Genomic DNA, 56,115 nt, shown 5'->3' on the forward strand with positions numbered 1-56,115 from the left:
AGTTCGCGATTCTGATCACGCCGCCCGCCGATATCCGCAGCGCCGCCGAAACGCTCGCGCGCCGCCTGCTCACGTCGATCCTGCAACCGTATTCGTTTCGCGACCAGCCGGTGCATCTGGCGGCGAGCATCGGCATCGCGTTTTATCCCGAGCAGCACGCGGACTGCTGCGAGAGCAACGACGGCGACATGCAGGCGGACAGCCCCTCGCTCATCCGCCGCGCCGACCAGGCGCTGCAACAGGCCAAGGCCGCGGGCGGCAACACGCTGATGCTGCACGTGGCCGACCACGACCCGACCGACACGCTGCGCCTCAAGCTCGAATCGGATCTCCACGACGGCGTGCGCAACGGCGAGTTTTCGCTCGCGTTCCAGCCCATCACGAGCAGCGCCACGCACGGCGTGGTCGGGGTCGAGGCGTTGATGCGCTGGCAGCATCCCTTGCACGGCGACGTGTCGCCATCGACATTTATCCCGCTTGCAGAGTCCGTCGGCCTGATTAATTATCTCGGCAACTGGGTTTTGAAAGCGGCCTGCATGCAACTGACCCAATGGGACGAGCAAGGCATTGCCTTGCAGTACATCGCGGTCAATGTGTCGCCGCAGCAGTTCCGCAATCCGCGCTTCAAGGAAGGCGTCGAAGAAGCGCTCCGGCTCACTGGCATCGATCCGCGCCGGCTTGTCTTCGAGATCACCGAAAGCGTGCTGATGCATGATCCGCAGCACGCCGTCGCGCTGCTCGAGGAGCTCACGGCGCTCGGCATCCGCTTTGCGGTGGACGACTTCGGCACCGGCTATTCGAGTCTCGCGTATTTGCAGCGCTTTCCGCTTTCGAAACTGAAGATTGACCGCAGCTTCGTCGTGAACCTGCTAACCTCACGCAACGATCAGGCGATCGTCAATGCCGTGGTGGGCCTCGCGCGCACGCTCGAACTCGAACTCGTGGCCGAAGGCGTCGAGACCGAGGCGCAGCGCGAGTTGCTCACGAAGATGGGTTGCGACCATATTCAGGGATGGCTCGTCTGCAAGGCATTGCCTTCGGAGGAACTCTCGCAGCGTTTCGAGTCGCGCACCTTGCACGTTCACAGCGTGCATTGAGCATGGCACCGGTACACGCAGGGCATCAGCGAAAATGACATGGTTCAGATGGTAAAGGCAGTCCTGCTCGACCGGCTCTGGGCTCGTATGAACGAGCGCGGCGACTTCCCCATGCTGTCGCAATCGCTGCGCTCGACCGTGGCCGCCATGACCAACGACGACTACGACTTCACCGCGCTCGTGAAGGTCGTGCTCTCCGACTTCGCGCTCACGCAGAAGGTGCTGCGCCTTGCCAACTCCGCCATGTACATGGCCTTCGGCGGCAACATCACGACTGTCACGCGCGCGCTGATGGTGCTCGGCATGGACGCGGTCGGCCATCTCGTGGTGGGCCTGAAGATCGTCGATCACTTCCATCATAGCGCGCCACGCCGCATCGACGCCAAGCTCGAACTGAACCGCACGATGCTCTCGGGCTGCGTCGCGCGCAAGCTCACCGAGCGCGGCGACCTGCGCGCGGGCGAGGAAGCCGTGGTCTGCACGCTGATGCGCCAGGTGGGCAAGCTGCTGGTGGTGTTCTATCTCGAGCCGGAGTGGGACCAGATCCGCCGCGAATGCGAGCGAGGCACGGACGAAGACGATGCCTGCATCGACGTGCTCGGCGTGACCTTCGCCGAGATCGGCCAGGACGCGGCCTCGCGCTGGCGCCTGCCCGAGGCCATCCGCTCAGGCATGGAGGAATACGATCCTGCCGCCAACGAGCCGCGCCAGGTGCAATGGCTGCGCGCCATCACGAACTATTCGACCGAGGTGGCGCGCGTGCTCACCACGGCGGGCCTCACCGACGAAACGCGCGAGGAGCACATTGCCGAGCTCGCGCAGCACTATGGCCGCGCGCTCAACACCGACCCCGAAACGCTGGTGCAGATGAGCCTCGCGCTGGCCCGCGAGGAAGCCGACGATGGCGTGATGCGCGAGATCGTCGAACTGCGCGCAAACGCCGACGCCATTGCGCGCGAGTCGCTCCCCCCCGAGGCGCGCATCTCGGCGGCTGTGGAAGACCTGCGCGCGCTGCCGCCCGGCAGCCCGCTCCAGACGGCGCTCACGCTCGCCACGGAGACCGTGCTGGCCGGTCTCGGCTTCGCACGCACGATCGTGTTCGTGCGGCACGGCTCGAACATGTTCGAGGCGCAGCGCGGCTTCGGCCCGCAGGTCGAGGGCCATCTCGACAAGCTCGCGTTCAGCGCGGCGTTCCAGCCCGACGTGTTCCATCTCGCGATTGCGAACTCGGTGGGCATCTTTATCGAGAATGCGCGCGACCCCAAGATGCTCGCGCGTCTGCCCGCGTGGTACCGCGCGCGCCTCGACGACGCGCGCGCGTTCGTGCTGCTGCCGGTGGCGCACCCCGGCGAGCCGCCGGTGGCGCTGCTCTACGGCGACTGGCTGCTGAGCCAGGAGCCGCGGAAAATCTTGCCAAAGGAAATGAGCGCCTTGAACGAGCTCGCGCACGAGCTCGCGCGGTTTTTCTCGGCGAGTCCCGTGAAGACATAGGCGCAGGCAGGTGCGGGCGGGCTCGCCGGCATCTCGATCGTCAATCCTCGAACCGCTCCAGCCCCTCGGCCTCGGCGTTGTGCTCGGCCGTGCCGGCCCACGCCGCCGCCGTGAGCGCAAGCGCCGCCAGCGCGCCCACATCGAGCGGCGCAAGCGTGGCGCACACGGCATCCACAGCTGCCCAATCCGCGCGCTCCAGCGCCTCGCTCACGTCGAGCAGCCGGCCCAGCACGCCTTCGCGGCGCGCGATGGCCGCGCGGATCGGCCTGGCGAGCCTGAGGACTTCGAGCGTCTGGTCGAGCGGACCGCCGAACACGGCATCGACGAACGAAAACACGCCGACGAGAAACGCCGCATCTTCCTCGGCGGGCCCGGCTTCGGGCAGCAGCGCAGCGGCGAGTTCCATGAAGCGCGCACGCGTGGCGGCCAGTTGCAGGAGCGGGTCGTCCTCCAGCGCGATCTTGCGGCCGTCCGCGTACAGCAGCAGTTGCGTCCAGCGCGCGATGCGATTGGTGCCCGTCGCGTTGATCGCCTCGCGCAGCGTGCTCACCTTGCGCCCGAGACCGAAGCTGCCCGAATTCGCGAGCCGCATCAGATGCATCACCAGCACGGGATTGAGCTTAAGTTCCGCTTCGAGCTGCATCACGGTGGGCTCCGAGGCCAGCAGTTTCAGCAGACCCAGCAAGGCCTGGCGAGGCGCGCTCACCCGCCGCGCCCCGGTACCCTGCGGCTTCGCGAAGTAATAGCCCTGGAAGCGGTCGAAGCCCAGCGCATGAGCGCGCTCGTGTTCGGCGGGCGTATCGATGTCGAGCGCCACGAGGATCTTGCCCGCCGCCTTGAGCACGCTAGCGAACTTCGGCAGCAGCGCGGGCGCGATGCCGCGCGGATCGAGCTTGACCGCGTCCGCATAGGGCAACAGCTTCGCGAACGACTCGTCGGCTTGCGTAACGTGGTCGAGCGCGAAGCGATAGCGCTTGCCGTGCAGCTTGGCGAGCCGCGCGATCAGCTCGGGATCGGCGCCGATGCCGGGCGGCAATTCCAGCATCACGCGATCGGCGGGCAGGCGCAGCAGGACATCGTCGAACAGCAGCTCGCGCGTGACGTCGAGCCACGCCCGGTGGCCGGTCAGCGCCGCGCGCAAAGTGGGTGAGCAGAATGCTTCGATGAGCGCCTTGTTTTGCGCTGCGTTGCCATCGGGCGACGGCTCTTGCGCGACGCCTTCGCGCGCAACCACGCGCGGCAGCAATTCGAACGCGCAGAGCACGCCGTCACGATCGAGCACGGGCTTGCGTGCGAAATAAGCGTGGCTGGAATGGGTCGTGGGTTCCGCCGGCGTGCCGGTCGTTCTACGGCCATCCTCGACGCCCGACATGGGCGGCCGGTCTGCGGCACTGAAACTCATGGGTCCCCCGCGAAGCGCCGCGCTGTACGCGGCGTCTGATCGTATGGTCTTTTGCGATGTGTTCTTGCTTGTTCTTGCGCCCCGTCCGCGCACAGCCGGCAAGGCCACGGCGGCGTTTTCATTCTTATGCGATTTTAGCCTGGCCCATACACCGCGCATACGAAGCGCGAAGCTTCATGAAATCAACGCGCTTCATGAAGAATGGCCGGGCGACCGATCAAATGATGGCCTGCAAGCCCTTGTCGGCAATGATGTTGATCAGTTGGAGCGCCGGTCCGGTGGGATGGGTGTGGCCTTGTTCCCACTTGCGCACGGTAGAAGCCGACGTGTGCAAGTGGAGCGCGAATACCTCACCTTGACGACGCTTCGATCAATAAAAAATGCCGGCAAGGCAAAGCCTCACCGGCATCCACAAAAACTCGCTCGTAAGCCGCGTTTTACTTGAGCACGACCTTCACGTCGAAATACTTCGCGGCGATGCGGTCGATCGTCCCATCGGCCTTCAGCTCCTTGAGCGCGCCATTGAGCGCGGCCTTCAGCGCCGCGTCATTCTTGCGCACGCCGTAGCCCACGCCCTCGCCGAGCAGCTTCGCGTCGACGACCTGCGGTCCCGCGAAGGCGAAGCCCGCGCCTTGCGGCTTGTTCAGGAAGCCCTTCGACGCCGCTTCGGCGTCCTGGAAAGCGGCATCCAGACGGCCCGAGGCGAGGTCGGCGTAGATCTGGTCCTGGGTCTGATACGGCACGACGTCGACGCCGGCGGGCGACCACTTGGCCTTCGCGTAGGTTTCCTGGATCGTGCCCTGGAGCACGCCCACATGCTTGCCCTTGAGCGACTCGGGCGTGGGCAGCAACGGGCTGCCCTTCTTCGCGATCATCTGGTTGGGAATCGCATAGATCGGATCGGTGAAATCGATCGCCTGGCGGCGCTGGTCCGTGATCGTCATGTCCGAGTTGATGGCGTTGAACTTGCGCGCCTGCAGCGCCGGAATCAGGCCGTCGAACGAGTTCTCCACCCACATGCACTTGACCTTGAGCTTTGCGCAAACGGCATTGCCCACGTCGATGTCGAAGCCCTGCAGTTCGCCGCTCGGCGACTTCGATTCGAACGGCGCATACGACGCCTCGACGCCGAAGCGGATTTCCTTGAGGTCAGCGGCATGGGCCGCGCCCGCGGCCACGGTGAAGGCGGCGCACAGTGTGAAAGTGGCCAGCTTGTTCCAGTTCATGTTCATCAGTGTCTCTTTCCAGTCGGATTGCAGCGCGCTTCAAGGGGCTGCTTCAAAGGTCATGCGGCGCGCTTCGGCGCAGGATCGCTGCGCCAACAAAGCGGTTCAAACCGGCGCCTCGTCTATGACGCGCCGCAGCAACCGCGAGGACGCGATTGTACCGTGGCCGGCGCCGCCGGCCGGAAAACCCCGCCAGGCGGGGTTTTCGCGTGGTTCATGTGAGCGATGCGAGGGTTTCGGCGGTCGTGTCGACCACGAGCAGGCCCGCACGCAAGCCGGGCTTCACGGTGGGATTCGGAAACACGATGCGCTCCTCGTCGCGTGCGACGACGTAGCGATACGCGCCGTCTTCCGCGAGCACCGTGCCGCGTGCGAACGGCGTGAAATTCGCCACGTCGGCGGCCACGTGCAGTGCGAACGCATCGCTTTGCTTCGTGATCTGGCCGATCACCGTGAACACGCGCGGCATCGGCGCGTCCTGGGTCGCCTGCGCGCCCGACACGAGCCGGCGCACGGCTGCGTCCGCTTGCACGAAGCGCGTGAGATCGTTGTGGCCGAACGGCCGCACCTTGCCGAGTTCGAGCGTGCATGCGACGGCGCCGCAAGCATCGGCGCTAAACGACGAGTACGTTGCGCCCTTCTCCGTATGAATCAGAACAGCGGCGATGTTCGCATCGGCGAGCCAGTCGAACATCGCGCGCGTGGGCGCGTCGCCCGTATAAGGCAGCAGCGCGAACCGCTCGAATGCCGAGGCGCGGATCGCAGTGTGCAGGTCGAGGTGCCAGCGCGCGCCCGGGGCATCGGACGCTTCGGCAAAGAAGCGCTGCGCCGCCGTCTCGAGCGCGACGGCGCGCGGCGACTCGCGGCTTTGCGGCACGCGCGCATGGCGCCCGCTGAACAACCGGTTAAGGTCGTCGTCTTCATAGCGCGTGGCGGCGCGCATCGCGGCCACGTTGCCGAGCACGATCAGCAGACGGCACGCGAGCGCGAGATGCCCCGCGGCCAGATCCGCGACCATCCGCGAAAGCAGCTCGATGGGCGCGGTCTCGTCGCCGTGCACGCCAGCGGAGAGCAGCACGCTCCTGAGCGGCTCGCCGCGCGCGCCGCCGGTATGCACCGGCTCGAGTTGCAGCACGCCTTCGTCGAGCCATTGCCAGCGCACCGCGCCATAGGCGCACGCGCCTTCCGCTTGCGCGGCGCTGGCCGGCCGCTCGCCTGCCAGCGTCGTGGCGAGAAAATCGGCGAGGCAAGCGGGCGTGGCCGTGCTCGCCGCGTGCGACTGAACCGGCTCAGCGCTGGAAGTCATAGAGCGACCCCAGGCCGAGAATCTGCGTGAGCTCATCGAGCGCGGTGCGCGACTCCACCAGCAGCGCCGGATCGGTGAGATCCTGGGGCGCGAGGCGGTCGCGATAGTGCTTGCCGATCCAGGCGTCGAGCCTCGCGAACAGCGCATCGTTCATCCATACACCTGGCGCGACCGCTGCGCGCTCGGCCTCGCTCAGCACCACGCGCAGGCGCAGGCACGCGGGGCCGCCGCCGTTCTTCATGCTCTCGCGCAGGTCGAAAACGAGCACCTCGTCGATGGGACCGCGCTTCGCGGCCAGCTCGTCGAGATAGATCGCCACGCGCGGATTCTCGCGGCATTCCTGCGGCACGACGAGAATCTGCCTGCCGTCCGCGCGGCTCAAAAGCTGGCTGTTGAAGAGATACGACGAAACAGCATCGGCCACGCTCACTTGCGCATCGGGCACTTCGATCACGTCGAACGGCGCGCCATGCGCTCCGAGCTTCCTGCGCAGTTCGTCGTAGACGTTCTTCTGGTCGACGAATGCAAGCTCGTGGCAAAACAGGGTGCTGCGGTTGCCCACCGCAATCACGTCGTTATGGAAGACGCCGGCGTCGATCACCTCGGGGCGCTGCTGCGCGAACACCGTGGTCTCGTCGGTGAGGCCGTGGCGCTGCGCGATCGCGCGGCTCGCCTCGAAGGTCTGGCGCGCCGGGAAGCGCTTGGGCTCCGGCCCGCGCCGGTACTCGCTGCGGCCGTAGACAAAGAACTCCACGCCGCGCTCACCGTACTGCGCGCAAAAGCGCGTGTGATTCGCCGCGCCTTCGTCGCCGAGCGCGGGCGTGCCCGGCAACGCGTCGTGCACCACGAAGTGCGACGGATCCGCGAAGATGGTGCCGAGCGTGCGGCGCGTGGACTCGTGCTCGATCGCGCGATGGAGCTTGCTGCACAGGTTCGCGGGCGTGAAGTGCACGCGGCGCTCGGGCGTGTCCGCCGAAGGGCTCACGGTGGCCGCGTTCGCGGTCCACATCGCGGAAGCCGAACTGGCCGCGGCGAGCAGTTCGGGAGCGTCCTTCGCGGCACGCGCGATCGCGTCGGCGTCCTTGCCCGTGAAGCCCAGCTCGCGCAACAGGCGCATCGAGGGCCGCTCCTGCGGCGGCAGCACGCCCTGCGCGAAGCCGAGATCGGCGAGGCGCTTCATCTTGCGCAAGCCCTGCTGCGCAGCGGCGCGCGGGTTCGCGACCGACTTCTCGTTGTTCTGCGAAGCGACGTTGCCGAACGAGAGGCCAGCGTAGTTGTGCGTGGGACCGACGAGCCCGTCGAAGTTGGCCTCAAGGGTCCCCGCGAGTGCCGTTGAAATTTGAGTCATCGTCGATCCTCAGAATTGAAGGCCCGGCGAGACGCTCGCGGGCATGGTCAGCTGTGCGCTCTCGACCGAGGCCATCGGCCAGGCGCAGTAGTCGGCGGCGTAGAACGCGCTCGGCCGGTGGTTGCCCGAGCGGCCCGGGCCGCCGAAGGGCGCACCGCTCGACGCGCCATTGGTGGGCCGGTTCCAGTTCACGATGCCCGCGCGGATCTCGCGCGAGAAGCGCTGCCAGAGCGCGGCATCATCGGCGAGCAGGCCCGCCGAGAGGCCGTAGGCCGTGTTGTTGGCCTGTGCGATGGCGTCGTCGAAACCGGCGTAGCGGATGATCTGCGCGAGCGGCCCGAAGTGCTCTTCATCGGGCAGATCGGCCACATTCGTCACGTCGAGAATGCCGGGCGTGACGAAGCCGAGCGCCGGGTCGCGCTGCTCCATGCGCAAGAGCGCCTTCGCGCCGCGTTCGAGCAGCTGGGCCTGCGCGTCGATCAGCCTGGCTGCCGCGCGCGCCGAGATCACCGCGCCCATGAACGGCTGCGGCTCGGCGTTGTATTCGCCCACCGCGATGCGCGAGGACACCTCGACGAAGCGCTCGATGAAGCGGTCGCCGAACGCGCCGGTGGGCACCAGGATGCGGCGCGCGCAGGTGCAGCGCTGCCCCGCCGAGAGAAACGCCGACTGGATCGCGTGATGCACGGCGGCGTCGATGTCTTCCACGGGCGCGACGACGAGCGGGTTGTTGCCGCCCATCTCCAGCGCGAGCACGATCTCGGGGCGGCCGCCGAACTGGCGATGCAGCAGCGTGCCCGTATCCGAGCTGCCCGTGAAGAACAGCCCGTCGATCTGGCGATGGTTCGCAAGCGCGATGCCGGTGTCGCGCTCGCCCTGCACGAGATTGATCACGCCCGCGGGCAGCCCCGCTTCATGCCAGATCTCGACCGTTGCGCGCGCAACATCCGGCGCGAGCTCCGAAGGCTTGAACACGACCGCATTGCCCGCGATCAGCGCCGGCACGATATGCCCGTTGGGCAGATGGCCGGGGAAGTTATACGGGCCGAACACGGCCACGACGCCGTGCGGACGATGGCGCAGCACGGCCACGCCGTCGGCCATGTCGCTGCGCTTTTCGCCGGTGCGCTCGCCATAGGCCGTGATCGAGATCGCGACCTTGGCGGCCATCGACGCGGCTTCGGTGCGCGCTTCCCACAGCGGTTTGCCGGTCTCGCGGCCGATGGCCTGCGCGAGCTGCTCCTTGCGTTCGGTGACGAGCGCCGCGAAGCGCTTGACGATCTCGCAGCGCGCCTCGAACGGCGTCTGCGACCATTCGACGAATGCGCGGCGCGCGGCGCTCGCGGCGCGGTCCACGTCCTCGGCGTTCGCGGCGTTGCCGCTCCACACGGTCTCGCCCGTGCCCGGATTGCGCGAAACGAATGCGGGGCCGCTAGCGGCGCACCACTGCCCATCGATGAAAAGCTCGTTCATGGTCATCCTTATCTTTCAGCGTGGCTTCTGCAAGCCCCGCCCTCAACCTTGTTTCGGCTTGTGCGTCGCGCCCAGCACGCGCACTGGATCGCCTTGCGCGACGTTCAGCGCCGCGGCTTCCTGCGCGCTCAGCGTGAACGCGCCGTCGTGCACGACACCCGGAGCAAAGCCCACGCGAAAGTCGGTCAGCGACGTGTTCGACACGAGCGAGCGCACGCCTTCCTCGGCTTCCTGCGCAGCGCCCGCAGTACCTGCAATGCGTACCGGCACCACCACGCTCTCGCGCACCGTGCGCAAGTCGGCGGTATGGCATTCGAGCACCGGGCCCGCGTCGAAGATATCGACGTGGTTCTCGTAACGCAGCCCTTCGGCTTCGAGCATGCGCCGCGCCGGCACCGTGTCCGCGTGCGTGAGGCCCACGCAGGCCTGCGCATCCTCGGGCAGCAACTCGACGTACACCGGAAAGCGCGGCATCAGCTCGGCAAGAAACGCCTTGCGGCCGTGCGAACTCAGGTAGTCGGCGGCATTGAAATCGATCTGATAGAAGTGCGAACCGACCGCGCGCCAGAACGGCGAAGTGCCTTCTGCGTCGAAGTGGCCGCGCAGCTCAGCGCACAGACGCTCCGGAAAACGCTCGCGGAACTGCGCGATGAACATGAAGCGCGAGCGCGAGAGCAAGCCGCCCATGCCGCCCGTGCGATAGCGCGGCGAGAGGAACAGCGAGCACACCTCGGCATAGCCCGTGAGGTCGTGCGAGATGTTGAGCGCGCGCATGCGCGTCCAGATGCCGAGGTCCTGGCTCGCGTGCACGACCGTGCTCACGCGATAGTTGTAGAACGGCTGCTGCAGGCCCACCGCAGTTTCGATCCCGCACACGCCGGCCACGTCGCCGGTCGCGGTGTCTTCCATCACGAAGAAGTAGCCCGCCTCGCTCTGCGCCGCCTCGCCCGCAAGCGTGCGACGCGTGCGTTCGATGCGCGCCGCGAGCGCTTCGCGGTCGGGCTTGAAGGTGGTGAGGCCGGGGCCGGTTTCCTGGGCAAGCGCGACGAGCGCGTCCACATCGCCCGTCTGCACGACGCGTACCACGATCATTGCGCTTCTCCAGTCGATTGTTCCATCGAGTCATCTTCGCTACGGCGATACAGCGGTGCGCAACGCACCGCCTCGCCGTCCTGCACGTTGAGTGCCGCACGCGTGGCCGCGTCGAGCGGCGCGGCCGCCGGCGCGTGAGCACCATGATCCGCGCGCCCCGTAACTTCCGCCGCCTCGGGCAAGGTCGCCAAAGCGCAGCGGAACTCGCCGCCATGCTGGCTCGCAACCAGATACTTCGCGCCCTGTGCCGCGCCGGCGCTCTCGCGCACCGTGCGCGTCTCATTGCCCTCGACCGACGACGTGCGGTCCACCTGCGCGGTCATCACCGGGCCCGCGTCGAAGATGTCGACATAGCGGTCCGTCTCGAAGCCCTCTTCCAGATGGATCTCATAGGCGAGCAAGGCGCTCGGATCCGGCTCGCCCAGCACGCGCTGCGCGGCCTCGGGCAACAGCGGCACGTAAAGCGGATAAGCGGGCATCACTTCGGCGATGAAGGTGCGGCTGCGGCCGCCCGAAACCATTTCGATGTCCTTGAAATCGCGCCCGAAGAACTTGCGTCCCACCGCCTCCCAGAACGGCGAAACGCCTGCGTCGTCGGTCACGCCGAGCAGCAGCGAGAACACCTCGGGCGTGAAGCGGCGCCGGTTCATCGCGATGTACATCATGCGTGCGCGCGACATCAGATGCGCGGCGGCATCGCCACGCAGCGCGGGCTCGATGTAGAAGCCCGCGAGCCGGCTCTTGCCCGTGAGTTCGTGCGACATGGTGAGCGCGTGAATCTTGCGGTTCACGTGCAGTTCGCGCGAGGCGTGAATCAGCGCGTCGTTGCGAAACGCGTAGAACGGCTCCGAATAACCCGCCGCCGCCACGATGCTGGAGGTGCCGACGAGCCGGCCCGTGGCCGAATCCTCGAGCACGAAGAGATAGAACTCCTCGCCGGGGAAATCCACCTGGGCGCGAAACGAATCCTCGGACAGCGCGATGCGCGCTTCCAGCGCCGCGCGGTCGTGCGGCAGCGAGTGCAGCACGGGCTGCGCGGTGCGGGCCATGTGGGCGATCGCATCGAGATCGGAGAGCCTTGCGGGGCGAACGAATAGCATCGTCGGTCCTGTGGTCAATGAGGCGCGGCTAGCGCTCAGCGCGCGCCGATCACATCTTCGAAGGCCTTCTCGAGGCGCGCGAAGCCCTCGTTCAGGTCCGCCTCGGGAATGATGAGCGACGGAGCGAAGCGCAGCACGTCGGGGCCGGCGATCAACATCATCACGCCGCGGTTTGCAGCCGCCGCGTTGAAGTCCTTCGCGCGGCCCGCGAAGCGCGCGGTCAGTTCCGCGCCGATCAGCAGACCCTTGCCGCGCACTTCCTTGAACATGTCGAAGCGTTCGTTCAGTTGCGCGAGCTTCGCGCGAATCGCTTCGCCGCGCGCGCGCACGCCGGCGAGCAGCGCCGGGTCGCTCACGAGCTCGACCACCTTGTCCGCGATCGCCGCGCCGAGCGGGTTGCCGCCATAGGTCGTGCCGTGCACGCCCACCTTGAAGTGCGCCGCAATGGCTTCGGTCGTGAGCATCGCGCCAATCGGAAAGCCGTTGCCGAGCGCCTTCGCCGTGGTGAGGATGTCCGGCGTCACGCCGGTGTCCTGGTACGCGTAGAAAGTGCCGGTGCGGCCCACGCCCGTTTGCACTTCGTCGAAAATCAGCAGCGCGTTGTGCGCGTCGCAGGCCTCGCGCAGCGCCTGCAGGAAGGCCGGATCGGCGGGAATCACGCCGCCCTCGCCCTGCACCGGCTCGACGATCACGGCGCAGGTTTGCGCGCCGATCGCGCGCTTCGCGGCTTCGATATCGTTGTAAGGCAGATGCACGATGCCCTGCGGCACAGGGCCGAAGCCTTCCGAATACTTGGGCTGGCCGCCCACGCTGACCGTGAAGAAGGTGCGGCCATGGAACGACTGCGTGAACGAGATGATCTCGGCCTTCTGCTCGCCGTGACGGTCGAATGCCACGCGGCGCGCGAGCTTGAGCGCGGCCTCGTTGGCCTCGGCGCCCGAGTTCGCGAAGAATGCGCGATCGGCGAACGTGAGGGCTTCGAGCTTGCGCGCGAGGCGTAGCACCGGCTCGTTGGTGTAGCCGTTGCCGATGTGCCAGAGCTTGCCGCCCTGCTGGTGCAGCACGCGCAGCAGTTCGGGGTTGGCGTGGCCGAGCGAGGTCACGGCGATGCCGCACGCGAAGTCGACATAGTCGCGGCCTTCGGTGTCCCAGACGCGCGAGCCTTCGCCACGGTCGGGAACGAACGGCGCGGGCGAAAAGCACGGCACCATCACTTCGTCGAAGGTCTTGCGGCTCACGGTCTGGTCGTTCATGGCGAATCCTCTTGGGCTCAATGTGGGTTTCAGGCTGGGGCGGCGTGCGCCTGTTGCAGCGCAACGCCCTTTGCCTCGGTAACAGAAGCAGTGTAGGCAACCATGCCGCAATCGTCTTGCGTAACCGCGACGTGTTTTTTCGTCGTCGCCGGGCGGGATCAGGTGCAATCAGGCGCGACCGGTTGCAATCAGTCGCGCTCCGGCGGCTCCACGAGCGCGCCCGCGCGCGGCTCCAGCGCCGCTGCCCCGGCCGCGCCGCCGTGCTGGCGCTCGATCCAGTTGCGGCGATCCTCGCGCGGCGTCACGCCGAAGCGCTCGCGATAGGCATTGGAAAAATGCGCCGCCGATGAAAATCCGCATGCTAGGCTGATCTGCACCACCGACTTGCTGGTGCGCTGCAGCTGAGAGCGCGCTTTCGCGAGGCGCAGGCCCAGGTAGTACTTCGACGGCATCGCATTGAGGTACTGGCGGAACAGGCGCTCCAGCTGACGGCGCGAGACGCCCACGTGGCCGGCGATCTCGTCAGTCGTGAGCGGGTCCTCGATATTCGCCTCCATCAGCATGAGCGCATCGTTCAGGCGCGGATGGCGCTCGCCGGGCGCGGTCACGAACGGAATGCGCTGGCGCTCGTCGCCGCTCCTGAGCGTGCTTGCGCCGAGCGCGTCGGCGATGCGGTCCACGAGTTCGGGGCCGTGCTCGCGGCCGATCATCGCGAGCATGAAATCGAGCGTCGCCTGGCCGCCCGAGCAGGTCGCGCGGCCGCGGTCGATTTCGTAGATGTGCTGCGTGACGATGGTGCGCTCGAACTGTTCGGAGAACTGCTGATAGGTCTCCCAGTTCACCGCCACGCGATAGCCCTGCAGCTGGCCCGCCATCGCGAGCCACCAGATGCCGTGGTGGATGCCGCTCACGATCGGCGTGCGCTGCCCCACGCGCGCGAGGCTCGCGAGAAACAGGCGATAGTCGGCGAACTGCTGAAAGCGCTCGGTCACGACGATGAGCCAGTCGCACGCCACCGCGTCGCCGAACGCGCAGTCGGCGGGCCATTGCGCGCCGCCGGCGAGCGGCACGGGCCGGCCGTTCCACGAGCACATCTGCCAGCGGTAGAGCGCGCGGCCGTCGATTTCGTTGGCGAGGTTCAGGGCATCGACGATGGGGCCGACGCTCGACATCGAGACCGGCGGCAACGCGACGATCGCGACCTGGGTCGTGCGGGACGCCGCTTGCGACACGTCCTGGCGCTCCGCTTACTTGAGGCTGCCCGAGAGGAACTGGCGCAGGCGCTCGCTCCTCGGGTTGCCGAGCACGTCGGCGGGCGCGCCCTCTTCCTCGGTGCGGCCCTGGTGCAGAAACATCACATGATTGGAGACGTTGCGCGCAAAACCCATCTCGTGCGTCACGACGATCATCGTGCGGCCTTCCTCGGCGAGCTTCTGCATCACCTTGAGCACTTCGCCCACGAGTTCGGGATCGAGCGCGGAGGTAGGCTCGTCGAACAGCATCACGTCGGGGTTCATCGCGAGCGCGCGCGCAATCGCCACGCGCTGCTGCTGGCCGCCCGAGAGATGCGAGGGATATTGCTTTTCCACGCGCGGCGCGAGGCCGACCTTCTCCAGATACGCACGCGCGCGCTCCTCGGCTTCCTTGCGCGGCACGCCGAGCACGTGCATGGGCGCCTCGATCACGTTCTCGATCACGTTCATGTGCGACCAGAGATTGAAGTGCTGAAACACCATCGCGAGCTTGGTGCGAATGCGCTGGAGCTGCTTGTGATCGGCCACGTCGAGGTCGCCGTTGCGGCCCGCTTTCGTGCGCACGGTTTCGCCGTCCACCACGATCTCGCCGGCGTTCGGCTTCTCGAGGAAATTAATGCAGCGCAGGAACGTGCTCTTGCCCGAGCCGCTCGCGCCGATGATGCTGATCACGTCGCCCTTCTTCGCGTCGAGCGAGACGCCCTTGAGCACTTCGTTGTCGCCATAGCGCTTGTGGATGTCGCGGGCAATCAGCTTGCTATCCGATGAAGAGTGCGCTGGGGTTTTCATTTGGGTTTGCGGCGTGCGCGGATTCGTTTGCATCGTCTGAACCAAGGTGGTCTCCCAAAAATTATCGCGTACGCACGGCAAGATGGCCGAGCCAGCGCTTCTCCGCGCGGCGGAACGCAGCCACCAGCACGAACGATACCGCACAGTAGATCAGCGCCGCGAGCCCGAACGACTCGAACGAGCGGTAAGTCGCCGAGTTGGCGTCGCGCGCGACCTTGAGGATGTCGGGCACTGTCGCCGTGAACGCCACCGTCGTTGCGTGCAGCATCAGGATCACTTCGTTACTGTACAGGGGCAGCGCGCGGCGCAGCGCCGAAGGCAGCACGACGCGCCAGTACATCGTGAACGGGCTCATGCCATAAGCGCGCGCCGCCTCCACTTCGCCGTGCGAGGTCGCGCGAATCGCGCCCGCGAAAATCTCGGTCGTATAAGCGCAGGTATTGAGCGCGAACGCGAGGATCGCGCAATTCAGGCCGCTGCGGAAAAACGCGTCGAAGAGCGGCTCGGCGCGCACGAAAGCGAGGCTGTACACGCCCGTGTAGATCAGCAGCAGTTGCACATAGAGCGGCGTGCCGCGAAACACATAGGTGTAGAAGCGCACCGGCAGCGAGATCCAGCGCCGGCTCGACACGCGCGCGACCGCGAGCGGCACCGCGCAGACAAAGCCGAACGCCACCGAGATCACGAGCAGCCACGCCGTCATCGCGAGGCCCGAGACGTGCTCGCCGTCCCAGTAGAGGAATGCGCGGCCGAATTGTTGAATGATTTCGTTCATCGCCTGGTTCTCCCCGGATTACAGTTGCGCGTGGCGCACGCCCGCCGAGTAGCGGCGTTCGAGCCAGATGAGCGCGAAGTTCGAAATGGTGGTGATCGCCAGGTAGATGAGCGCCGCGATCACGAGGAAGAAAAACAGGTTGAAGGTGCTGCGGCCCGCGTCCTGGGCGGCCTTCACGACATCGGCCAGACCGATGATCGACACCAGCGCGGTCGCCTTCACGAGCACCTGCCAGTTGTTGCCGATGCCGGGCAGCGCAAAGCGCATCATCTGCGGAAACAGGATGCGCACGAACACGCGCACCCCGCTCATGCCGTAGGCGTGGCCCGCTTCGAGCTGGCCGCGCGGCACGGCGAGAAACGCGCCGCGGAAGGTCTCCGTAAAGTACGCGCCGTAGATGAAGCCGAGCGTGAGCACGCCGGCCGCGAATGGATCGATGTCGATCTGCGCCATGCCGAGCGCGTCGGTGACCTCGTTCACGCCGATCTGAATGCTGTAGAACAGCAGCAGCATCAGCACGAGATCGGGCACCGAGCGAATCAGCGTGGTGTAGGCCGTCGCGCAGGCCGCGAGCGGCCGATTGAACGAAAGCTTCGCCGCCGCGCCCGCAAGACCGAGCAACACGGCCACGCCGAGCGAGAGCAGCGAAAGTTCGATCGTCTTGATCGTGCCGGCGAGCAGCACCGGGCCAAAGCCGTAGAGCATCACGCGCGTCTCCATGAAAGTCGTTATCGACGCTCCGGGTGTTGGCCGCGGGCGTCGTTTTGAAGATGTGCGCGGATGGTCGCAGTGCAAAATGGATTGCTCAAACGCGCGCGCCCGTTATGCTGCATTGCAACATAGCAGCGCTTCGCACGTCTGGCCGGGGTTTTGAGCCGCGCCGTCAAGGGCGCGATGATTTTGTAAGCCGAAAAAAACCCAGCGGTCCACGCTGGGCATTTTCACAAGTTTCGAGTCGCTTTTTCGATAGAAGCGGCGGCGCCCTACTCGATCCCCAACTGCGCCTTGATCGCGGGCAGCATGTACTGCACGGCCGCGCGCCCTTCCTCGATCGCCGGCCCGGCGCGATGAAAGTCGAAAATCCCCATGCCGCCCAGACGCGGCTGGATCAGCACGTCGGCGGGCTCGCCCGCCAGACGGCTGCGCGTGATGCGCACCTGCATGATGTCGATACTCTGCGCGATCGAGCTCAGCAAGGACGGCGCGCGCGCACTGGGCGGCGGCGCGACGCGCACGTCCGGGCCGCCCAGCGCGCCCAGTCCCGAAGGCTGCAGCCAGTTCGGAAACGGCCTGCCATTGCGGCGCAGCAGCAACGGGGGTTCCCTGCGGCGCGCGCCGGGCGGCGCATCGGGCAGCGAGCCGGCTTGCGTATCGGACGATGCGTCGGACGATGCGCCGGACGATGCGTCGGAGGGCGCGTCGGACAGTGCATCGAGCGGCAATTCCAGCTCCTCGCCGCTCGCCGGCGACGTCCCGGCGCCCGCCACCTCCGCCGGCGTTTCGCGCGGCACGGTGTCGATTGCGCCGCCCAGGTCACGGCCATTGAGGATGTCGTGATTGAGGTCGATGGCGATCACCGTGTCGGCGCGCATCGCGCGCGCCGCCGAGACCGGCACCGGGTTGCTGAGCCCGCCGTCCACGAGCCATACGCCGTCGTGCCAGATCGGCGTGAAAAGCCCGGGGATCGCGATGGAGGCGCGCACCGCGTCCACCACGCCGCCGTCGCGCAGCCAGACTTCGCGGCCCGTATCGAGCTCGGTGGCCACCGCCGCGAACGGTATGGCCAGGTCGTCGATCGTGCGCCCGTTGAACTGTTTCGCGAACAGGTCGATCACCTTGCGCCCGCCCAGCAGCCCGCCGGAAAAGCGCAAGTCGAGCAGGCGCACGACCGTCTGCCAGGTGAGCTTGCCGACCCACTCTTCGAGCCAGTCCAGATCGCCGTTCGCGTAGACGGCGCCCACGAGCGCGCCGATGGAGGTGCCGCACACCACGTCGGGCTTGATGCCCGCCTCCTCTAGCGCGCGAATCGCGCCAATATGGGCCCAGCCGCGCGCCGCCCCGCCACCCAGCACGAGCCCCACGCGCGGCGAACGCCGACGTTGCATCACCATACGCGCCTCCCGCGTCCTCCGGTTTTCCTCACCTGCTTCGCTTTCTGCTTCACTTTCCTCAACACTTTGTCGAGTAGATTCAATGTCCTATGTCCGCTTGCTGAGTCCACTTTCCGGCGCCTGCCCGTCTTCGTTCGTCTCCATCGCCCGTCAACGCCCCCGAATCACATCGGAGCGCGAGGTCGTCGAGACCCGTCCGTCGGGCCCAAAGTGCACATTGAAATACGCTTCCTGCGTGACGCCCCCTTCGAGCCACTTCCAGCTCCACACCGTCTCCTTCTTGAGCCGGTACGCGGCCACCTGCCCTGGTTTACCGAGCAAGCGCCGCACCTCGTCCTGGCTCTCGCCGAGGCGCACCTTCGCGAAATTCTCGGCAGTGAGCGCCTGCGTGATCGCCACGAGCCGTCCATCCGGGCCGATGTCGACCATATAGGTCTTGAGCCCCGCCGGGCCGCGCGGATATTCGAGCCGCCGCGAGCCGTCGTCGAACACACGCTCGGTCTCGGGCTTGCCCATCTGCTCGCGCACCTGCTCGAGCGTCGAGACGCCGGGCGTCATGCCCTTGAGCAGCAGCACGTCGGGCTTCACCGAATCGAAGAAGGTCTTGAACGTCTGCCGGAGGGCGTCGAGCATGGTGTCGATCTGGCGGTCGTCGCAGCCCGTGAGCGTGAGCGCCGCCAAGGCGGCGCACGCCACCGCGAGCGAGCGTGTGGATGAAAAGGTGGGCGACATGTCGTGTGGGCATCACGGAAGCAGCGCTTGCGGCGCATCTGAGGACGGACCGTGCCGTCGGCTCAGCGTGCGCTTACAACCCACAATGTACCGTCAATGCGGCTGGTCGTGGCGCGCCGTCGAGTTCGAATGCGGCTCGTGCAACGCCCGGGACGCCCGTGCGTGCGCGCCGGCCGCGGCAGGCAGCGCCTCGCTCGCGGCAGCGCCGGCACGCTTGCGCTCGCGCAGCGAGCGGCGCGTGCGCGCGATCTCGGCGGCCTGCCAGGACAGCAGCGCAAGCACGCCGAACACCACCTCGCGCATGCGCTTGACGAGCGCGAGCGAGAGCGCCACGTCCGGGCTCACGCCGAACAATTGCGCGAGCAGCACCACGGCGACTTCCTGCACGCCGAGGCCCGCCGGCACCATGAAGGCCGCGTGGCGCACGGCCTGGGTGATGGCCTCGATGGCGAGCGCCTCGCCCACCGTGACCGGATGGCCGAGCAGCTTGAGCGCCCACCATGTCTCGAACGCGCCGAGCATGTAGCCGCCGAGCTGCCAGAAGAACGCGCGGAACATCAGGCCTGTGCGCGACATGAGCCGGTCGAGTTCGGCGTCGAGCTGCTTGCCGTCGATGCCCATCATGAGCGGATTGTTCGCGCCGAGCAGGTGCGCGGCCCAGCGCTCGATCGCATGGAACACCCCGCCGCGGCGCAGCAGGACCACTGCGAGCACGGGCAGCGGCGCCGTGAGGAGCAACGCGAGCGCGATCGTGACGATGGTGCGCAGCGACCCGCCGTCGCCCGTTGCCGCCACGATCAGCACGACGCCGAGCGCCGAGAACGCGTATTGCACGGCAATGGTCACGAACACCTCGACGATCACCGAGGCCGTGATCCGGCTCAGGTCGCGCCCATCGTCACCGTTGTCGCCATCGCCGCGGTCGCGCACCTTCCAGCGCGCGAGGCGCACCCCGACGATCTCCCCGCCCACGCCCACCACGGGCAGGAGGCGGTTGACGGCCTCGCGCACCGTCGCGACCCACCAGAGGAAACCAAGCGGCGCGCGCTTGTCGAGCAGGAGGCGCCACGCGTGCGCATCGAGCAACAGCGGCAGCGCATGGAACGGCACGAGCCATAGGAGCACCGGCCCCGCCGCGCCGATCACGCGCACCACGTCGCGCGCGCCATCGTGCACGGCCAGCCCGATCAGGATCGCGATCCCGACCGGCAGGCCCAGCCATTGAAGCCACTTCATGACGATGCCTGTGTCTCCTGGGTGTGACTTGCCGGCGCGCGTGCGCCGCCCGATGCAGCGGACTTCGCCGCTCCCCGGTCGAAAAACACGTCGGTGAACCCGCCGTGGCGCACGCCCGCGCGCTTCAGCGCTTCGGCCACGCGCGGCGAGATCAGCGCGTCGAGTTCGTCGGCGTGCCGATACGCGCTCATCGACGGCGTGATCGGCCCCTCGCCCGCAGCGGGCGCCTCGGCCGGATGGCAATAGATCTCGCCCACGCCCTGCGCCGGCAGATGCGCGAGCGCATCGAGCAGCACTGCCTCGTCCATCGCGCCCGTGTTCGCCATGCCCACGACGTAATCGTTATGCGCCACGCCCGCACGCGCAAGACGTGCGCGCACGAGTGCAAGCCAGGGCCTGAGCGCAAACGGCGCGCCCGCCTCCAGCGGCAGGCGCATCGCGCGCAAGCCGTACTCGCGGCCGATCGAGAGGATCAGCGAGAGCACCGTGGGATGCAGATGGAAGTGCTTGTGCGTGTTCACGTGATCGAGCGCGAGCCCGGTCGCCGCGAACGCCTCGAATTGCGCGCGAATCTCCAGGGCGAGCTGCGCGCGCACATGAGGCAGGAAAAAGAAGCGAAAGCCGTCGAGCACCATGTTGTCGCCGAAGCGGCCTTGCGCGTCGACGAGCGCGGGAATTTGCGCGTGCGGCAGCATGGCCGCGCCGTCGGCGAGAACGAGGTGCAGGCCCACGCGCAGGTTCGGCAATTGCCGCGCGCGCGCCACCGCATCGGCGGCGGCGGGCGCGGCGACCATCAGGCTCGCGGCATTGAGCACGCCATCGCAGTGCGCGCGCTCGACCGCCGCGTTGACCCGCTCGTGCAGGCCGAAGTCGTCGGCGGTGAAGATCAGCGCGCGGCCATCATTGCCTGCGACGTCGGCAACCCCAGCCGCGCGCGGCGACGCATCCATCATGCCTCGTGGGCGCGCAGGAAGCGGAAGAACTCCACGCCCTCACGCAGGCGGCGCTTCATCATGTCCCAGCTCGTGAGCATTTCGCGCACGATTTCCCAAATCTTCGACGGGCGGAAATAGAACTCGCGATAGAACTGCTCGAGATGGTGATAGATCTCGTCGCGCGACAGATGCGGATAGCCGATCGCCGCAAGCTGCACGCCTTCCTTGCTCACGAGATTGATGGTCTTGTTCTCTTCCATCCAGCCGTTCTCGACGGCCTGCTTGTAGAGCGTCGTGCCCGGATAAGGCGCCGCGAGCGAGACCTGGATCGTGTGCGGATTGATTTCCTTCGCGTACTCGATGGTCTTCTTGATGGTCTCCGGCGTCTCGCCCGGCAGGCCGAGAATGAAGGTGCCGTGAATCTTGATGCCGAGCTTCTTGCAATCGGCGCTGAAGCGGCGCGCGAAGTCGGTGCGCACGCCCTTCTTGATGTTCACGAGGATCTGGTCGTCGCCACTTTCGAAGCCCACGAGCAGCAGGCGCAGGCCGTTCTCCTTCATGACCTTGAGCGTCTTGTACGGCACATTCGCCTTGGCGTTGCACGACCACGTCATGCCGAGCTTGCCGAGGCCGATCGCGATGGCTTCGGCGCGCGGCAGGTCATCGGTGAAGGTGTCGTCATCGAACATGAGCTCCTTCACTTCCGGCATGTTCTCGCGAATCCACTTCGCTTCCGCGAGCACGTTCTCGACCGAGCGCGTGCGGTAGCGGTGGCCGCTCACCGTCTGCGGCCACAGGCAGAACGTGCAGCGCGACTTGCAGCCGCGACCCGTGTAGATCGAGACATACGGGTAGTTCAGGTAGCCGATGAAGTAGTTGTCGATCTTCAGATCGCGCTTGTAGACGGGCGCCACAAAGGGCAGCTCGTCCATGTTCTCGAGGATCGGACGCGCTTCGTTGTGCTCGATCGAGCCGTCCTTCGCGCGCCAGCTCAAGCCCTTGATCTCGGCGAACGGCTTGCCTTCGGCGATTTCCTTGCAGGTGAAGTCGAATTCCTCGCGGCAGACGAAATCGATCGCCTCGGTGGCCGTGAGCGAGTTGTGCGGGTCGACCATCACCTTCGCGCCCACCATGCCGACCAGCAGCGACGGCTTGCGCTTTTTCAGGTCCTCGGCGAACAGTGCGTCGGTCGGGAACGACGGCGTGCTCGTGTGGATGATCACGAGGTCGTAGTCCATCGCGATCTTCAGCGTTTGTTCGACGCCAATACCGTCGGCGGGCGCGTCGAGCACGCGGCTGTCCGGCACGAGGGCTGCGGGCTGGGCAAGCCAGGTCGGATACCAGAACGAGCGGATCTCGCGCTTCGCCTGATAGCGCGAGCCTGCGCCACCGTCGAAGCCGTCATAGGACGGGGCCTGCAAAAACAGCGTTTTCATGAGAGGAGTGCTCCGCCAACCCTTTTGTTAATGGGCATGAATGAACGACAAGCGCGCGCGCTGGCTCGAGGCCGGCGCGGCACGCCACAATTTGGGGTGCGCCTGGGACTCATGCCCCGGGGCGCTTCGGTCCGGCACGCTGGACCTGATTTATTCGGGCCTGCTTCACCAGGCTTGCTAAGCCAGGCCTGATTCGCCAGACCTGACAACGCTGGGCCCAACCACGGCCTCAACGGCCATCCGACACCTCGACGGCCGTCCGGCGCGGCGCCGCGCTCACGCGCGCTTCGCCCGCACCCGGCATGGCACCGATGTCGGCCGCGGCCACGACGTCGGGGTTGGCGACCGGCACGCGCACGCCGCGCCAGATCACGTGCGAGCCGAATACGGCCGCCAGCCATTGCAGCAGCAAGAGCGCATCGCGCAGCGGCACCAGCGGCAAATCGCGCCAGAACGCCTGCAGGCTCGCACTGCCGCGCACATGCAAGGCCAACCGCGCGATGATACCGCTAACCGTGCTCGCGCCGAGTACGGCCAACGCGACCCTCGCCACTGCGCCGGCCCCGGATGCCATCGCGGCGCTGGCCGCGAGCTGCCAGTATGCGAGCGCGCCCAGCACGAGCCACGGCGAGGTAAAGGTGATGAAGAGCGACGCAAACCCCGCCGGATTGACCGAGCGAATCGTGCGCAGCCAGCGCGTCTCGCGCAGCCACAGCGTGCGGAACGTCGGCTCGATCACGTCGGTGGCGACCAGCACCGGCGCGAGCACCGTGTCGAGCCCGTGATCGCGTGCGAAGCGCGCGAGCTGATAGTCGTCGGCGAGGCAATCCTTGAGCGACTCGAAACCGCCGATGCGCTCGAGCGTGCCACGCGACAGCGCAAGCGTCGCACCGAAGCCGAACGCGCGCGAGCCCGTGGAATGCGCGACCCGCACCGAAGGCGCGAACCACTCGTTGATGAACAGCGCGCCCACGCGCGGCCAGAAGCCGCCGATACTGCGCGCGCTGTAAAGACAGGTGACCACGCCCACTTGCGGGTCGGCGAGCGGCGCGGTGACGATCTCGAGATAGTCGGGCTCCACGGCGATGTCGCTGTCGGCGACGATCAGCACCTCATGGCGCGCATGGGCCGCCATATTGATGAGATTGCTCACCTTCAGGTTGCTGCCGTGCACGCGCGAGTCGATCACGAGCGCGATGTCGTGGGCCGGATACGCGGCCTGCAGCCGCCGCACGACCGCAATGGCGGGATCCTTCGACGAGGACACCCCGAAAATCAATTGATAGCGCGGATGGTGCTGCTCGCAAAAGGTGGCGAGGTTTTCATAGAGACGGGGCTCTGCGCCACACAGCGGCTTGAGCACGCTCACCGGCAGCGGCGCGCGGACCCGGGCGCGCCGGGCCGCCACGCGCACTTGTGCGGCGGAACCAAGGCGCGGCATGCTGAGCACGGCACAAATCGCGTAGAAAGTGGCCGCGCAACACAGCGCGATCACAAGCCACCACGCCGGGGACAGAGAACCCAGCACTGCAGTCATGCCTCGATGCCTCGCGCGCCGCGCCATGGCACCGCGGCGCAATCACACGGCGCGCCGGCCAACTCTAGCGTGTCGCCTGCTAACATTTGCCCTACCCCGGAAATCACGAAAATTGACCCGCGCATCGTATCCGCGCGACATATTGGCCGCCACCTGCGTAACAGACGGCTACATTTTTTAAACGCCGTGCCAATCAACCGATGAATTGACCGGGCACTGCCAGAAAAAGGCGCGCGCGGCGCTCTTTTTTGCACCCTTGCTCGCACCCTGATTCAAAGGCGAAAATTGTAGCAGCAACGTCCTCACGCCGCTTCCGCGCTCTCGCAAAAATGCTTCTCATATTTGCAAAGACGGCAATTATTTCAAGTGGTCCACAACGAGCTTCCAGCGCCTTATTGCCCCAAGAATAATCAGTAAGCATATTGAAATAAATTCTTAACGATATTGAATCGCGCTTTAGGGAAACGCTGATCAATGGACCAACTGCCGAAGTTGCAGGCGAGATGGCGTCGAATTTTCTGGATGACGAAGCGAATCGACGCTCAATTCAGTGAATTGGGCGCGTAAACGGGCCTCCCTGCTCGCATTTTTCATACGCATGACGGATTGCTCCCATGGACCGATCGCAACAGATTTCGCGCAATCACCAGATTCGCGAGAGCGAACAGGCTGAACAGTTGTGCGGTGTTCTTGGCCAAGCCCTTGTATCGGGTCTTGCGATGGTGAAACAGGTTCTTGACGATATGAAACGGATGCTCAACCCGCGAACGGATCTGCGCCTTGGTTCGCTCAAGCGCGATCACCAAGTCCTTCAGCGCTCCCTCCTGCATCGCCTTGATCTTTCCCCGCTTGGCAGCGACGTGCCACTTCACGGCCTTGCCCGCCATTTCCTCGCGCTTGTCGACGCCAATGTAGCCCGCATCGGCGAACACCTGGTCCTCATGTCCGTGCAGCAGGGCATGCGCTTGCGATACATCCGACACGTTGGCCGCCGTGCCAACCACACTGTGGATCAGGCCCGAATCGGCATCGACTCCCACGTGGGCTTTCATCCCAAAGTGCCATTCGTTGCCCTTCTTCGTTTGATGCATTTCCGGGTCACGACTCTTCCGGGCGTTCTTGGTCGACGGCGGCGCTTCAATGATCGTCGCGTCAACCAGCGTGCCTTCCTTCATCATCAGCCCACGCTCGCACAGCGAGATGCCAATCTCGTCGAACAACTTCCGTGTCAGTTCGTGTTCGATCAGCAGGCGCCGGAACTTCAACAGCGTGGTTGCATCTGGCACGTTCTCGACTGCCAGATCGATGCCGGCGAAGGCTCGCAGCGCGATGCTGTCATACAGCGCGTCTTCCAGTCCTTCGTCCGAAAGTCCGTACCACTGTTGCAGGAAGTAGATTCGCAGCATTCGCTCCAGGCCAATCGGCGGGCGGCCTCGGGTGCCCTTCGGATAGTGCGGCTCGATTGCCAGCAGCAAACGCTGCCACGGAACGACCTTCTCCATCTCGGCCAGGAAGCGTTGGCGCCTCGTCACTCGCTTCTTGCCTGCAACTTCCGCTTCCGCGAAGCCGATCTGCCTCTTCATCATTGTGAGTCTGTTCCGTGAGTTGCCTTCTATAAAGTCCTCAGCTACGCCAGCGATGACCACCGAGCCGAATAAATCAGCGTTTCCTTAGTGGAGCTCAACCGAATATCGATATAAATAAGAATTATTCTGGTTCAGTTGAGAAATGGTTTGCAGGGGTTGGCAGGCCGAGCCTGCGCGGTCCCATCTACGCGGCCCGGCCTGGGCAGCCCCACCGGAAACCACGCGAGGCGCATGGATTCCCCGAGGCCGTCAGCAGGATCCGGAGCGCTTTGGCACAATGCCTCGACCTTGCGTCTGCCTTGCAGCCGCCCCAGCGCCCACCCGGCGCGTTCGCGGGGCCAGGCTTGCGGCACGCTCCATGAACATCGGAACGCCACTCGCCCATGATCCCCTTCTCCGTCCTCGACCTCTCGCCGGTGCCTGCCGGCTCGAACGCCGGCGTCGCGCTGCGCAACACACTCGATCTCGCCCAGCACGCCGAGCGCTGGGGCTACCACCGCTACTGGCTCGCCGAGCACCACAACATGACCGGCATCGCCAGCGCCGCCACCTCCGTCGTGATCGGCCATGTTGCGGGCGGCACGCGCACGATTCGCGTCGGGTCGGGCGGCATCATGCTGCCCAATCACGCGCCGCTCTTGATCGCCGAGCAGTTCGGCACGCTCGAGGCGCTCTATCCGGGGCGCATCGACCTGGGGCTCGGGCGCGCGCCCGGCACCGACCAGACCACAGCGCGCGCGCTGCGCCGCGACCTGCACGCGAGCGCCGAGGCCTTCCCTGACGACGTCGCCGAGTTGCAGCGGCTCTTCGCCGATCCGGTGGAAGGCCAGCGCGTGCGCGCCGTGCCGGGCGCGGGCCTGCACGTGCCGCTCTATATCCTCGGCTCGAGCCTGTTCGGCGCGCAGCTCGCGGCGGCGATGGGCCTGCCCTTCGCGTTCGCCTCGCACTTCGCGCCCGACCAGCTGCTCGCCGCGCTGCGCGTCTATCGCTCGCAGTTCCGAGCGTCGGCGACGCTCGCGAAACCGCACGCGATGGTAGGCGTGAACGTGTTCGCCGCCGAGACCGACGACGAAGCACGCTTGTTGTTCACCTCGCTACAGCAGCAATTCGTGAATCTGCGGCGCGGCACGCCGGGGCAGCTTCCGCCGCCGGCGGCACAAATCGCCGCAAACGAATTCGAGCTTTCGAGCGTCGCACATTCGCTCGCGTGCTCGGTGGTGGGCGACCGCGCGAGCGTACGTGCGGGACTCGCCTCGGTGATCGAGCAGACCCAGGCGGACGAGCTGATCGTCACCGCGCAGATCTACGATCACGCAAAACGTCTGCGCTCGTTCGAGATCACCGCGCAGGTGCGCGCGGAGATGGCCGAGGCCCGTTGACCCCAGCCGAGCCAAGCGAGAAGGACTATCGCGGCTGGCCCGGCAGCGCCGCCAGCCCGCTGAGCAGATCGGGTTCGCAAGCACCAGTTGCTCCGTCTCGCGCAGATACATCAACCCGTAGCGCACCGCGAGCATGCCGCCGGTCGAATGGCCGATGACGGTCGCGCGCCGCACGCCCAGCGATTGAGCAGCGCATGCGTATTGCGCGCAAGCTGCTGGAAGCTGAATCGATAAGCCGCCGGCTTGCTCGATTTACAGAAACCGATCTGGTCCGGCGCGATCACGCGACAACCGGCATCGGTGAGCCGCCTGATCGTATCGCCCCATGTGGCGGCGCAGAAGTTCTTGCCGTGCAGCAGGACCACGATGCGGCCGTTGGGCCTGGACGGCTGCACGTCCATATAGGCCATGCGGCGATGGCGTATAGCCTCCATATCGAAAGCATGGGCAATGTCGTCAAGAGTGGCGTGACTTCACGCGGGTTGTTGCCTCGGCGCCCGGCGGGCGCGGGCCATTACGGCGGGCGCAAAATGCCCCGATTCTAGCCGCCATGCGTTGCCGCCCTGTGCAAGGAATTCGCGCAAGACGGCTTTCAGTGCTAGAACAGTCAATGCGCGGTCACAAAAACGACGCCGGCGACGGGAAGTCCCAACACGCATCCGGCGCACGAGCCGAGACGCACGAATCAGGCCATACCCCGGGGCACAACAAGGAGACGATCATGGCAACTCCGGCAAGCCTCAACGATCTGCAGCGCACCACGCTCGCGATCGTGCTCGCGGGCGGGCGCGGCACCCGTCTCGGTCCGCTCACCAACAAGCGCGTGAAGCCGGCGGTCTACTTCGGCGGCAAATACCGCATCATCGATTTCGCCCTCTCCAACTGCCTGAATTCGGGCATCCGCCGCATCGCCGTGGTCACTCAGTACAAGGCGCATTCGCTGCTGCGCCACCTGCAGCGCGGCTGGGGCTTCCTGCGCGGCGAGTTCAACGAGTTCGTCGACCTGTGGCCCGCGCAGCAGCGCGTGGAAGGCGCACACTGGTATCGCGGCACGGCCGACGCCGTCTATCAGAATCTCGACATCATCCGCTCGATCTCGCCCAAGCATGTGATCGTGCTGGCCGGCGACCACATCTACAAGATGGATTACACGCGCATGGTGGCCGACCATGCCGCGAGCGGCGCCGACTGCACGGTGGGCTGCATCGAGGTGCCGCGCCTGGACGCGCGCGCGTTCGGCGTGATGGCCGTGGACGAAGCGCGCCGCGTCACCGGCTTCGTCGAGAAACCCGACGATCCGCCCGCGATGCCGGGCCACCCCGACATCGCGCTCGCAAGCATGGGCATCTACGTGTTCGAGACGGCCTATCTGTTCAAGCTGCTCGAAGAGAACATCGCGCGCACGGCCACCGACCACGACTTCGGCAAGGACATCATTCCGCGCGTGGTCACCGATGGTCATGCGATCGCGCATCCGTTCAGCCTCTCGTGCGTCTCCTCCGATCCGAACGCCGAGCCCTACTGGCGCGACGTGGGCACTATCGACGCCTACTGGTCCGCCAATCTCGATCTGGCCTCGACGATTCCCGCCCTCGATCTCTACGACCGCAACTGGCCCATCTGGACCTATCAAGAGCAATTGCCGCCCGCCAAGTTCGTGCGCGACCTGAATGGACTGCAAGGCTCCGGCACCAACCTGATCGTGTGCGGCGGCAGCGTGATCTCGGGCTCGCAGATCTCGCGCTCGGTGATCTCGTCGAATGTGGTCGTGAAGTCGTTCTGCAACATTGCCGAGGCAGTCTTGTTGCCCGAGGTGACGGTCGGCGCGAGCTGCCGGCTGCGCAAGGTGGTGGTGGACCGCGGCTGCGCGATTGCCGACGGCACCGTGATCGGAGAAGACCCCAAGCTCGACGGCGAGCGCTTCTACCGGACCGAGAACGGCGTCGTGCTGGTCACGGACGAAGCGCTGGCGAGGCTCAGGCGCGGCGGCTGATCAATACAAGAGCGAGGCGCGCGCCCCCTCAACCCTGGACAGTCACTCGCCTGCAAGGGCCCCATTCCGATGACGATCCGCGTTCTGCACGTAGCCAGCGAACTCTACCCGCTGCTGAAAACCGGCGGTCTCGCCGATGTCACGGCCGCCCTGCCCGTCGCGCTGATCGAGCAAGGCGCCGATGCGCGCGTGCTGCTGCCGGGCTTCGCGAGCGTCGCTGCGGGCCTTGCCGACCTGCGCCCGGTCGCGCGCCTCGCGCGCAGCTTCGGCGCTCCAGAAGCATCGCTCGAACTCGGCCATCTGCCGGGCAACGGCCTGCCCGTCTACATGATTCGCGCCGACGCGCTCTACGCCCGCCCGGGCAGCCCGTACCTCGACGCCGCCCAGGTGCCCTACGGCGACAACGCCCAGCGCTTCGCGCTGCTCGGCTGGGCCGCCGCGCGGCTCGCCCAGCATGCCGATCCCGACTGGACACCCGCCATCGTGCACGCGCACGACTGGCACGCGGGGCTCGCCCCCGCTTACCTGCGCGCCGCCGCGCGCGAACGCCGGCGTGCCGGCACGCGCACCGTCTTCACGATTCACAACCTCGCCTATCAAGGCATTTTTCCCGCGCAGCAGTTCGACATGCTGGGCCTGCCCGCCGACTTCTTCGACATGCACGGCGTGGAGTTCTACGGTCAACTTTCATTTCTGAAAGCAGGCCTCTATTTCGCCGACAAGATCACCACGGTGAGCCCGACTTACGCGCGCGAGATCCAGACCGTCGCTCAGGGCTGCGGGCTCGAAGCGCTGCTCAAGGGCCGCGCGCACGATCTGGTAGGCATCCTGAACGGCGTCGATTACGCGATCTGGCATCCCGCCCACGACGACGCCATCGCCGCGCATTACTCGGCCGCGCACATGAGCGGCAAGCCGCGCTGCAAGACGGCGCTGCAAGCGCGGCTGAAGCTCGCACAGCGGCAAGACGCGCCCGTGTTCGCCGTAGTGAGCCGCCTCACCGAGCAAAAAGGCCTCGACCTGCTGCTCGGCGCGGTGCCTGAGATCGTCGCGCGCGGCGGGCAGCTCGCCGTGCTCGGCTCCGGCGATGCGAGCCTCGAACAGGGCTTCGCGCGCGCGGCGCGCCAGCATCCCGACGCGGTGTCGGTCGAGATCGGCTTCGACGAGACACTCGCGCACGCGATCGTCGCGGGCGCCGACGTCATGGTGGTGCCTTCGCGCTTCGAGCCGTGCGGGCTCACGCAGCTTTACGCGCTCGCCTACGGCGCGCTGCCGCTCGTGCATCGCGTGGGCGGTCTCGCCGACACCGTCGCCGACGCCTCGCTGGAAAATCTCGCCGATGGCCTCGCCACCGGCTTCGTGTTCGAGCGCTTCGAGCCCGACGCGCTCGCCGCCGCGATCCGCCGCGCCTTCGCGCTCTATGCGCGCAGCCATGACTGGCGCGCGACGCGCGAGCGCGGCATGCATCAGGACTTCGGCTGGGCCGCGTCGGCGCAACGCTATATGGCGCTCTATCGCGAGTTGGCCTGAAGCGACGCACAATTCTCACAACACTTCGCACACCAGATCGCAACCCGCGAGACGGCTGCGCGCAACACTGCACATACGCGGTCATCGACTGGGCGCGGCGAATTCGGTTATCGTTGCCGCACCGCTCGATTTTTCGCACCTCGCCCCCAGATACTGCCCATGAAAAACGTTTTGAGCATCCAGTCGCACGTCGTGTTCGGCCATGCGGGCAACAGCGCCGCTGTGTTCCCGATGCTGCGGCTCGGCGTGAACGTGTGGCCGCTCAATACCGTGCAGTTCTCTAACCACACGCAATACGGCCACTGGACCGGCAGCGCGATCGATGCCGGGCAGATGGTGGATCTTGCCGAGGGCATCGGCGCGATTGGCGTGCTGCCGCGTTGCGACGCGGTGCTCTCGGGCTACCTCGGCACGCCCGAGCAGGCCCAGGCCGTGATCGACGTCGTGCGCGCCGTGAAGGCCGCCAACCCGCACGCGCGCTACTACTGCGACCCGGTGATGGGCGCGGTCAACGGCGACGGCAGCGGCTGCAAGGTCGAGCCCGGCATTCAGGCGTTTCTGGTGCGGCACATGCCCGAAGTGGCCGACGCGCTGATGCCGAACCACAGCGAACTGCAACGGCTCGTCGGGCGCGAGATCGAGACCGCCGAGGAGGCTGTCGACGCCTGTCGCGAACTGTTGGAGCGCGGCCCGAAGCTCGTGCTCGTCAAGCATCTGCTCGACCGCAACAGCCCCGCGGACACCTTCAACATGCTCGTCGTGAGCGAGCACGAGGCGTGGCTCGGCCAGCGCCCGCTCTATCACTTCGCGCGCCAGCCCGTGGGCGTGGGCGACATTACGAGTGCGATCTTCGTCGCGCGCCTGATGAACGGCGATACGCTGCGGCCCGCGTTCGAGCATACGCTCGCCGCCGTGAACGCGGTCGTGAAGGCCACCTACGACGCGGGGCGCTACGAGCTGGAAATCGTCGCGGCGCAGGACCAGATCGCACGCCCGCGCGAATGGTTCGACGCGTGGGCCATCGACATGGGTTGAGGGCGGGGCCGCGCGGCCTATAATGCGAGCCGCAAGCCCTCCGTTAGTCAAGAGATCGATCGATGTCCCACCCCATCCGCAGCGAACAGGAAGAGTATTTCGAGCAATTGTGCCTTGCCGTCGACGCCGGCGAAACGCACGAGCAGGAAGCCATCGAATACTTCGAAGAGCAAAGCCATGAAGCCGATTTCGACGCAGCCGTCTGGCTCGACATCGCGCTTTATCACGCACCCGAAGTGGCGCGCGGCATCATCGACTTCGTCGACGAAGAAGACCGCCAGCGCAGCGACATCGCACAGACCATCGCCGACAATCTCGACATTGCCTATGGCGACGACGACTGCGAGCGCTTCGAGACGATCGTGCGCCTTGCGCTGGCCAACGGCGTGCCCATCGATCTGGACGTGGTGCTCGACGGCTGCAACCGCGCGCTCGACGATCTCGAAGGCTGGGCCAACGAAGACACCATGGCGCCGCTCGTGCGCCTGCGCGAAACGCTGCTTGCAATGCAAGCGCAGCGTTGAGCGCGCAAGACCGCAACACGCGCACGACACGCGGCACAAGCACGACACGCTCGCGGCACGACCGAACCACATAGAACAACAACGCTGCGCCAGGAGCCACGATGAGATCGCGCCACACGCCACCTCGCCCATCCGGTGCGCTGCCCCGTGCGTCGCGGCGCGCCGCACTGCTCGCAGCCACGCTCGGTGCGCTCTTGAGCATGTTCGCCGCGGCGCCCGGCGCCGCCGCACCTGCGACCGGGCCGCCCACCGTGCTCACCATACGGATTGGCTTCGCCGCGCCACTGAGCGGCGACTATGCCAACTATGGCCGCGACCTGCAAAAAGGCGCGCAGCTCGCCATCGACGACGCCAACGCTCAAGGCGTGAAGATCGGCGATCAAACCGCGCACTTCGAGCTCGTCAGCATCGACGATCGCGCCGACCCGCGCGGCGGCGTGCAGGCCGCCGCGCGGCTCGCCAATGAGAACGTGGCGGCGGTGATCGGCCACTTCAACTCGGGCGCGGCCATCGCGGCCTCGCGCATCTATGAAAGCGCCGGCATCCCCATGATCGCGCCCACCGCGACCAACCCCACCCTGACTTCGCAAGGCTTCGCGAACACCTTCGCGGTGATCGCGACCGACGCGCGGTCCGCCGGCATGGCGGGCGCATGGGCCGTCGACGAGATCAAGGCGCGGCGCATCGCCATCTTCGACGACCGCAGCGCATTCGGCCAGGGCGAAGCCGACGTGTTCGAGCGCGCCGTGAAAGCGCGCGGCGGCATCGTGGTCGCGCGCGACTTCGCGACGAGCGAATCGGGCAAACCGGGCGAGAGCGTCGACTTCGGCCCGCAGCTCGCGCGCATCCAGGCCGCCAACGCCGACCTGCTCTATTTCGGCGGCCTCGCGCACGAGGCCGCGGCGCTCGTGAGGCAAATGAAGGCGCGCAGCATGAACGCGCAGTTCGTGGGCGGCGGCGGCGTGGCGCTTCCCGACTTCGTGCGCCTCGCGGGCGTGGCGGGCGAAGGCACGCTCGCGTGGGAGTACGGCCGCCCGCTCGCGCAACTGCCCGACGGCCCGCACTTCGCGCAACGGTTCAAGAGCCGTTTCGGCGTCGATGTGCTCGCCTATGCGCCGTTCGGCTACGACGCGGCGTGGGCGGCCATTCACGCGATGGCGGCCGCCAGATCGGCGAATCCCGAGGTCTGGCGCGGCGCGCTCAAGACCCTGTCCTTCGACGGCGTCACGGGCCACATCGCCTTCGACGATCAAGGCGCGCTCAAGAACGGCGCTGCAACGCTCTATCGATTAAAGCAAGGTGCGTGGGTGCCGGTAACCACGCGCGGCGGCTAACGCTCGCCCCGAGCACGCACGACGATCTGCGCACGCGTATCGCGCTGCATGCGCACGAGCGCATCGTGCATCTGCGCGAACTGATCCGGCGAGCACATCTGCCGCCCGAAATGCGCGGCAAGCCTGCGCGAAATCTGCACCGTGCGCGACGCCGGATCGAACACGTAGTGCGACGCGTAGTCGAGCCGGGCGCCATCCGCGTCCGCACTCGCCGACATGTCGTGCGGCCAGTCGGTCACGCGCGCGAACGCGGGCAACACGATTTGCGCATGCTCCTCGAAATCGCCGCCCACACAGGCCCACGGCTGCGTGCGCTGCGGCACCGCGAGCCACGCGTCGAGCTGCGAGGCGATGCCGCCCGGTAAGCTGCTCAAGGCAGGCAGCGCCGTCGTGCCATCGCGCCAGACGACATGGTCGAGCGTGCCGGCGACGGTGACGGCGAACGGCCCCTGCGTCGCGCCGAGCGCACTCGTCGAAACCTGCGCGGTGCCCGTCAAGCCAGCCTGGCGCAGCCGCTGCAAAGCGATCTCCCGCGCCTGGCGACGCGTCGCGCGGCGCAGCGTGTTGCGCTCGAGTTCCGCACCCGCGCCCGTGTCCTCCACGCGATAGCGGTACGCAGCGCCGCCATCGGCTCCCGCGTCGATTTCGAGCCGCGCCGTGCGCTCGCGTGGCTGCGTGGCGGGCGTGCGCACGAGCACGCCGTCGTCGACGAGCAGCGCCGGGCGATCCAGCACGCCCGCCGGCAAATAGCCGAACGCCACGCCGCCCGACGAGGTATCGGCGAACACGCCCAGGTCGGGCAGCCACGCGATCACATGATCGATCGCCTCCACGCCGTAGCCCGGCACCGATGGCAGCGCATAGACGGGGCCGAGGTTCAGCAGCGCCGCTTCGGCGCGAATGCCCACCGCCGCGAGCAATGCGGTGAACAGCGCGACGTGGTCCTTGCAGTCGCCGTAACGCGCGCGCAGGATGTCGACCGCGCGGTGCGGGGCCGCTGCGGTCTCGCCCAGAAAAAGCGCCACGTAGCGGATATTCAGGCGCATCCAGTCGTAGATGCGCGCGGCCCTCTCGCGCGGATCCGCCAGCCCCGCCGTGAGCGTTTGCGCGAAGGCCGCGATGGACGGATCGGTCGCGGTGGGATCGGCAGCTGCATCGCGGTAGCGCGCGGCAAAGGCTGCGTAGTCGGGCAAGGTCGTCACCATCAGGCGCGCGCCCCAGTTCACGCGGGCCACGGCGCCCGGCTCCAGCGGCGCGTAAGGGCCATGGTGATACTCGAAGGCGTAGCGCGTGCGGCCGTTCTCGGTCACGGGCGCGAGCGCCTCATAACCGCGTGCATCGACATGAAGCGGCAAGTCCGCCGGCAGATCGAAGACGAGGCGCTGAAGCTCGACCGGCTCGCCCGGCGGTTCGGCGAAGTACGAGAACATGCCGGCTCGCAGCGCCCTGGCGCGGCGCTTGGTCCAGACGAGGCGCACGCGCGAACCCGGCTGCACGCCCGGAAAGATCACGGTGCGCAGCACGCCGTCCTGGAAGGTCGGCGCGCCCGCCGAGCGCGGCTCCTGAACGTCGCGGATCGCGCCTGGCGCCACTTCGCGCAGGGTGCCGTCGGGGTCGATGGTGTACGCCGAGAGCGCAGTGATCGTTTCGATATCCTTATTGAACCAGACGTAGCGCTGCGCGACGGCATCGACGCCGGCCGTGGTGTCGGCGCGCATCGTCGAGTCGTCGTGCTCCTCGATCGAGCCGTCTCGCTGCACGACGAATTCGTGGACATCGCGTTCGAGCGTGGCGGGCGGCGAATCGGCGAGATCCAGGGAATCCTCGGGCGCCTGCGCTCGTGTCTGCGCTCCGGAAGGCGGCTGCGGCTGCACCTGCGCCTGCGCGCGCGGCCAGGCGAACGCCAGCGCCCATGCAAGCGCGAATGCACCGGCCCTTGCGCGCGCGGCGCTCATGGCACGCGCGGCGCCGCTGCGTTCGTCGTGGCCGTCGCGTTGGGTGCGGGCGTCGCGCTCGCCGCGCGCGGCCAGGACGTCGCCGCGAGTTCGCGGGCGCGCATCGCGTCACGCCACGCTCGCGGGCTCGCGCCGAACTCCGCGCGAAACGCCGCGTTGAAGTTGGACAGATCGTTGAAGCCGCTCTCCAGTGCAATGTCGATGATCTTCTCGCCACCCTCCCCGGCGCACAGCCGCAGCGCGGCCGCGCGCAAACGCGAGCGCAGCAGGTATTGATGCGGCGTCACGCCCGCCACCGCCGAAAAGGTCCGCAGGAAGTAGAACTCGCTCACGCCCGCCGCCGCCGCGAGGCTCGCGAGCGTGTGCGGCGAATCGGGCGTCTCTTCAATCAGACGCAGCGTCGCGGCCACGCGTGCGGCTGCGGCCGCCGATGGCCCCGCTCCGGTCGTCGACGTCGCGCTGGCTTGCACCGGGTCCGGCCCGCGCATGTCCTTGCTGTCCGCGCTCACGCGCAAGGTCGCCACCGCCAGCGCAATCGCCAGCTCATCCCACGCGGCGGGCGCTGCGGCCCCGCGCTCCAGCACCTCGACGTTCGCGCAGGCGCGCGCAACCAGTGGCGCGAGCGCGCGCAGCGGCGGCACGCGCAGCGCGCTCCAGCGCCGCGCGCGAGGCACGAGGCCCGCTGCGGCGGCCTGCTCTTCGAGCCAGTCCGGATCGAAATGAAACGAGATGCAGCGGTCGCCCGCGCCATGGCGGTGGCCGCATTCGAAGCACGCGCCCGGCTCGCCCAGCATGATCGCGCCGGGCGTCATCAGTTCCGGGCCGCGCCCACGGCCGGCCTTGCCCGCACCGCAGCGGTAGCCGAACGACCCGGCCGCGACGATCGCGAGGCACGCGCTCGCGTGGCGCTCCTCATAGGGCCGGTCGGCGGGGCCGAACGTGCAGACGACGTCGTCGGCCTGCCAGCCGGGCCCGGACGCGAGCCTGCGCACGAGCGGCGGGCGCGCCGCGCCCTCGCGCGTGCGTTGCGCGAGGGCGCGTTGCAGACGGGCGGCGAGAACGGACATGTCGGCCTCAGCTGGACGATGGAGTTCGGCTTTCGTTGTAGCACATCGGTCGCTGCACATCGGTTGCAGCACATCGAAAAGACGGCCGGCCCCCTGCGAGCGTCGCAACGTTCAGGCAAACGCGTTATATTGAATGTTTCAATCAGTTTTACTGATGCAGCGTTGCCCCATGACGCGCATCCCGTACCCATGAAGACCCTCGATTTCGATGTCCTTGCGATGGTGGTGGCCGTGGCCGACGCCGGCAGCTTCGTGCGCGGCGCGGCGCTCGTGCACCGTTCGCAGGCCGCACTCTCCATGCAGATCCGCGCGCTGGAAGACACGCTCGGCAAGCCGCTCTTCACTCGCGCGCCGCGCAACGTCACGCCCACGCCCGACGGCCACACGCTGATCGCCTACGCTCGGCGCATGCTCGCGCTGCGCGACGAAGCGTGGGCCTCGCTCGCACACCCCGAAGTCACGGGCCGAGTGTCGATCGGCATGCCCGACGACTATGCGTCGTCGCTGCTGCCGCAGGTGCTGCGCAAGTTCTCGGCGAACTGGCCGAAAGTGGAGATTCAGGTGGTCGGGCTGCCGAGCAGCGCGCTCGCGCCGCTCGTGAAGGACAACAAGATCGATCTGGCCTGCGTGACGGGCACGCGCGAACTCGCCGGCGAATTCATCCGCTTCGAGCCGATGGTCTGGGCCGGGCCGCCTGCTCAGGCGAGCGCGGCCATCGGCCGGGAGGTCTGGCGCGAGCGCCCCCTGCCCATCGCGCTCTTCAGCGCGGGCAGCGTCGCGCGTTCGAACGCGATTGCCGCGCTCGAACGCGAAAACATCGCCTATCGCACGTCCTATGAAAGTCCGAGCCTGATGGGGCTGTGCAGCATGGTCGCGGCGGGCCTCGCGGTCGCGCCGCTCGCGCGCTGCGCAGTGCCCGAAACCTTCCTCACGCTGGGCCGGCAGCATGGTCTGCCGGCCTTGCCCGAACTCGAAGTGGTGCTCGCGCGCAGCGCCCGCTCGAACCGGCCTACCTGCGATTTTCTCGCCGAGCAGATTCTCGCTGAACTGCGGGTCTGAGGCGTTGCGCCGCCTGGCGCGGCGTCGCGGCCCCCGTCGCGGCCCCCGTCGCGGCCCCGGTAGCGGCCCTGATTGCGGCCGCCGGCGTCAGTCGTCGATCGAGCGCGTAAGCAGCGCATGAAGTCGCGTGATGTGGCGCAAAAGCAACTCGCGGTGCTTCTCGATCTGTTCGAGCCGGCCTTCGAGATCGGCGCGCGAGCGCTCGTCGTGCTCGGCATGGGCAATCACGTCTTCGATGCGCGCGCGCAACGCCTCCGGCTCCACCGGCAGCATGCTCAGGTGCCGTTCGAGCTTGCGCACGTCCTGCGCGGCCAACTCGCGAATCTTGCGCGTGCCCGCGAGGCGCCGTTGCGCGTCCTGGGCAGCCGTGCCCTGCGCGCGCCGGGCGTCCGCGCCATGGCCGAAGATCGGCTCGGTGCGCAGCACGGGCGCCTTGCGCACCGGATGCGCGGTGCCGCGAAAGCGCGCGCGCGGCGTTTCGTCGGCGATCGCGTCGCGCGCCTCCTGGGGCACCTCGACGGCGCCGTGCCGCTCGTCCATCCAGCCTTCGGGCAAGCCGGTGACGGCCTCGATGCCGCGCACGAACTCCGCGCTGAAATCGCGCTGCCCCGAAGCAATCAGTTTCATGTGGCTCGCCGAAAACGTCATCATCCTCGCGAGCCGCGTGACCGCGCCCACTTCGCGCGTGAGCAGCGCGAGGTTCGCGCGCCACGTCGGCATGAGCGTTGCGCTGGAATCTTCCATTTGCGGAGGTCCTCCCTCGTGGGCCGTGCAAGCCTGGCCGATGCCTGAAGGTTAGCCGCATCGCAAGGCAGGACGCAACCCGCAAGCGGCATCAACGCACGCGAATAAAAAAGGGGGGGACGGCGGGAAGCACGCCGCCGAGGCACCGTCTAGAAGTGTCCGGTGAAGCGATACCGGCTGCCCGGATGCCACAGGTTCGCCACCGAAGCCACGCGCCCGCTCGAGCGGGTGCGCCGGTGCAGGACGAGACACGGCTCGACCTCGTTCATCTTGAGCCGCGCGCGCGTGTCGCCCTGCGGGGCAAGCGCCTCGATGCGGTACTCCACGCCCTGGAGCGGCGCGACGCGCATGAGGTAGTGGTTAGGCGTGGTGGCCGTGAAGTCCTGCTCCACGTAATCGGGCGCGACATCGGGATTGACCCAGCGCTCCTCCAGTTGCACGGGCTCGTCGTTCTCGAAGTGCAGCATGCGCGAGTAGAACACCCGGTCGTTCGTGCGCAGCCCCATCTCTATCGCGAGCGCCTCGTCGGCGGGCAGCACGCCGATCTCCAGCACCTCGGCGCGATAGCCATGGCCGCGCGCGAGGATTTCGTCGGAGATGCTGCGGATCGCCACCAGCGTGGACTCGTACTTGGGACGCGCAACGAAGGTGCCCGCACCCTGCACGCGCGTGAGCACCTGCTCTGCGGTCAGCTCGCGCAGCGCGCGATTCACCGTCATGCGCGCGACCTTGAACTCGCGCGCGAGCTCGTTCTCCGAGGGCACCTGGTCGCCCTCGCTCCACTCGCCCGCGTGGATGCGCGCAAGAATGAAGTCCTTGATGCCCTGGTATGCGGGTGCGTTCATTGCCTGGTCGAAGGGGCCGATGGATTCGACGGCGCGTCATGCGCGCTTCGCGCCACCGGCCGCATCTTCGCCGTTGCCTTCAATACGACGCTCAGTGCGCTTCGGACTCGAACGCGAACGGGCTGTGCGCGGCGATGGCGCCGTTCTGCACGAGTTCCGCCATGGCCGCGATATCGGGTGCGAAGTAGCGGTCCAGGTCGTAGTGCGGCACTTCCTTGCGCACCGCAGCCATCACCTTCTGCAGCGCCGGGCTGGTCGCATGCGGCGCGCGCAGGTCCACGCCCTGGGCCGCGGCCAGCAGCTCGATCGCGAGAATGTTGGCCGTGTTGCCGGCGATGTCGGCGAGCTTGCGCGCGGCGAAGGTCGCCATCGACACGTGGTCTTCCTGGTTCGCCGAAGTCGGCAGCGAATCCACCGAGGCCGGATGCGCGAGCGTCTTGTTCTCCGAAGCCAATGCCGCCGCCGTCACGTGCGCGATCATGAAGCCCGAGTTCACGCCGCCGTCCTTCACGAGGAACGGCGGCAGGCCCGAGAGCGTCGCGTCGATCAGCAGCGCGATGCGGCGCTCGGCGAGCGCGCCGATTTCGGCGGCGGCCAGCGCGAGATTGTCGGCTGCGAACGCCACCGGCTCCGCGTGGAAGTTGCCGCCCGAGATGACTTCCTTGGTGTCCGGGAAGATCAGCGGGTTGTCCGAGACCGCATTGGCTTCGATCAGCAGCACTTGCGCGGCGTGGCGCATCTGGTCGAGGCACGCGCCCATCACCTGCGGCTGGCAGCGCAGCGAGTACGGGTCCTGGACCTTGCTGCAATCGCGGTGCGAGAGATTGATCGCCGAGCCGTCGAGCAGCGCGCGATAGGCCGAGGCCGCTTCGATCTGGCCGCGATGGCCACGCAGTTCGTGAATGCGCGCGTCGAACGGCTTGACCGAGCCGGCGGCCGCGTCCACGCACAGCGCGCCCGAGACCAGCGCGGTGCGGTACAGGTCTTCGATGGCGAACAGGTTGTAGATCGCCAGCGCCGTGGAGGCTTGCGTGCCGTTCAGCAGCGCGAGGCCTTCCTTCGCTTGCAGCGCTATCGGCTTGAGGCCGGCGGCGGCCAGACCCGCTTCGGCGCTGGCGCGCTTGCCGCGGATGAACACTTCGCCCACGCCCAGCAGCACCGCCGACATGTGCGAAAGCGGCGCGAGGTCGCCTGAAGCACCCACCGAGCCCTTCACGGGGATCACCGGCAGCACGTCCGCATTGAACAGCTTGATGAGCGTTTCCATCACTTCGCGGCGGATGCCCGAGTGACCGCGACCCAGGCTCGACAGCTTCAGCGCAATCATGAGGCGCACGACCGGCAGCGACATCGGCTCGCCCACGCCCACCGCGTGCGAGAGCACCAGATTGCGCTGCAGCAGTTCGAGCTGATCGGTCGGAATATGCGTGCTGGCGAGGCGGCCGAAGCCCGTGTTGATGCCGTAGGCGGGATCGCCCTTGGCCGTGATCTCGGCAACGGTGCGCGCGCTCGCGTCGATCGCCGCGAAGCTTGCGGGGTCGAGCTGGAGCTGGACGCTACTGCTGTCCGCTGCGCGCGCGATCTGGCGCAGTTGCGTGAGGGTCAGATGGCCGGGCGTAAGAAGCATGATCGAATCCTGTCTATACAAGTCAAGTGACGTGGAGTCTAGCCTGGCGAGCCTGTATAGACAACCTCCGCGAGCCCCCGCCGGCCTGGGACAATCCATGAGTTCGCGCCTGCATCGCCACGGCGATGCAGGCGTGCCCGTCAGGCCAGCGCCTCCAGCCTGCCGCCGATAAATGCGAGGAAGCCCTGCACGCGCGCGGCAAGCGTCGCACTGCGGTCATAGACAGCGTGGATCGGCTGTTGCTCGGCGACGAGCACGTCGTCGAGCAGGGTCACGAGGCGGCCGGCCGCGCGATCCCCGGCGGTCATGAAATCGGACAGGCAGGCGACGCCCGCGCCAGCGAGCGCGAGCTGGCGTATCGTCTCGCCGCTCGACGCCGCGAGCGTCGGATGGGCCACGAAGCCCCCGGGCGTGGCTGGCATGTCGTCGAGCAGCGATGCCTGCGCCGCGGACGACGCCCCGCCAAGCGGCCAGCAGTTCGCCTGCGTGGGCGCCGTGAAGCCGATCAGCCGGTGCTCGCGCAATTGCGCAAGCGTGCGCGGCGTGCCGCGCGCCGCGAGATAGGCCGGGCTCGCCACCACATGACGCCGGCTCGCGCCCAGCGTGCGCGCGTGCAGCGCGGCATCCTCGAAAGCGCCAACTCGAATGGCAATATCGACACGCTGCTCGTGCAGATCGGCGATGCGCTCATGGCTCGTCAGTTCGAGCTCGATCAGCGGATAGCGTTGGGCAAACGCGGCCATGTGCGGCGCGATGCAATGGAGCATGAAAGGCGCGCCCGCATCCACACGCAAGCGTCCCGAGGGCTGCTCGCGATGGCGCGAGACGGCCTCTTCCGCGTCCTCCATCGCCGTGAGAATGGCGCGCGCGCGTTCGAGAAACAGCTCGCCCTCCTCGGTCAATTGCAGGCGGCGCGTGGTGCGCACGAGCAGCGCCACGCCCAGCTGCTTTTCGAGCCGCGTGAGCGCCCGGCTCACGCCGGAGACGGTCTGCTCGAGTTTTTCGGCGGCGGCGGTGATCGACCCCGCATCGATCACCGTGACGAATACGAGCAATTCGTCGGTCGATGTTTTCATTATTGATCCGCAGTCAAGATTGATCCGAGACTAACACGGCTGAGCGGGCCTAAAAAGCCGCCTGAATGCGTGTCCAGGACCACCATGCTGTTGCGTATCCGTAAGGTCGGTTCGATAGAATCGCCCCGAATCGCACTATCCGCCGTCGCGTCTTTTACTCCGGCAACCCCATGCCTCTCGCGCTGAACTTCTACTGGCTGACCAATCTGCTCGCCATCCTCTTCGTGGTTGCGTGTCTGTACGACTCGCGCTACGACGAATATGGCACGCTGACCCTCGCGGCCGCCGCGATGGGCCTCATCGTGATGGCCATCGAGGTATTGCTGCGCCCCGCTTTCGAGATGTCGCTCTAGCGTTTTAGCGCCTCCATCCCGTCTATTCGTCCTCCGAAACAGTTGCGCGCCGCGTCATCCTGGCGGGCGCCTTCACGTCGATCCGACCGTGACCGGCTCAACCGAATACCGTCATTCGAACAGCTCCACCAGACGATCGAGCGCGCTCGACCATCCTTCGCGATGCGCATCGCGCGTGGCTTCGTCGAGGAAGCGTTCGTGGCGCAGCATGACCTCCGTCGTCGGGCCATCGGCGCGCAGCACGACCGTCACGCGCGATTCGCGCTCGGGTTCGCTGCGCCATGCCCATGTGAATACGAGCTTCGCCTCGGGCACGACGTCCAGATACGTGCCGCTCGCGTCGTATTCTTCGCCGCCGGGCGAGCGCATGATCACGCGAAAACGTCCGCCCACGCGCACATCGGCCTCGGCATGCAGGCAGATCGTGTCGAGCGGATGCATCCAGCGCATCAGTTGCGCGGCTTGCGTCCATGCCGCGTAGACCTTCGCGACGCTCGCGTCGATGCGGCGCCTGACAATGAGGCTGGGGCCGGCGTGGGCGGCGGCGCTGGCTGTTCCCGCGCCGTGCTCCGCGCGGTGCTCCGGACGGCTGGGCTGGGTGGACATGCCTCCTCCTCCACAAAAGCGGCGAGACGATCGAGTGCGCTGCTCCAGAAGCGTTCGTAGTGCGCGAGCCACTGCATCGCGTCCTCCATCGGCCCCGCCGCGAGCCGGCACGCCACCGTGCGCCCGGTCTTCGCGCGCAGGACGAGCCCCGCATCGGCGAGCACATCCAGATGCTTCATCACCGCGGGCAGCGACATCGCGAACGGCTGCGCGAGCGCGCTCACCGAGAGCGCGTCCTGCTGGGCGAGCCGCGCCAGCAGCGCGCGCCGCGTGGGGTCCGCCAGTGCCGCGAAGATGCGGTTCAACGCGTCGTCTTCATGCTTAACCATGCGGTTAAGCATAGGAGGGGCGCCGCCGATGTCAAGGCAGCATTCGCGCAGCCCTTAAAATGCGTTTTCGCGGCGTCGTGCCTCGATATCTTTACACCGGCACGCCTTCTCAAGCCATCCGGAGATCTTTGCGCCATGCCGTCCAAAATCCGCAATTCCCTGCTCTGGATCTTCGATGCCTTCGAGCGTGACCCCGGCTATCTGCACAAGCAGATGTTCGGCGCCGACGCCGCCTATATGGATGGCCTGCTCTGCCTCATCGCCGCCGACCGCGAAAAGCCCTTTAACGGCCTGCTGGTCTGCACGTCGCACGATCGGCACGCCGCGCTCATCGACGAAATACCTTCGTTGCAGCCGCATCCGGTGCTGGGCAAGTGGCTGCACGTCACGCAGGACGATGCGGAATTCGAAACCGCCGCGCAGCGCCTGACCGAACTCGTGCTGGCGCGCGACCCGCGCGTGGGCGTGGAGCCCAAGCCACGCAAATCGGCGCGCAAATCGACCGGCAAATCGGGCAAGCGACGAGGCAACAGCGTGCTGCCGAAGTGAGGAGGCGCCCGCGCTTGCGAACGCCGCCAAGGCGCGCCGGGCGCGCACAATTGCGCGCGCCGAATGCCGCACGGCCCGCGCCGCCACAAAGCGAACGCGGGCCGTGAAGCCGGCAGGACGGGCCGCCTCGGGTCCGTCTTGCCGAAGACCGGGCTATGTGGGCGCTAGCCGCGCATCAGATAGCCCAGCCGCCCAGGTAGAACGCCACGAGCACAGCAGCGATGATCACCGTGCCGACGTTGAGCTTCTTGAACTCGCCGCTCACCACGCGGCCGATCACGAGCGTCGCGAAGCCCAGCATGATGCCCGTGACGATGTTGGCGGTGAGCACGATGAACACGGCGCACACGAGGCCCGACATCGCATCCACCATGTCGTCCATGTCGAGGCGCGAGACGCTCGAGAGCATCATCAGGCCCACATACATGAGCGCCGGCGCCGTGGCGTAGGAAGGCACGAGGCCCGCGAGCGGCGCGAAGAACATCACCGCGAGGAACAGCACGCCCACCACGGCTGCGGCCATGCCGGTCTTGGCGCCTGCTGCCACGCCCACCGTCGATTCGATGTAAGCCGCTGCCGGCGCGCCGCCGAAGAAGCCCGAGAAGATCGAGCTGACCGAGTCGGCCGTGAGTGCGCGGCCGCCGTTGATGATGCGGCCGCTGGCGTCGAGCTGGCCAGCCTGGCCCGCCACGGCGCGGATCGTGCCGGTCGCGTCGAACACGGCGGTCATCACGAGTGCGAGCACGCTCGGCAGCACGGCGAGCGAGAGCGCGCCCTTGATGTCCATGGCACCGATCAGCGAGGCATGGCCCGGCGCCGAGAGCGACGGCCACGCGAACACGCCGTGGAACGTCACGGCCGGGTCGATGGCAAGACCGAGCGCCGAGATTGCGACGATCACGATCAGGATCGAGCCCGGCACGCGGCGGCGCACGAGGCCGAAGATCGCGGCGAGACCGACCACCGAGAGGATCACGGGCAGCGAGGTGACCGGACCGAGCGAAACCGGCAGGCCGGCGCCCGGGTTCTTGATCACGAGGCCCACGTCGTTGGCGGCGATCAGCAGCAGGAACAGGCCGATGCCGATGCCCGTGCCGTGCGCGATACCGTGCGGCAGGTTGCGCAGGATCCACGAGCGCACGCCGGTGACCGAGATGCTGGTGAACACGAGGCCCATCAGGAACACGGCGCCGAGCGCGACTTCGGGCTTCAGGCCCTTGCCGAGCACGAGGCCGAACGCGGTGAATGCGGTGAGCGAGATCGCGCAGCCGATGGCGATCGGCAGACGCGCCCACAAGCCCATCAGCAGCGAGCCGAACGCCGTGGTGAGACATACGGCGACAAACACCGCGCTGGTGTCGAAGCCCGCCTTGCCGAGCATGCCCGGCACGACGAACACGGAATACACCATCGCAAGGAACGTGGTGATGCCGGCGACGCTTTCCTGGCGCACCGAGCTGCCGCGCGTGGAAATATCGAAGTAACGGTCGAGGAAACCGGTCGAGCCAACGGCGTCGGCGGTATCGCCCTTGCGGATCGCAGCGGTAGCCATTTCGGCCACCTGCTGTGCCTGGGGTTCCATCATGGTGAGGCCTCCTTTATCAGCATGCTGAAACGGTCCGCGTTATGTGGTGCGGATCCGTCATCAGGTTCGTCTCGTCTGGATTGACTAGTGGTGTCGACGCCAGCCAGGCGCGCCTCGCAGCGCGCTATACCCATTCATTTATTTGACATCTTTTTACAGGCTCGAAGATTAGGCGAACCCGTCCCATGCTCCCATCGCGCGAATCACATTGACGACATGCCGCGACGCTTATATCGCCGTACACAGGGCGCGAAGCACCGCCGGGCCTCGTGTTTACCCCGGGCCGCCAAGGGCCCCGCCCACACTCCGATGCGCTCGCGCGCCCGTCTGAAATGCGCCCGAACGGCCCCGCGACGCGGGTTTTGTCAGCAGATTAGCGGCAGTTTCGGCCGGAATGGGACCCCATGCGGGTTAAACTCTCACGCATCCCGACCCGGTTTTCCCCTCGCCGCGCGCCACGCGCCGGCCGCTCCTGGAGTTTCTGTTGATGAGAGGCGGTTTCGCACATCCCGTTCTGTCCCCCCGGTACGCCCTCGCCCTGCTTGCGCTGTTTGCTTTAGCCGCACTGTCGGGCTGCACCCTGTTCAGCCCGTACCAGACGCCCGCGCCCATCGTCGAGGCGCCCATTGGCGTGAGCGCGCCGGAGGGGCTCACGAGCGAACCCGAAGCCGCCTCCGCGCCCGAAGCGGCAAGCGCTCCGCAGCCGGCCGAGGCAAAGCCCGCGCCCAGAAAACCGCACATCCCGCCCGTGCGGCGGCCCAAGCCCACGCCGCCGCCGTCCGCGCCCGCGAGCGCGCCCCCCGCCCCGCTGCCCGCCCCGCTCGTACAAAGCCGCACCCTCGAGCGCGGCACCTTCCGCACGCTGCTCGACAGCGAAGTGCGCAAGCCCGACGGCAAGGTCGTCGGCCGCGCCGTGGACATGGTCGCTGGCCCCGGCGGCAAGCCGCAGGAACTGGTCGTGAACCTGCAAGGCTTCATGGGCGTGGGCGACCGCAAGGCCAACTTCCCGTGGAGCGCCGTGCGCATCAACACGCCGGCGAAGACGCCGGCCATCACGCTCGCGCTCACGCCCGCCCAGCTGCAGGTGCCGGACCGGCCCAAGTCGGGCGCGCCGCAGCCCGGCACCTCGGAGGCGAGCCCGACGCGCCTGCCAATGCTCGACGCCAACGTCGAGCGCGCCAACGGCGCCAAGGTGGGACGCGTGGTGGACGTGCTGATCAGCGGCAGCGCCGACCCGCTCGCTGTCGTGCTCGACGTGAGCGGCACGCTGGAGAAGCGCCGCACGATCGCCGCCGACTGGTCGGCCCTGCGTTTCGTCACGAAGAACAACGCACTCGAAGCCCTGCTCGAGATGAGCGACCAGCAGATCGACGCTTCGCCCGCCTATGCGAGCGATCTGCCGGTTCGCGCCGTCAGTCCCGCAGCGGCGCCGGCCGCCCCTGCAGCTCCCGCGCGCGGTGCCCAATGACCGGCACGACGCATCCCACCCCCAGTCTGCGAAGCGTGCGCGCGCTCGACTGGCTCAACTTCTTTGTCGCGAACGTGCAAACCGGGTTCGGCCCGTTCATCGCCTCTTACCTCGCCTCGCACAAATGGACCCAGGGCGAAATCGGCCTGGCGCTCTCGGTGGGCACGATCAGCGCCATGGTGAGCCAGGTGCCGGGCGGCGCGGCCGTGGACGCCCTGCGCAACAAGAAGGCCGCCGCCGCCTGGGCGATCATCGCCATCATTCTCTCGGCGGTGCTGCTCGCGTTGAGCCCGACCGTCGTGCCCGTGATGGCCGCCGAGGTGTTCCACGGCTTTGCGAGCTGCATGCTGGTGCCTGCCATGGCGGCGCTCGCGCTCGCGCTGGTGGGCCGGCAGAACCTGGGCGACCGGCTCGGGCGCAACGCGCGCTGGGCCTCGATCGGCAGCGCGGTCGCGGCGGGCCTGATGGGGCTGTGCGGCGAATACATCTCGCCACGCGCGGTGTTCTGGCTCACGGCGGCGCTCGCGCTGCCCGCGCTCGTCGCGCTCGCCATGATCGAGTACGACAAGCACGCCCACGCGCCCAAGCCGCTGAAAAGCCGCCCTGACGACAAACCCGCGAAAGCCGCGACCGCAGCACTCCCGGGCGAGCCGCGCGAAACCATCCTCGATCTGCTGCGTGACAAGCGCATGCTGACCTTCGCGGCCTGCGTGGTGCTGTTCCACCTCTCGAACGCCGCGATGCTGAACCTTGCGGCGGGCGAAGTGACGGCCGGAATGGGCGACAACGTGCAGCTCGTGATTGCGGCGTGCATCATCGTGCCGCAAGCGATCGTCGCGCTGATGTCGCCGTGGGTGGGCCGTACCGCGCAGCACTGGGGCCGCCGCCCGGTGCTGATTCTCGGCTTCAGCGCCCTGCCGCTGCGCGCGCTGCTGTTCGCCGCGGTCGGCAACCCGTACTTCCTCGTGCCGGTGCAGATGCTCGACGGCATCTCGGCCGCCGTGTTCGGCGTGATGCTGCCGCTCATCGCCGCCGACGTGGCCGGCGACAAGGGGCGCTACAACCTGTGCATCGGGCTCTTCGGGTTATCGGCGGGCATTGGCGCCACGCTCTCCACCGCGCTCGCGGGGTTCGTCGCCGACCATCTGGGCAATACCGTGAGCTTTCTCGGCCTCGCCTCGGCGGGCGCGGCAGCGGTACTGATGGTGTGGTTCGTGATGCCGGAGACGCGCGACGCGTCAGAGGAGGAAACCGTCGGCGACAAGACCGCATGACGGTGTGGTGAAGACCCAGCCTGCTGGCCCGTGCCGCGAACGGGCCAGCGGAGCAAGAGACATCGGATGGAGGAAAGCTGGGCGCTGCCGGAGAAGGCGATTAGACGCCCGCAGCCCGCATCGAACGTTCGATGCGGGCTATCGTAAGCAGACCCAAGCAGACCCAAGCGGCGGATTTGCCGCTGCAACCTGGGCGCGGCCGGCCCGACTGAGACGCGACTACGATGCAACCGCTATGTAACCGCAATGCGGCGGTCAGGCGCGCGCCACGCAGCGCTTACGCCGCAAGCGCCTCGTCGAGACGCGCAGCCACGACACCGCTGGGAAAGGCGTCCAGCTTGCTGGCAAGAATCATGGCGTCGGCATTGGCCGGGCGATGGCGGCGGTTGGGGCTGGGGCGGAACACTGCGTCGCCGCGACGGATTTTCTCGCCGGTCAACGCGCACACGGCGCTGCGACGCGCGGTGCAAACCCGCCACAACTGGTCGGAGTAACGCCCATACGTGGCGTCGCTCCAGCAGACGGTGATGCTTTCCGGATCATGACGCCGGATCAAGGTAATGCCTTGTGCATCCCACGAACGCACGGTCGCGCGGCGCCGATTGGCCGCTTCCGATGCGCTGCGCGTGATGGGTACCGGTTTGCAACTCCTGACGCATTCAGGCTCGCCGTCCGGGCCCAAAGGCTCCGAGGCGGCGGACAGAAGATCAATGGTTTGTTGCCATGCGCTGCCGGTATCTAATTTCGTCATAATGCACCTCGTGCACGTGGAAACGATTCAAATATGCCGGTCGAATAAGCACTCTGCCACGTCCGGATTATAGCGTGCGATTCTCGCAAGCCACAGAAAAAACTGAATATTCACACATTAATCCCGACACAGGCAAATGCAGCCATCGGCATTCAGCGGCAATTGTAAGACATCAATACTCGTTTCTTTACATTTACTTCCGCAACTTTTTTGCCGATTTGTTGACCTTTAACATTTGCGTCAGGAAAAAATAACCGATACGTGTCGGTGGCATGGATCGACGAAGCATTGACAAGACTATTGCGGGCGCATGCAGCGTTCCTGTGCTGGATCGGCCTCAACAGGCTTCCTGTCTATTGCCGCGCGGCGGCGCGTGGCGTCCCGTCACGCCACTCGTTGCAGCGCGATCAATGAAACGCATGTCCATTTCATGACATGGGCATATTGAGGTTTCCCATCAGGCAGGACAACCGCGCTGCGCGGAGAATTGTCGCACACAGCATGCGGATCCCCGGAGAACGGAAATTCGAGACTCACCTCTATTTCATGATGCATTAATCAAAAATGAATTGTGCTTTAGCGATTTTGTCATGTCCTTATGCGGCGAATCGCAAAGGCACGGGTAATAGCAACAGCGGCAACCGCGATTCCGGTCGAATTCGGCAATTCAAATTCCATCCAATGAGCGCGGCATTTGAGCGTCAATTCCGGGCCGATGGTTGGGCGCACAACGAATCGGCCCGCGCTCACTGGCGGATCAGGCCCCACGCCCCTGATCGAGGAACTCGGCCGCGCGGTGCCTGAGCATGGCCCCGAAATCGTCGAGCCAGCCGATCGACAAACGCCAGCTTTGCCAGTAGAGCTCGACGTCGAGCGTGCGTCCCGGCGTAAGCTCGACGAGTTCGCCGCGCGCGAGATACGGCGCGATCATGCGTTCCGGGCACATGCCCCACCCTAGTCCGCTCACGCAGCAGCGCAGAAAACCCGCCACGTGCGGAATCCAGTGCAGCGGCGCGTCCACCTGCGCACGCGTGATGCGCCGCACGAAACGCTTTTGCAGCTGGTCCTTTGGATTGAACTCCACGCATGGCGCGCGGCGCAGCGCCTCGCGTCCCACGCCGGCGGAAAAATAGCGCTCGAAAAACGCTGGCGAGCAGACCGCGAGGTAACGCATGCGCCCAAGCCGCGTCGAGCGGCAGCCCTGCACGGGCTCGGCCTGGGTCGTCACGGCGCCCTGCACGCTGCCGTCGCGCATGCGCTGCGCGGTATGGTCCTGGTCGTCGATCACGAGATCGAGCAGGATGCCGCGCTCGACACAAAAGCCCGCCACGGCGTCGATGAACCAGGTGCCCACGCTGTCGTCATTGACCGCGACGCGCAAGGTGGGGCGCGATGCGTCGAGCGCTCCGGCCACCGTGGGCATGCCGCCGCCCAGTTCCGCCTCGAGCAGTTGCACGCGCTCGGTGTGACGGCACAGCAGCGCGCCCGCTGCCGTGGCCACGCAGGGCTGGCCGCGCTTCACGAGCACGGTACCCACGCGCTCCTCCAGCAGCTTCACGCGCTGCGAGACCGCCGAAGGCGTGACGTTGAGCGCGCCGGCCGCGCGATCGAACGAGCCGTGCCTGACCACGGCCGCGAGCGCATCGAGCAACGCATAGTCGAGCATTAGCGTTCCTTAATCCAGTTTAAGAAAATGAGCTTTGCTTAGGCAAGCCACGGCCGCAGACTAACGCCGAATGCTTCCTCTGTCCATGCGCCTGCCGCAACGTGCTTCGTCACCTTGCGCCTTGCGCCCCATTTCGGCCACCGGCCGCGCAACCATCATGAACTGGCTCGCTTTTTCGCACGGCGCGGCGCTGTGCGCCTCGCTCATCGTCACCATCGGCGCGCAGAATGCCTTCGTGCTGCGTCAGGGCATCCTGCGCTCGCACGTCGGCAAGATCGTGCTGCTGTGCACGCTGTCCGATTTCATCCTGATCGGCGCGGGCGTGGGCGGCGCTTCCGCGCTGGTCGAGCGCTATCCCACCTTCGTGCATCTCGTGCTTTATGTGGGACTCGCGTGGCTCGTATGGTTCGGCATCGGCGCGCTGCGGCGCGCGATGAAGCCCACCCATGCCGTGCTGGAGGCAGCCGGCGCGCAGGAAGCGCCCGCGCAGCGCGCGTGGCCGATCATCCTGATGACGCTCGCGTTCACCTGGCTCAACCCGCACGTCTATCTCGACACGTTCTTGCTGATCGGCACGGCCGGCGCGCGCGAGCCGCAAGGCAGCCGTCTCGCGTTCGCGATCGGCGCAATGTGCGTGAGCGCGGTGTGGTTCATCGGCCTCGGTTACGGTGCGCGCGTGCTGGCGCCGCTGTTCCGGCGCGCCGGCGCGTGGCGCGTACTCGACGGCACGATCGGCGCGATGGTGCTCTTCATCGCGTTCGCGCAGTTGCGCTGACTGCGCGTGGGCGCAGCGTTCAGGGCGCCGCGCCCGCACCCTTGGGCGCGCCGCTGCGCGCGGGGTGCTGAATGGCGAGCAGCCCATCGACGAGTTCGTTCGACAGATAATGCGGGCCGTCGAAGATATAGACGCGATAGCCGTGATACCTCTGCAGTTGCGGCGCCAGTTCCGCCGCCGTGGCCGCGCGGAAACCACCGCCCTGCTTCGGCCTGAACGCCTCCGCGATGATGCGCACGCGGTCCTTGCCCAAACGCGCCGCGAGCGCATCCGCGTACTCGCGCGCCACATTCGCGACACTCTACCTTCTCCAAGCGAACCGACGCCAATAAATTGTCCGATAAAAAAGACACACTGGCGATTATTCAATTAACTGAAACGCATTCACCGATCGCTGAGTGGTTTGCAATAGTGGCAACGCGCCCTCAGCCTGCGCGCCGCGCCATTTACAATGGCGCTCGCCCATTGGCCTTTCGTTGCGCTTCCCAGGAACCGCCCATGAACACCAGCCAGGCTTATTCGCGACCCGCCCGCCTGTTGCAGATTGCTTCGTGGATCATCGCGATCGTGTTCGCGCTGTTCCTCGACATGCTCGGCAGCCTCGTGATGCGCGACCTCATGTTCGCGCCGCAAGGCGGGCCGCCCCGCGTCGAACAATTCGTCGACCGCGCCGCCGTCGCGCCGCTCGAAGCGCAAACGCGCGATCTGGAGCGCCAGCGCAGCGCACTCGACGACAAGGCGCAGACCCTGCGCATTGCGTACGACCGTGCGAACACCGACTATCGCGACGCCCAGGAAGGCCTGCGCAACTGGATCGCCACGCGCACGGCGACGGGCGACAACCGCAACGACATCGAATTGCTCGCGCGCACGCGCAAGCTCGACCTGCTGCAGGCGAGCGTGATCGACTGGCAGCGCCGGCGCGACGCGCTCGCCGACCAGCAGCGCGCGCTCGACGCGCGCGGCGAGCAATTGGGCGCGCAGCTCGCCCGGGCCCAGGCCGGCGCCGACGCCCGCTACGCCGCCGCGCAACGGCGCTACGAACTCACGGTGTTCGGCTGGCGTCTCGCACTCACGCTGCCGATCCTGCTGCTGGCCGTCTGGCTGTTCGTGAAGCGCCGCAAAAGCCGCTACTGGCCGTTCATTTATGGCTTCGGGCTCTTTGCGCTGTGCGCGTTCTTCGTCGAACTCGTGCCGTATCTGCCCGATTTCGGCGGCTATGTGCGCGTGCTCGTGGGCATTGGGCTCACGGTATTCGCGGGGCTCTACATGCTGCGCGCGTTCCAGCGCTACGTCGAGCGCAAGCGCGCGGAAATGCAGCAAAGCCAGAGCGAGCGCGCCCGCACCGTGGTCTACGAAAAGGCCATAGGCGCGTATCAAAAGAAGCTCTGCCCGTCTTGCGACAAGCCGTGGCATCTGGGCGGCGACCAGGTCTCGTTCTGCATTCACTGCGGGCTGAGGCTCTTCGAGGTCTGTTCCTGCGGCGCGCGCAATTTCGCATTCTTCCCGTTCTGCAATCAATGCGGCACGCATGTCACCCACGCCGACGACCGCGATGCTGGTGCCGATGCTGGTGCCGGGCAAGCGGATTCCGCGGCGAATTCCGCGCATCGGTGACAAAATTGATCGCTTGCCTGATCGCCTGGCCGACGCGGCAAGCCACCAAATAACACGACCCCACCACACGAGACGCTTCAAGATGGACGATCAGGTACTCGACGCCTTCGACACAGCGCAATTGATCCCTGACTTCACCGCGCCGCAGCTGCCGAGCGAGCCGCCCGACCGCGCGACGCTCGACGCCGCCGAACACAACACGCGCCACTGGACGAGCGCCGCGCCCGGCCCGCTTACGCCCGGCTCCGACGCGCACCGGCGCGAGACCTGCCGCATGTTCCGCGAAACCTTCAACCCGTACCGGCCCTCGGTGCTCGCATGGCCGTCGCTCGAGCCCGCTGCGCTAAAGCGCATCGTCGAGCTGCCGATCTGGGACATCGCGGTGCAGACCGAGGGCAAGGCGCGCCTGCGCATGGCGGCCTATGGCGCGACGGTCGATGACCCCGAGATGCGCGCCGCGCTCGCGCTCAACGCGTGGGAAGAAAACCGCCACAAGGAAGTGCTTTCGCGCATGGTGCGGGCCTATGGCATCGCGCTCGCGAGCGAGCCGCCCTACGAATTTCCGAAGGACGCGGAGTGGGCCTACCTCGTGACGGGCTACAGCGAATGCGTGGACAGCTTCTTCGCGTTCGGCCTGTTCGAAGTCGCGAAACGCTCGGGGCTGTTCCCGCCCGAGCTCATCGACACGTTCGAGCCCGTGATGCAGGAAGAATGCCGCCATATCCTGCTGTTCGCGAACTGGGTGGCGTGGCACCGCGCGCGGCTTTCGTGGTGGCGGCGCATCGCCTTCGAACTGAAAGTGGCGCGCGTGTGGATGTTTCTGGGCTGGGAGCGCATCGGCCTCGCGCGCACCATGGACGCCGAGGGCAACGAGCAGCGGCAGGACAACAACTTCACGGTGAACGGCGCGCAGTCGGTCTCCGACGTGGACATCAACGTGCCCGACCTGATGCGTCTGTGCCTCGAAGAAAACGACCGGCGCTTCTCGGGCTATGACACGCGCCTGCTGCGCCCGGAGACCATGCCGAAGCTCGTGCGCTTCGCGCTGCGGTTCGTGCGCAGCAAGCCGACCGCGCAGAAAGGGTGACGCGTCGCCTCGATGATGATATCGATGCAAAAAACGCCGGAAAATCTGGCGTTTTTTGCGTTTTTTGCGCTTACGCTCAGGCGCTCACCTTCTACGCGGCGCTCGTAACCTTGCTTGTGCCAAAGAGCGCGCCCACGCGCCCGGCATCGGCTATACGCCACGCCTGCTCGAGCAACGCGTTCGCCTCCGCTTCGCTCGCCGCATGCGAAAAAACCGCGAGGCGCACGAACTTCGTCGCCAGTTCTTCGCGCGAGAGCGTGTTGCCCGGATCGCCCTTGGGCTCGTCCACGCGCGCGTGCAACGTACGGCCGTCGCACGTGGTCACGCTCACCTTGCCGATCCAGCGCGCCGGATACGCGCGGTCCACTTCTTCGTCGAGCACCATCGTCACGCGCTCGCGGAACGCCGCGATGTCCGCGTGCGCGTAGTCGTGCTCGAACTCGTTCACGCCCGCATAGCCGCGATACGCGCACAGGCCCAGCACCGTGCCCATGTTGAACTTCGCCTGGTGGACCGTGCTGGGCGTGGCCACGCTGCCCAGCACGTCAATGGCGCCCTGGTGCACGTGCGCGGTCACGGCGGCGATGTCGTCCGGCGCGAGCCGGTGCTCGGCCATCGCGGCGAGCAACGCGTCGGCGGCCGGATGCGTGTGGCGACAGGCAGCGTGATACTTGAACGAGGTCTCCACGATGGCCCAGCGCGCACCGAGCGCGTCGACGAGCTTCGCCGGATCCGCATCGCTCGACATGCCCGCGGCCATGCCCTGCGCGCCTTCGAGAACGCGCTGCGCGCCGCGAAATCCCTCGGCGGCCAGTTGGGCCGCCATCAGCCCGTTGGCGGCGGCCATCGCCGTGTGCAGTTGCTTGGAATCGGCGGCATCGCGCAGGAATTCCCACAGGCCGCTCGCCTGGGTGCCGGCCGAGCCGAACGCGTCGAGCATCTGCGCGGGCGTGAGTTTCAGAAGCCGCCCGGCCGCCGCAGCCGCCGCAATCGTGCCCACCGTGCCGGTCGTATGGAATATTTTGTAATGCGAACGACCCATGAACTCGCCGACGCGAATGCCGACTTCATAGCCCGCCACCGAAGCCGCGGTGAACTCGCGCCCCGACGCGCCCAGCGCCTGCGCGAGCGCGAGCGTGACCGGAAACACCACGGTCGCGGGATGAAACACGGAGCCGTTGTGAACGTCGTCCTGCTCGACGAAGTGCGAGGCGGCGGCATTCGTCATCGCCGCGAAGTACGGGGTGCTGCGGCTGCGGTCGATCACGACGTCGCACGGATCCTGGGGGCTCCGCGCGCCGCGCGCCGCGCGCGCGAAACGCGCAATGGTCTCGACCGGGCACGCGCCCTTGCCGCCGAGCGCGGAGCCGAGCCAGTCCACGTAGAGATTGACGGTACGCTCGACCACCGGAGCGGGAATGGCGTCGAACTCTAGCGTGGCGGCAAAGGCCGCGAGCGTGCGGCTGGGATGATCGGTCATGGTGGAGTTCATGGCTGCATAGGCGAAATGCACACGGGTGGCACGGGTGGCGCGGGTCGGTTCGAATCAGGCAAGCGTCGCTGTGGCCTGCATCGTCAGATAGCCCTCGTGGTCCTTGGCCCACAGTTCTATGGTGCGGCCGTCCACGGCGGGCTTGCCGCACAGCGTGAACGCATTGCCGCCGAAGGTGGGGCGCACGGCGCGAAACGCGAAGCTCGCGACCGTTGCGTGAGGCCGCTCGCGGTGCACGAGATCGAGCAGCAGCGTGGCGATGAGCGGCCCGTGAACGATGAGCCCCGGATAGCCCTCCTCCTGCGTGACATAGGGAAAGTCGTAGTGGATGCGATGGCCGTTGAAGGTGAGCGCCGAATAGCGGAACAGCATCACGGGATCGCCTGCGAGCGTGCGCGACCAGGTGCTGTCCGCAGGCGCAGTGATGGGTTTCGGCGCGCTCGCGCCGGGCTGCGGCGCGTCGCGATAGACGATGTCGTGCTCCTCCTCGATGCACAGCGCGCCCGCCGATTCGTAGCGATGCTGGACCGTCACGAACACGAGCCGGCCGCTGCGCCCGGTCTTGTCTTCGATATTGGCAACCGTCGAGGTGCGCTGCGCCGTCTCGCCTGCACGCAGCGGCGCGTGGAACGTGAGCCGGCCGCCCGCCCACATGCGGCGCGGCAACGCGACGGGCGGAAGGAAACCGCCGCGCTTCGGGTGACCGTCCGCGCCCACTTGCGCGAGCGGCGCGACTGGCAGGAAATAGAGCCAGTGCCACAGCGGCGGCACCGCGTCGCCCGGTGCTTCGCGGTCGAGCGTGGCCGCGAGCGCGCGCAGCGGGAACGAGGTGATCTCGTCGGTGAGCGTTTCGGTCTTGTCGAGCCACGCTTCGAGCGGCACGGTTGGCGAGACTTCCTGTTCTGATTGGGACACGGCAATCCTCCGATGTGGCTATAGGTCGAATCAAGCCTCGCCGCGCAGGTGCGCCGAAGCCTCGTCTTCCACACGTTGCCACAATTCGAACGACATGGGCCGCTCGCCTTCTTCGAGCAGATGGCCGACCAGTCCGATCGCGCGCGCCATCACGCCAAAGCCGCGCACGATGCGCCACGGAAAGCCGAACTCGCAGCAGATCGCGCCGATGGCGCCCGTCGCGTTGATCGGCAGCGACTTGCCCGCGGCGCGCTCGGCCTCTGCGCCGATCAACTGCATGAGCTTCACGTAATCGCCCGACA

Annotated in this window: 50 protein-coding genes and 2 pseudogenes (2 of these 52 running past the window's edge); 16 read left to right on the forward strand and 36 right to left on the reverse strand. The window is 67.0% G+C overall.

Translation table 11 applies throughout. The features are described from left to right. On the forward strand, positions 1-1,097 hold the 3' portion of the coding sequence (locus tag P5W98_RS09005; RefSeq protein ID WP_421024241.1) for a putative bifunctional diguanylate cyclase/phosphodiesterase. Its footprint begins 850 nt before the window's first position; the window shows 1,097 of its 1,947 coding nt (coding positions 851-1,947); the start codon falls outside the window, past its left edge; the stop codon is at positions 1,095-1,097. 48 nt (positions 1,098-1,145) lie between these two features. Then, positions 1,146-2,588, forward strand: coding sequence for an HDOD domain-containing protein (locus tag P5W98_RS09010; protein ID WP_421025224.1), 1,443 nt, complete (start codon positions 1,146-1,148; stop codon positions 2,586-2,588). 40 nt (positions 2,589-2,628) lie between these two features. Here the strand turns inward: P5W98_RS09010 and P5W98_RS09015 are convergent, their stop codons facing one another. From P5W98_RS09015 to P5W98_RS09110, 20 genes and pseudogenes are all read right to left on the reverse strand, one after another. Next, positions 2,629-3,990: an EAL and HDOD domain-containing protein gene (locus P5W98_RS09015; RefSeq protein WP_421024242.1), complete on the reverse strand. Its 1,362-nt coding sequence runs from the start codon at positions 3,988-3,990 to the stop codon at positions 2,629-2,631. A gap of 217 nt (positions 3,991-4,207) precedes the next feature. Beyond that, a pseudogene (locus P5W98_RS09020) lies at positions 4,208-4,339 on the reverse strand (helix-turn-helix domain-containing protein); the annotation flags it as partial. Between the two features lie 88 nt (positions 4,340-4,427). Beyond that, positions 4,428-5,222, reverse strand: a complete 795-nt coding sequence (locus tag P5W98_RS09025; protein WP_421024243.1) for an ABC transporter substrate-binding protein — start codon at positions 5,220-5,222, stop codon at positions 4,428-4,430. Positions 5,223-5,430: 208 nt separating this feature from the next. Then, positions 5,431-6,522 carry a succinylglutamate desuccinylase gene (gene astE, locus P5W98_RS09030; protein WP_421024244.1) on the reverse strand — a complete coding sequence of 364 codons (1,092 nt, stop codon included), beginning with the start codon at positions 6,520-6,522 and terminating at the stop codon, positions 5,431-5,433. Continuing rightward, positions 6,506-7,870 carry an N-succinylarginine dihydrolase gene (gene astB, locus P5W98_RS09035; protein ID WP_421024245.1) on the reverse strand — a complete coding sequence of 455 codons (1,365 nt, stop codon included), beginning with the start codon at positions 7,868-7,870 and terminating at the stop codon, positions 6,506-6,508. Before astB ends, astE begins: the two co-directional genes overlap by 17 nt. A 9-nt stretch (positions 7,871-7,879) precedes the next feature. After that, the gene (gene astD / locus P5W98_RS09040) at positions 7,880-9,343 is read right to left on the reverse strand and encodes a succinylglutamate-semialdehyde dehydrogenase (protein ID WP_421024246.1); all 1,464 of its coding nucleotides are present in this window, start codon (positions 9,341-9,343) and stop codon (positions 7,880-7,882) included. Positions 9,344-9,385: 42 nt separating this feature from the next. Then, positions 9,386-10,435: an arginine N-succinyltransferase gene (gene astA, locus P5W98_RS09045; RefSeq protein WP_421024247.1), complete on the reverse strand. Its 1,050-nt coding sequence runs from the start codon at positions 10,433-10,435 to the stop codon at positions 9,386-9,388. Beyond that, on the reverse strand, positions 10,432-11,535 hold the full coding sequence (gene aruF / locus P5W98_RS09050) for an arginine/ornithine succinyltransferase subunit alpha (RefSeq protein ID WP_421024248.1): 1,104 nt from the start codon (positions 11,533-11,535) through the stop codon (positions 10,432-10,434). The genes astA and aruF overlap by 4 nt, the downstream gene beginning before the upstream one ends. Positions 11,536-11,570: 35 nt before the next feature. Next, positions 11,571-12,788 carry an aspartate aminotransferase family protein gene (locus tag P5W98_RS09055; RefSeq protein WP_421024249.1) on the reverse strand — a complete coding sequence of 406 codons (1,218 nt, stop codon included), beginning with the start codon at positions 12,786-12,788 and terminating at the stop codon, positions 11,571-11,573. A gap of 188 nt (positions 12,789-12,976) precedes the next feature. After that, positions 12,977-13,960: a GlxA family transcriptional regulator gene (locus P5W98_RS09060; protein WP_421025225.1), complete on the reverse strand. Its 984-nt coding sequence runs from the start codon at positions 13,958-13,960 to the stop codon at positions 12,977-12,979. Between the two features lie 75 nt (positions 13,961-14,035). Next, positions 14,036-14,830 carry an ABC transporter ATP-binding protein gene (locus P5W98_RS09065; RefSeq protein ID WP_421024250.1) on the reverse strand — a complete coding sequence of 265 codons (795 nt, stop codon included), beginning with the start codon at positions 14,828-14,830 and terminating at the stop codon, positions 14,036-14,038. Between the two features lie 61 nt (positions 14,831-14,891). Continuing rightward, positions 14,892-15,605, reverse strand: coding sequence for an ABC transporter permease (locus tag P5W98_RS09070; protein WP_421024251.1), 714 nt, complete (start codon positions 15,603-15,605; stop codon positions 14,892-14,894). A gap of 18 nt (positions 15,606-15,623) precedes the next feature. Continuing rightward, complete coding sequence (locus tag P5W98_RS09075) at positions 15,624-16,313, reverse strand: ABC transporter permease (protein ID WP_421025226.1); 690 nt, start codon at positions 16,311-16,313, stop codon at positions 15,624-15,626. Between the two features lie 275 nt (positions 16,314-16,588). After that, positions 16,589-17,713: a patatin-like phospholipase family protein gene (locus tag P5W98_RS09080; protein ID WP_421025227.1), complete on the reverse strand. Its 1,125-nt coding sequence runs from the start codon at positions 17,711-17,713 to the stop codon at positions 16,589-16,591. Positions 17,714-17,866: 153 nt separating this feature from the next. Continuing rightward, entirely contained in the window at positions 17,867-18,448 is a 582-nt protein-coding gene (locus P5W98_RS09085) for a hypothetical protein (RefSeq protein WP_421024252.1), read from the reverse strand. A 93-nt stretch (positions 18,449-18,541) separates the two neighbouring features. Beyond that, positions 18,542-19,684, reverse strand: coding sequence for a lysylphosphatidylglycerol synthase domain-containing protein (locus P5W98_RS09090; protein WP_421024253.1), 1,143 nt, complete (start codon positions 19,682-19,684; stop codon positions 18,542-18,544). Further along, the gene (gene hpnK / locus P5W98_RS09095) at positions 19,681-20,634 is read right to left on the reverse strand and encodes a hopanoid biosynthesis-associated protein HpnK (protein ID WP_421025228.1); all 954 of its coding nucleotides are present in this window, start codon (positions 20,632-20,634) and stop codon (positions 19,681-19,683) included. The genes P5W98_RS09090 and hpnK overlap by 4 nt, the downstream gene beginning before the upstream one ends. Next, positions 20,634-22,055 (reverse strand): hopanoid biosynthesis associated radical SAM protein HpnJ, encoded by a 1,422-nt coding sequence (hpnJ, locus tag P5W98_RS09100; RefSeq protein ID WP_421024254.1) that lies wholly within the window; start codon positions 22,053-22,055, stop codon positions 20,634-20,636. The genes hpnK and hpnJ overlap by 1 nt, the downstream gene beginning before the upstream one ends. Positions 22,056-22,284: 229 nt before the next feature. After that, positions 22,285-23,583 carry a bacteriohopanetetrol glucosamine biosynthesis glycosyltransferase HpnI gene (gene hpnI, locus P5W98_RS09105; protein ID WP_421025229.1) on the reverse strand — a complete coding sequence of 433 codons (1,299 nt, stop codon included), beginning with the start codon at positions 23,581-23,583 and terminating at the stop codon, positions 22,285-22,287. 599 nt (positions 23,584-24,182) lie between these two features. Then, positions 24,183-25,175 (reverse strand): IS5 family transposase, encoded by a 993-nt coding sequence (locus P5W98_RS09110; protein ID WP_421025230.1) that lies wholly within the window; start codon positions 25,173-25,175, stop codon positions 24,183-24,185. A gap of 386 nt (positions 25,176-25,561) precedes the next feature. On the opposite strand from P5W98_RS09110, the gene P5W98_RS09115 reads away from it, so the two are divergent. Further along, positions 25,562-26,557, forward strand: coding sequence for an LLM class flavin-dependent oxidoreductase (locus tag P5W98_RS09115; RefSeq protein ID WP_421024255.1), 996 nt, complete (start codon positions 25,562-25,564; stop codon positions 26,555-26,557). Between the two features lie 48 nt (positions 26,558-26,605). On the opposite strand, the pseudogene P5W98_RS09120 reads toward P5W98_RS09115, so the two are convergent. Further along, positions 26,606-26,970, reverse strand: a pseudogene (locus P5W98_RS09120) (alpha/beta fold hydrolase); the annotation flags it as partial. 308 nt (positions 26,971-27,278) lie between these two features. Here P5W98_RS09120 and glgC point away from each other — a divergent pair. The 5 genes from glgC to P5W98_RS09145 all read left to right on the forward strand — a co-directional run bounded on the left by glgC (position 27,279) and on the right by P5W98_RS09145 (position 32,973). Continuing rightward, positions 27,279-28,550, forward strand: coding sequence for a glucose-1-phosphate adenylyltransferase (gene glgC / locus P5W98_RS09125; RefSeq protein ID WP_421024256.1), 1,272 nt, complete (start codon positions 27,279-27,281; stop codon positions 28,548-28,550). 69 nt (positions 28,551-28,619) lie between these two features. Then, positions 28,620-30,080 (forward strand): glycogen synthase GlgA, encoded by a 1,461-nt coding sequence (gene glgA, locus P5W98_RS09130; RefSeq protein ID WP_421024257.1) that lies wholly within the window; start codon positions 28,620-28,622, stop codon positions 30,078-30,080. A 159-nt stretch (positions 30,081-30,239) separates the two neighbouring features. Then, on the forward strand, positions 30,240-31,115 hold the full coding sequence (gene pdxY, locus P5W98_RS09135; protein WP_421024258.1) for a pyridoxal kinase PdxY: 876 nt from the start codon (positions 30,240-30,242) through the stop codon (positions 31,113-31,115). 62 nt (positions 31,116-31,177) lie between these two features. Continuing rightward, complete coding sequence (locus tag P5W98_RS09140) at positions 31,178-31,639, forward strand: hypothetical protein (RefSeq protein WP_421024259.1); 462 nt, start codon at positions 31,178-31,180, stop codon at positions 31,637-31,639. A gap of 200 nt (positions 31,640-31,839) precedes the next feature. Further along, positions 31,840-32,973, forward strand: coding sequence for a branched-chain amino acid ABC transporter substrate-binding protein (locus tag P5W98_RS09145; RefSeq protein ID WP_421025231.1), 1,134 nt, complete (start codon positions 31,840-31,842; stop codon positions 32,971-32,973). Here the strand turns inward: P5W98_RS09145 and P5W98_RS09150 are convergent. Further along, positions 32,970-34,928, reverse strand: coding sequence for a DUF3857 domain-containing transglutaminase family protein (locus P5W98_RS09150; RefSeq protein WP_421024260.1), 1,959 nt, complete (start codon positions 34,926-34,928; stop codon positions 32,970-32,972). The genes P5W98_RS09145 and P5W98_RS09150 overlap by 4 nt on opposite strands. Then, positions 34,925-35,995, reverse strand: coding sequence for a helix-turn-helix transcriptional regulator (locus P5W98_RS09155; RefSeq protein WP_421024261.1), 1,071 nt, complete (start codon positions 35,993-35,995; stop codon positions 34,925-34,927). The genes P5W98_RS09150 and P5W98_RS09155 overlap by 4 nt, the downstream gene beginning before the upstream one ends. A 189-nt stretch (positions 35,996-36,184) precedes the next feature. Here P5W98_RS09155 and P5W98_RS09160 point away from each other — a divergent pair, with 189 nt between their 5' ends. Further along, complete coding sequence (locus tag P5W98_RS09160; protein ID WP_421024262.1) at positions 36,185-37,054, forward strand: LysR substrate-binding domain-containing protein; 870 nt, start codon at positions 36,185-36,187, stop codon at positions 37,052-37,054. Between the two features lie 87 nt (positions 37,055-37,141). Here the strand turns inward: P5W98_RS09160 and P5W98_RS09165 are convergent, their stop codons facing one another. From P5W98_RS09165 to P5W98_RS09180, 4 genes are all read right to left on the reverse strand, one after another. Next, complete coding sequence (locus P5W98_RS09165) at positions 37,142-37,798, reverse strand: hypothetical protein (RefSeq protein WP_421024263.1); 657 nt, start codon at positions 37,796-37,798, stop codon at positions 37,142-37,144. 149 nt (positions 37,799-37,947) lie between these two features. Continuing rightward, entirely contained in the window at positions 37,948-38,643 is a 696-nt protein-coding gene (gene hutC, locus P5W98_RS09170; protein ID WP_421024264.1) for a histidine utilization repressor, read from the reverse strand. A gap of 91 nt (positions 38,644-38,734) precedes the next feature. Further along, entirely contained in the window at positions 38,735-40,270 is a 1,536-nt protein-coding gene (hutH, locus tag P5W98_RS09175; RefSeq protein WP_421024265.1) for a histidine ammonia-lyase, read from the reverse strand. A 140-nt stretch (positions 40,271-40,410) separates the two neighbouring features. Then, on the reverse strand, positions 40,411-41,346 hold the full coding sequence (locus P5W98_RS09180) for a LysR substrate-binding domain-containing protein (protein WP_421024266.1): 936 nt from the start codon (positions 41,344-41,346) through the stop codon (positions 40,411-40,413). Between the two features lie 170 nt (positions 41,347-41,516). On the opposite strand from P5W98_RS09180, the gene P5W98_RS09185 reads away from it, so the two are divergent. Then, a complete protein-coding gene (locus P5W98_RS09185; RefSeq protein WP_028221745.1) occupies positions 41,517-41,699 on the forward strand; it encodes a hypothetical protein in 183 nt (60 codons plus the stop codon). 111 nt (positions 41,700-41,810) lie between these two features. Here the strand turns inward: P5W98_RS09185 and P5W98_RS09190 are convergent, their stop codons facing one another. Further along, entirely contained in the window at positions 41,811-42,149 is a 339-nt protein-coding gene (locus tag P5W98_RS09190; protein WP_421024267.1) for an SRPBCC family protein, read from the reverse strand. Beyond that, positions 42,149-42,634, reverse strand: coding sequence for an ArsR/SmtB family transcription factor (locus P5W98_RS09195; protein WP_421024268.1), 486 nt, complete (start codon positions 42,632-42,634; stop codon positions 42,149-42,151). The genes P5W98_RS09190 and P5W98_RS09195 overlap by 1 nt, the downstream gene beginning before the upstream one ends. A gap of 135 nt (positions 42,635-42,769) precedes the next feature. On the opposite strand from P5W98_RS09195, the gene P5W98_RS09200 reads away from it, so the two are divergent. Beyond that, complete coding sequence (locus P5W98_RS09200; RefSeq protein WP_421024269.1) at positions 42,770-43,183, forward strand: hypothetical protein; 414 nt, start codon at positions 42,770-42,772, stop codon at positions 43,181-43,183. 175 nt (positions 43,184-43,358) lie between these two features. Here P5W98_RS09200 and P5W98_RS09205 read toward each other — a convergent pair whose 3' ends face one another. Next, positions 43,359-44,735, reverse strand: coding sequence for an NCS2 family permease (locus tag P5W98_RS09205; protein ID WP_421025232.1), 1,377 nt, complete (start codon positions 44,733-44,735; stop codon positions 43,359-43,361). A 520-nt stretch (positions 44,736-45,255) separates the two neighbouring features. Between P5W98_RS09205 and P5W98_RS09210 the strand changes: the two genes are divergently transcribed. Beyond that, a complete protein-coding gene (locus P5W98_RS09210) occupies positions 45,256-46,236 on the forward strand; it encodes a PRC-barrel domain containing protein (protein ID WP_421024270.1) in 981 nt (326 codons plus the stop codon). Next, complete coding sequence (locus P5W98_RS09215; protein WP_421024271.1) at positions 46,233-47,510, forward strand: MFS transporter; 1,278 nt, start codon at positions 46,233-46,235, stop codon at positions 47,508-47,510. Before P5W98_RS09210 ends, P5W98_RS09215 begins: the two co-directional genes overlap by 4 nt. 277 nt (positions 47,511-47,787) lie before the next feature. On the opposite strand, the gene P5W98_RS09220 is transcribed toward P5W98_RS09215, so the two are convergent. After that, positions 47,788-48,261 carry a DUF3331 domain-containing protein gene (locus tag P5W98_RS09220; protein WP_413188530.1) on the reverse strand — a complete coding sequence of 158 codons (474 nt, stop codon included), beginning with the start codon at positions 48,259-48,261 and terminating at the stop codon, positions 47,788-47,790. Positions 48,262-49,018: 757 nt separating this feature from the next. Further along, positions 49,019-49,927, reverse strand: a complete 909-nt coding sequence (locus tag P5W98_RS09225) for a LysR family transcriptional regulator ArgP (protein ID WP_421024272.1) — start codon at positions 49,925-49,927, stop codon at positions 49,019-49,021. Between the two features lie 157 nt (positions 49,928-50,084). Between P5W98_RS09225 and P5W98_RS09230 the strand changes: the two genes are divergently transcribed. Next, the gene (locus tag P5W98_RS09230) at positions 50,085-50,702 is read left to right on the forward strand and encodes a LysE/ArgO family amino acid transporter (RefSeq protein WP_421024273.1); all 618 of its coding nucleotides are present in this window, start codon (positions 50,085-50,087) and stop codon (positions 50,700-50,702) included. A gap of 19 nt (positions 50,703-50,721) precedes the next feature. Here P5W98_RS09230 and P5W98_RS09235 read toward each other — a convergent pair whose 3' ends face one another. Next, entirely contained in the window at positions 50,722-50,991 is a 270-nt protein-coding gene (locus P5W98_RS09235) for a hypothetical protein (RefSeq protein ID WP_421024274.1), read from the reverse strand. Positions 50,992-51,200: 209 nt separating this feature from the next. Between P5W98_RS09235 and P5W98_RS09240 the strand changes: the two genes are divergently transcribed. Beyond that, positions 51,201-52,319, forward strand: coding sequence for a hypothetical protein (locus P5W98_RS09240; protein WP_421024275.1), 1,119 nt, complete (start codon positions 51,201-51,203; stop codon positions 52,317-52,319). A gap of 82 nt (positions 52,320-52,401) precedes the next feature. Then, entirely contained in the window at positions 52,402-53,406 is a 1,005-nt protein-coding gene (locus P5W98_RS09245) for a ferritin-like domain-containing protein (protein ID WP_421024276.1), read from the forward strand. Between the two features lie 91 nt (positions 53,407-53,497). On the opposite strand, the gene P5W98_RS09250 is transcribed toward P5W98_RS09245, so the two are convergent. From P5W98_RS09250 to P5W98_RS09260, 3 genes are all read right to left on the reverse strand, one after another. Beyond that, complete coding sequence (locus P5W98_RS09250; RefSeq protein ID WP_421024277.1) at positions 53,498-54,886, reverse strand: MmgE/PrpD family protein; 1,389 nt, start codon at positions 54,884-54,886, stop codon at positions 53,498-53,500. A gap of 66 nt (positions 54,887-54,952) precedes the next feature. Continuing rightward, positions 54,953-55,813, reverse strand: coding sequence for an FAS1-like dehydratase domain-containing protein (locus tag P5W98_RS09255; protein ID WP_421024278.1), 861 nt, complete (start codon positions 55,811-55,813; stop codon positions 54,953-54,955). A 30-nt stretch (positions 55,814-55,843) separates the two neighbouring features. Then, a protein-coding gene (locus P5W98_RS09260; RefSeq protein ID WP_421024279.1) for a citryl-CoA lyase crosses the window boundary here: on the reverse strand, positions 55,844-56,115 show its final stretch. It continues 517 nt past the right edge of the window; 272 of the gene's 789 nt are visible here — the last part of the coding sequence; its start codon lies beyond the right edge, outside the window; its stop codon occupies positions 55,844-55,846.

Source organism: Paraburkholderia sp. A1BS-2L, from assembly GCF_051125205.1.
GTDB lineage: Bacteria > Pseudomonadota > Gammaproteobacteria > Burkholderiales > Burkholderiaceae > Paraburkholderia.

What these genes read in the sequence shown, in the direction of transcription:
- P5W98_RS09010 (WP_421025224.1), top strand. Translation starts at nt 1,146, where the DNA reads ATGGTAAAGGCAGTCCTGCTCGACCGGCTCTGGGCTCGTATGAACGAG.
- P5W98_RS09015 (WP_421024242.1), bottom strand. Translation starts at nt 3,990, where the DNA reads ATGAGTTTCAGTGCCGCAGACCGGCCGCCCATGTCGGGCGTCGAGGAT.
- P5W98_RS09025 (WP_421024243.1), bottom strand. Translation starts at nt 5,222, where the DNA reads ATGAACATGAACTGGAACAAGCTGGCCACTTTCACACTGTGCGCCGCC.
- astE (WP_421024244.1), bottom strand. Translation starts at nt 6,522, where the DNA reads ATGACTTCCAGCGCTGAGCCGGTTCAGTCGCACGCGGCGAGCACGGCC.
- astB (WP_421024245.1), bottom strand. Translation starts at nt 7,870, where the DNA reads ATGACTCAAATTTCAACGGCACTCGCGGGGACCCTTGAGGCCAACTTC.
- astD (WP_421024246.1), bottom strand. Translation starts at nt 9,343, where the DNA reads ATGAACGAGCTTTTCATCGATGGGCAGTGGTGCGCCGCTAGCGGCCCC.
- astA (WP_421024247.1), bottom strand. Translation starts at nt 10,435, where the DNA reads ATGATCGTGGTACGCGTCGTGCAGACGGGCGATGTGGACGCGCTCGTC.
- aruF (WP_421024248.1), bottom strand. Translation starts at nt 11,535, where the DNA reads ATGCTATTCGTTCGCCCCGCAAGGCTCTCCGATCTCGATGCGATCGCC.
- P5W98_RS09055 (WP_421024249.1), bottom strand. Translation starts at nt 12,788, where the DNA reads ATGAACGACCAGACCGTGAGCCGCAAGACCTTCGACGAAGTGATGGTG.
- P5W98_RS09060 (WP_421025225.1), bottom strand. Translation starts at nt 13,960, where the DNA reads ATGTCGAGCGTCGGCCCCATCGTCGATGCCCTGAACCTCGCCAACGAA.
- P5W98_RS09065 (WP_421024250.1), bottom strand. Translation starts at nt 14,830, where the DNA reads ATGAAAACCCCAGCGCACTCTTCATCGGATAGCAAGCTGATTGCCCGC.
- P5W98_RS09070 (WP_421024251.1), bottom strand. Translation starts at nt 15,605, where the DNA reads ATGAACGAAATCATTCAACAATTCGGCCGCGCATTCCTCTACTGGGAC.
- P5W98_RS09085 (WP_421024252.1), bottom strand. Translation starts at nt 18,448, where the DNA reads ATGTCGCCCACCTTTTCATCCACACGCTCGCTCGCGGTGGCGTGCGCC.
- P5W98_RS09090 (WP_421024253.1), bottom strand. Translation starts at nt 19,684, where the DNA reads ATGAAGTGGCTTCAATGGCTGGGCCTGCCGGTCGGGATCGCGATCCTG.
- hpnK (WP_421025228.1), bottom strand. Translation starts at nt 20,634, where the DNA reads ATGGATGCGTCGCCGCGCGCGGCTGGGGTTGCCGACGTCGCAGGCAAT.
- hpnJ (WP_421024254.1), bottom strand. Translation starts at nt 22,055, where the DNA reads ATGAAAACGCTGTTTTTGCAGGCCCCGTCCTATGACGGCTTCGACGGT.
- P5W98_RS09110 (WP_421025230.1), bottom strand. Translation starts at nt 25,175, where the DNA reads ATGAAGAGGCAGATCGGCTTCGCGGAAGCGGAAGTTGCAGGCAAGAAG.
- P5W98_RS09115 (WP_421024255.1), top strand. Translation starts at nt 25,562, where the DNA reads ATGATCCCCTTCTCCGTCCTCGACCTCTCGCCGGTGCCTGCCGGCTCG.
- glgC (WP_421024256.1), top strand. Translation starts at nt 27,279, where the DNA reads ATGGCAACTCCGGCAAGCCTCAACGATCTGCAGCGCACCACGCTCGCG.
- glgA (WP_421024257.1), top strand. Translation starts at nt 28,620, where the DNA reads ATGACGATCCGCGTTCTGCACGTAGCCAGCGAACTCTACCCGCTGCTG.
- pdxY (WP_421024258.1), top strand. Translation starts at nt 30,240, where the DNA reads ATGAAAAACGTTTTGAGCATCCAGTCGCACGTCGTGTTCGGCCATGCG.
- P5W98_RS09140 (WP_421024259.1), top strand. Translation starts at nt 31,178, where the DNA reads ATGTCCCACCCCATCCGCAGCGAACAGGAAGAGTATTTCGAGCAATTG.
- P5W98_RS09145 (WP_421025231.1), top strand. Translation starts at nt 31,840, where the DNA reads ATGTTCGCCGCGGCGCCCGGCGCCGCCGCACCTGCGACCGGGCCGCCC.
- P5W98_RS09150 (WP_421024260.1), bottom strand. Translation starts at nt 34,928, where the DNA reads ATGAGCGCCGCGCGCGCAAGGGCCGGTGCATTCGCGCTTGCATGGGCG.
- P5W98_RS09155 (WP_421024261.1), bottom strand. Translation starts at nt 35,995, where the DNA reads ATGTCCGTTCTCGCCGCCCGTCTGCAACGCGCCCTCGCGCAACGCACG.
- P5W98_RS09160 (WP_421024262.1), top strand. Translation starts at nt 36,185, where the DNA reads ATGAAGACCCTCGATTTCGATGTCCTTGCGATGGTGGTGGCCGTGGCC.
- P5W98_RS09165 (WP_421024263.1), bottom strand. Translation starts at nt 37,798, where the DNA reads ATGGAAGATTCCAGCGCAACGCTCATGCCGACGTGGCGCGCGAACCTC.
- hutC (WP_421024264.1), bottom strand. Translation starts at nt 38,643, where the DNA reads ATGAACGCACCCGCATACCAGGGCATCAAGGACTTCATTCTTGCGCGC.
- hutH (WP_421024265.1), bottom strand. Translation starts at nt 40,270, where the DNA reads ATGCTTCTTACGCCCGGCCATCTGACCCTCACGCAACTGCGCCAGATC.
- P5W98_RS09180 (WP_421024266.1), bottom strand. Translation starts at nt 41,346, where the DNA reads ATGAAAACATCGACCGACGAATTGCTCGTATTCGTCACGGTGATCGAT.
- P5W98_RS09185 (WP_028221745.1), top strand. Translation starts at nt 41,517, where the DNA reads ATGCCTCTCGCGCTGAACTTCTACTGGCTGACCAATCTGCTCGCCATC.
- P5W98_RS09190 (WP_421024267.1), bottom strand. Translation starts at nt 42,149, where the DNA reads ATGCGCTGGATGCATCCGCTCGACACGATCTGCCTGCATGCCGAGGCC.
- P5W98_RS09195 (WP_421024268.1), bottom strand. Translation starts at nt 42,634, where the DNA reads ATGGTTAAGCATGAAGACGACGCGTTGAACCGCATCTTCGCGGCACTG.
- P5W98_RS09200 (WP_421024269.1), top strand. Translation starts at nt 42,770, where the DNA reads ATGCCGTCCAAAATCCGCAATTCCCTGCTCTGGATCTTCGATGCCTTC.
- P5W98_RS09205 (WP_421025232.1), bottom strand. Translation starts at nt 44,735, where the DNA reads ATGGCTACCGCTGCGATCCGCAAGGGCGATACCGCCGACGCCGTTGGC.
- P5W98_RS09210 (WP_421024270.1), top strand. Translation starts at nt 45,256, where the DNA reads ATGAGAGGCGGTTTCGCACATCCCGTTCTGTCCCCCCGGTACGCCCTC.
- P5W98_RS09215 (WP_421024271.1), top strand. Translation starts at nt 46,233, where the DNA reads ATGACCGGCACGACGCATCCCACCCCCAGTCTGCGAAGCGTGCGCGCG.
- P5W98_RS09220 (WP_413188530.1), bottom strand. Translation starts at nt 48,261, where the DNA reads ATGACGAAATTAGATACCGGCAGCGCATGGCAACAAACCATTGATCTT.
- P5W98_RS09225 (WP_421024272.1), bottom strand. Translation starts at nt 49,927, where the DNA reads ATGCTCGACTATGCGTTGCTCGATGCGCTCGCGGCCGTGGTCAGGCAC.
- P5W98_RS09230 (WP_421024273.1), top strand. Translation starts at nt 50,085, where the DNA reads ATGAACTGGCTCGCTTTTTCGCACGGCGCGGCGCTGTGCGCCTCGCTC.
- P5W98_RS09240 (WP_421024275.1), top strand. Translation starts at nt 51,201, where the DNA reads ATGAACACCAGCCAGGCTTATTCGCGACCCGCCCGCCTGTTGCAGATT.
- P5W98_RS09245 (WP_421024276.1), top strand. Translation starts at nt 52,402, where the DNA reads ATGGACGATCAGGTACTCGACGCCTTCGACACAGCGCAATTGATCCCT.
- P5W98_RS09250 (WP_421024277.1), bottom strand. Translation starts at nt 54,886, where the DNA reads ATGACCGATCATCCCAGCCGCACGCTCGCGGCCTTTGCCGCCACGCTA.